This window comes from Streptomyces sp. NPDC006235 (assembly GCF_040613735.1).
In the GTDB taxonomy this organism is placed as follows: Bacteria; Actinomycetota; Actinomycetes; order Streptomycetales; family Streptomycetaceae; genus Streptomyces.
This window is the reverse complement of record NZ_JBEXSR010000027.1, coordinates 55532-112736: the sequence shown is the minus strand read 5'-3', so window position 1 is coordinate 112736 and position 57205 is coordinate 55532. Positions and strand designations below refer to the sequence as shown.

Here is a 57205-nt window from a genome sequence, read left to right as displayed (position 1 = left end):
GGACCGTCCGGGCCTCGCGGACGATCTCCGGGAAGGGCATGTCCGCCGGACGCGTGCGGGCCGTCATGGAGACGGGGCGAGACGCCGGGCGGCCCCGGTTCTTGAGCAGGGCCATGAGGATGTTGAGCGGGATCGACGCGACGCCGAGGAGGTGGTCGACGGGTGTCCGCTCCAGGGAGACACCGACGATCACCAGGGTGCCGCCGGGGGCCAGACGGTCACGGAAGGCCTGGAGAGCCTGGGTGAACGGCAAGTGGTGGACCACGGCGACGCAGGTGATGACGTCGTACGGACCGGCGGGCAGCCCGGCCGGCGCTTCGGCCACCGTGTACGTCACCGGGACCCCCGTGGGGGTCAGCTCCCGCGCCAGGGCGATGATCGCCGGGTCGGCGTCGACCCCGTGCACCCGCTCGGCCCGGCCGGCCAGCAGCCGGGCGAGGTCGCCACTGCCGCACCCCACGTCCAGGGCGCTCCCCACCCGCCTGGGGAGCTGCCGCAGGATCCAGCGGTGGAAGTGGGCGTTGTGATCCCAGGGACGGGCGGCGTGGAATCGTTCGAGGGCGCGCAGGACCCGGCGCGGCAAGGACGTCATGCCCTCAGTCCAGCAGACGGGTTCGGTCGCCCGACGTGGGCACTCGGGAGGTAACCGGCTCGCAGGGGTGCCGAGTGTGCGGCCCGCGTGAGCCGGTACCTTGCTGGGAAGGCCACTGCGGGGAGAAGCACATGACCGATCCGACGACCACAGACGAGGACGCCCTTCGTCCGCTCCCGGAGGACGGGAAGCCTTCGGGCGGGCCCCGTCGGCTCCTGGGCGCCGTCATGGGCGATCTCAGGGCCGTGGACGGCGCGCTGTACGCGGCGGTGGCCGCCACTCCCACGCCCACGCTCGACCGGACGCTGCGCCATCTGTCGCACGCGGCCGACCACTCCAAGATCTCGTTCGCCATCGCCGCGGCCCTGACGCTGGGCGGGAAGCGGCCGAGGAGGGCCGCGTTCGCCGGCGTCGGGGCGATCGCCGTGGCCTCGGCCTCCGCGAATCTGCTCGGCAAGCGCCTGGTGCGCCGGGCCCGGCCGGACCGGGAAGCGGCCCGCGTGACGGTGGACCGGCACGTTCCGATGCCGACGTCGGCCTCGTTCCCGTCGGGGCACACGGCATCGGCGGTCGCGTTCGCCACCGCCGTCGGCGTGGTCCTGCCGCCCGCCGCGGTGCCGCTCGGGGCGCTGGCGAGCGCCGTCGGCTACTCCCGTATCCACACGGGCGTGCACTATCCGGGCGACGTGGCCGCGGGCGCGGTCCTCGGCATCGCCAGCGCCGCGGCGGCCCTGGCGGCGGCAGCGGCGGCGGCCACACCGTCGGAGCGGACGCAGGCGCTCCTCACCGCGGCCCGTTCGCGGCCACGGATCGGCATCGGCGCCGCCGTACGGCAGTGAAGCCACGGGCTCACCGCCCTACGGCAGTGAGGCCGCGCGGGCTCGTTCATCGGCCCCTCGGCCGCGTTGCGCAGCCCGGCGAAGCGGGGTGCCGCTGCGCCCACCCGTGCCGCCTGGGGGCACCTCCCAGGCCCTCAAGGCACTGGAGAGGCACGACTGCCCGCAGCTGAGCGGGACCGGCGGCCCCCAGCGCGCCCCGGCTCCCGGCCAGTCATCGGCCATCCGGCCCCCGGCTAGTCCAGAAGCACTGCAGCGGACCGGCGTACGTCGACGGCGGTGAGGGCCAGGGCCAGCGGGCCCGGGGCCAGGAAGGCCAGGGGCAGCAGCATCCAGGCGCACAGCGCGGCCGTCGCCACGGCGAGCAGGACCAGTCCGCTGCCGCCCGCGTCCGCCACGGCGTCCCGGGCGGCGCCGCGCACCGCCGCGCGCCAGTCGATGAGCGACTCGGGGCGGGCACAGGCGCGAAGGGCGACGACCGCCGCGCAGGCGCCTATGGCGGCGGCGATCACGGCGAACAGCGGCGCGCCGGGCAGGCCCGCCCCGGCCAGCGCCACGTCGGCCGCGAGCAGCAGCAGACCCGCCAGGGCGACGGCACCCGCCAGCAGGTCACCGGCTCGCAGCCGTTGCCGTAGCAGGAGGAAGTACCTTCCGGCCGTGACGGGTCGGTCCTGTCCGGCGCCGCGGAGTACGGCGCATGCCGTCGACAGCGCGGCCGGTGCCGTCACCAGCGGCAGGCAGACCACCGCCGTGGCGAGGCCGACGCTCAGGACGTCGGCGAACAGCGTCATGCGCGGCCCGAACACCTCACCGGCCTCGCGTGTCCGCATCCCGCTCACCCCTTCACTCCGGAGCTGGCCATGCCCTCCACCAGGAACCGCTGGAAGGCGAGGAAGAACAGCACGATCGGCAGCAGCGCGATCACCGACATCGCGAACATCGGGCCGAACGCGGAGGTGCTGGAGGCGTCCACGAAGGAGCGCAGCGCGAGGGTCAGCGTGAACTTGTCCGGGTCGAACAGGTAGATGAGCTGGGTGAAGAAGTCGTTCCAGGTCCAGATGAACGTGAAGATGGCGGTCGTGATCAGGGCCGGCCGGGTGAGCGGAAGCACGACCTGGAAGAAGCTGCGGAAGGGGCCGCAGCCGTCGATCCGCGCCGCCTCCTCCAGTTCGCGCGGCAGGCCGCGCATGAACTGCACGATGAGGAAGACGAAGAAGGCCTCGGTGGCGAGGAACTTCGGCAGGATCAGCGGCCAGTAGGTGTTCACCAGGCCCAACTGGTTGAAGATGATGTACTGCGGGATCAGCACCGCGTGGTGCGGCAGCATGATCGTGGCGATCATGAAGGCGAACAGCGGCCCGCGCAGCCGGAACCTGAGGCGTGCGAAGGCGTAGGCGGCGAGCGAGCAGCTGATGACGTTGCCGAGGACCGCCCCGCCGGCGATCAGCAGCGAGTTGCCGAGCAGCCGCCAGATGGAGACGTCGTTGACGCCCTCCATGGCGGTGGAGTAGTTCGACCACTCCAGGTGACTGGGCAGCAGGTCGAGGCTCGCGATGACCTCGTCGGCGGGCTTGAGCGAGGTGGCCAGCAGCCAGGCCAGCGGGTACAGCATGACCAGCAGCGCGGCCAGGCAGCCCAGGTGGAGGGCGACCCGCCCCCAGCGGACGGGCTTGTGGGAAACGGCGGTCGAGGTCATCGGTCCCCCTCGGAGGCGTAGAAGACCCAGGAGCGGGAGGTGCGGAACAGCACCGCCGTGACCACACCGATCACGAGGAGCAGCACCCAGGCCATGGCGGAGGCGTAGCCCATGTGGGAGGCGACGAAGCCGCGGTCGTAGAGGTACATGGTGTAGACGAGGGTCGAGTCGGCCGGCCCGCCCTTGCCCGCGCTGACCGCGAAGGCGGGCGTGAACACCTGGAAGGCCTGGATGGTTTGCAGGACCAGGTTGAAGAAGAGCACCGGGGACAGCATCGGCACGGTGACGGACAGGAACTGCCGCCATTTCCCGGCCCCGTCGACCGCCGCCGCCTCGTACAGCTCGGCCGGTATCTGCTGGAGACCGGCGAGGAAGATGACCATCGGCGCGCCGAACTGCCACACCGTCAGCAGGGCCACGGCGAGCAGCGACCAGCCGGGCTTGTTGACCCAGCCGCCGGTGCCGAGCAGGTTGTCGACCGTGCCGCCGTCGTTGAAGACCGCACGCCAGACGAGGGCGATGGACATCGACGCGCCGAGCAGCGAGGGCGCGTAGAAGGCGGAGCGGTAGAAGGCCTTGCCGCGCTTCATGCCTTTCAGGGCGAGCGCGACGACCAGGGCGAGGGCCAGTTGCAGGGGCACGGCGATGACGACGTACGTCACCGTCGTCACGACCGAGCGCCAGTAGCGCGGGTCCTCGGTGAACATCTGCACGTAGTTGCGCAGGCCCACCCACTTCGGCGGGTTGAACAGGTCGTAGTCGGTGAACGACAGGTACAGCGACACGGCCATCGGCAGCAGGGTCAGGACGATCGCGCCGAGGACCCAGGGCGAGAGGAACACCCAGGCGGCGCCCTCGCGTTCGCGCTTGGGGCGGCGCTTCGGGGCGGCGGCGGGGACGCGTTCGGTCGCCGTGGGGATCGCGGTGGTGGTCATGACCTCAGCTCCGCCTTCGCCTCGGTGATGTAGTTCTCGGCCGCCTCGCGGGGCGACATGCGCTCGTACGACACCTGGTCGTAGTCGCGCTGGAAGGTGCTCTGGAGGGCGTTGTCGCCCGCCGGCGGTGCCTGGGGCGGGTCCTTGAGCTTGCCCTCCAGGGAGGCCTGGTAGTCGGCGATGGTCTTGTCGAAGTCCTTGAGCTGCGGGCCGATCTCGTCGCGGACCGTCTCGTTGACGGGGATGCCGCGGCTCGCGCCGAGGATCTTCGCGGCCTGCCGGTCGTTGACCAGGAAGTCGACGAGCTGTGCCGCCTCCTTCGGATGGGCGGTGTTCGCGGAGACTCCGACGAACATGGACGGCTTGAAGTACTGGCCGGGGGTGCCGTCCTCGCCGGACGGCATGGGGGTGAGCGCGACACCGCCCTTGACGAGGGCGAGGAAGCCGCTGGCCGGGGCGTCCCAGTTGGCGTCGGTGACGGAGGTGCCGCGCCCCAGCGGGGTGTTCTCGACGGAGCCGTCGAGCTGGGTGGTCTGCTCGGCGGGCGAAACGGCGCCCTCGCGGCGCAGCTTGTCGGTGAAGGTCCACCAGCGGGTGAGGTCTTCGGCGGTGAAGCCGAGTCCGCCGTCCTCCGTGTAGAGGGCCTTGCCCTGCCCGCGCAGCCAGACCTCGAAGGCGTCCTCGCTCTGCCCGGGGTCGGTCGCCCCGGGCTTGCCGGTCTTCTTCGCCAGGGCGCGCATGGTGTCGGCCCACTGGCTCCAGGTCCAGCTCCTGCCGGGGAGGGGCACGCCCGACTTCTTCCAGGTCCCGACGTCGTAGGCGACGGTCTCGGTGCCGCGGCCCTGCGGGATCGCGTACTGGACGTCGTCCACGCGGCCGGTCGCGAGCAGCCCCTGGTCGATCTCGGAGGTGCGCAGGACGGCTTTCTGCTTCGCCAGGTCGAGCAGGACGCCGCCGGAGGCGTACTGGTCGATCTGGCGGTAGTCCAGCTGCATGACGTCCGGGGCGTCACCGCCGGCGGCCTGGGTGGCGAGCTTCTGCTTGTAGGCGTCGTAGCCGGAGAACGACGTCGTCACGTCGACGCCCGGATGCTGCTTCTCGAACAGCGCGACGGCCTGCTCGGTGCGTTCCGCGCGGTCGGGGTTGCCCCACCACGTGTAGCGCAGCACGATCTTGCCGCCGCCAGCCGATTCCCCGGATCCTCCGCAGCCCGCCAGCACGGCACACAGTGCCAGTGCCGCGGCCGACGCGCAGAACCCCTTTGTCCTGTGTCGCGGCATGCCGAGGTCACCTCTTCCTTATCCTCGGACTTTCTGTCGGCCCCCCTCGCCCCCCCTGTTTCGTTACTCGCTCTGGTGCGGCAGCGTCGTCCCGGGCAGGTTGTACTCGTCCCGCCGGCCGCACATGCCGAAGCCGCCGAGCCGGGTGGGCGCGGCCTCGTAGGCGGTGGCCTCGCCGAGGTAGGCGGGTTCGCCGTCGGCCAACGCGTCGAGCTGGGCGCCGGTGCGTTCGGCGGTGGCCAGGGCGCCTGCCCGCCACAGGGCGCGCCAGGTGGGCACCTTGTCGCGCACGATCCGGGCGGCGGCCCGCTGGAACTCCAGGTACGGGCCGTTGTCACCGGCGACGAGCGCCTCGCGCAGGGTGAGGTAGCCCTCCACGGCGAGGTCCCGGCGGCGCTGGGCGGCCGCCGCCGTCTCCGGTCCCGTGCCGGGCGGCAGGGCCGCAGCGGCGGCGTACTTCTCCGGGTCGGCGAGCACCTCGGGCGGGAAGGTGAACACGGCGTCCCCGGCCTCGGGCAGGCCGCTGTTCTGCATCAGCACGGTGATGCGCAGATCACCGCCCTGCACCATGCGGTGCACGGTGCCCGGCGTGAACCAGGCGAGGGAGCCGGCTTCCAGGGGGATGTCCCGGTAGCCGTCGGGACTCAGCGTCTGGACCGCCCCCCGGCCGCCGGTGACGACGTACGCCTCGGTGCACACCAGGTGCAGATGCGGGCTGCCGCCGCAGACGCCGTCGGCGGCCTCCCAGTCGTAGGCGCTCAGGTGGGACAGGCCGATCGCGCCGGGCAGCGGGTGCGGCAGGGCGGGCTTGGCGCCGTTCACCACGGCAGGCCCTCCAGGTGCGTGCCGACCCGGTCGCGGTCCCAGGCGCCGTCGGCGACGACGAGCCGGTAGCGGAAGGCGAAGGACTCGCCCGGCGGGAGTTCGAACTCCTCGAAGAACGCCCAGGAGAAGGCGACCGTCGGGAAGGGCTCGGAGCGGACGAACCAGTGTGACTCGTGGATCGCGGACGTCTCGTCGAGGTTCTCGGGCGCGTGCGCGAAGACGAGGGTGGAGTGGCCGTCGACGTCGTCGTGCTCGGTGGTGAAGGCGAGCCAGGGGCCCTGGGTGCCCATCAGCTTGCCCGCGTCGGCGTCGGTGTCCGGGGCGAAGACCGTGCCGCCGGTGAAGTCGCGCGGGCCGCGCCACTGGAGTCCGGTGTAACCGGCCATCTCACGGCCGGCGGTGGTCGGGGAACCGAAGGCCAGCGGCTCGGAACGGACGTTGGTGAGGCGGATCGACCAGTCCAGGGCCCAGGCGCCGGCCTCCTCGTCCACCGAGTGCACGGTCAGCCCCCGCACCTCGCGCGCCCACTCCTCGCCGCCGTTCTCGACCCAGGTGAGCTCCTCGGTGAAGGCGAGGCGGTCGTCCTCGACCGTGAACTCCGTAAATCCGTCGTGCCGCATGGAGCCGACGCGCTCGGGCAGGCGCAGATAGCCCTGGCCGTGGACGTAGCAGTTGCCGCCCCAGAAGTTCTGGCCGGACAGATGGCTCGCGGTCATCTGCAGGCCCTTGTGCCAGCGGTGGTCGTTCGGCCGGTAGCCGGTGACCGTGCGGCCGGACAGGGTGCGCACCGGGTGGGCGTACGGCTTGCGGGCCTCGAAGGGGTCCGGGTCGGGGCGGTAGACGTAGCGGAGGATCTCCGTGCCGTTCGCCGCCGTGACGGCGATGTCCTCGCCGTGGGTGTGGGTGACGCGGATGCTCATGCGCGCTCCTTGGGGGCCCAGTCGGGGTACTCGCCGTGCATGGCCTCGTAGAAGGGGTCGCCGGGGCCGATCTCGCCCGCGTGCACGGAGCGGCCGGTGAACGCCGCCTTGTACAGGGCGGCGGCGAACTCCAGGGTGGCGCGGGCGTCCTGGCCACTGCCCGGTGGCCGGGTGTCGTTGTCGTAGGCGTCCAGGAGGGCGCCCAGCTGGGCGGTGTGGGAGCTGGGCACGTCGTTCGAGGGGGTCCGCCAGCCGATGGCGCGGTCGGAGGCGACGTGCGGGGCCGGGGTGTAGACCCAGCTGTCGTTGGAGTGGCCGTACAGGTGGGTGAGTTCGACCGTGGCGTCCGCGCAGTCGATGCGGATACGGCTCACCTCGTCCGGCGAGAGCACGCTGTTGACGACGGTGGCGAGGGCGCCGCTGCTGAACCGGACCAGGGCGGTGGAGACGTCCTCGCTCTCGGTGTCGTGGACGAGCCGGGCGGCCATGGCGCGGATCTCCTCCCACTCGCCGAGCAGGTGCAGCATCAGGTCGTACTGGTGGATGCCGTGGCCCATGGTGGGGCCGCCGCCCTCGCTGGCCCACTTCCCGCGCCACGGCACGGCGTAGTACGCGGCGTCCCGGTGCCAGGTCGTCTGGCAGTGCGCCACCAGCGGGGCGCCCAGCTCGCCGCTGGTGATCAGCTCGCGGGCGTGCACCGCGCCGGAGCCGTAGCGGTGCTGGAAGACGACCGCCGCGTACGCCCCGGAGGCCTCCTCGGCGGCGGCGATCTCGTCGTACTCGGCGAGCGACAGGGTGAGCGGCTTCTCGCACAGCACCCAGGCGCCGGCCTTGAGCGCGGCCACCGTCTGGTCGCGGTGCAGGGAGGGCGGCGTCCCGATGAGGACCAGATCGGGGCGGACGGCGTCCAGCATCGCGTCCACGAAGGTGTACCCGGCGACCTGGTCTCCGGCCAGCTCGCGGAAGGCGTCGAGGCGCTCCTGGTCGACGTCGACGGCGGCGACCAGTTCCACCCGGTCGGAGTGGGCCCGCAGCGCCGGCAGATGACTGCCGCTGACGATCGCTCCGGTGCCGACGACGGCCACGCGGCGGCGGGCGGGGGACAAGGACATGCGGCGCTCCTCGGACGGCCGGCGGACACACGCTGGGGAAGCCCTTTCGAAAGCACTGTGGAGCCTTGGAAAGCGCTTGCACCCGGAAGCCGACCCTAGGCGTGAGCGAATGTCTGGACAACCCCCCTGCAGCGACCTGCACAAGGTCTTTCCGAGCATTCTCCCAGCTCGGGGGTGAGATTCGGGTTGTTGTCAGCACCATGGAAAGCCGCGTGCCCCGCGCTTCGATGGTGGTGTTGACCCCACCACGAACCGGGCTGCCAGCCGGAGTGATCGAACCGCGACCCGTCCCTAGCGTTCTGTCGTACCGCACCCTCCTCTCCGGCATGTCCCTGCCAGTCCCGAGGTGGGCATCGGCGACAGAAAGGACACCCACCCGTGTTATCCCGCTTCCCGGGAACCGCGCGACGAGCAGCCCTGGCCCTGACGGCCGCCGCCCTCGCCCTGACCGCACTGCCCGCCACGGCCGGGGCGAGTCCCGGCTCCGACCCCCTCGCCCGCTACCACCACCAGCGCCTCACCTGGAAGAGCTGTGTCCTCGAACCGGACGACACGACCGGCAAGGAACTGGAGCAGGCGGGCGCCCGCTGCGCCGACGTGACCGTCCCGCTGGACTACGCGGACCCCGGCGGCCGCACGATCACCGTCGCGATCTCCCGGATCCGGGCCACCGACACCGCCCGCCGCGTCGGCCCGCTGCTGCTCAACGGCGGCGGCCCCGGCGGGCAGACCCTCGGCGACCCGCCGTGGGTGCGCAAGGCGATGAAGGACGTCGCCGCCCGGTACGACGTGGTCGGCGTGGATCCCCGTTTCGTCGGCCGCAGCACACCGCTGGACTGCCGCTGGCCGACCGGCTCGGCATGGCGCGGGGCCGGTGAGGACCGGGCGGGCTTCGACCGCATGGCCGCCTTCTCGAAGGACCTCGCCGAGCGCTGCCGCACCCACGCGGGCGATGTCCTCCCCCACGCCACCACCCGTAACACCGCGCGCGACATGGACGTCGTCCGGGCCGCGCTCGGCGAGCGGCGGATCTCCTACCTGGGTTACTCGTACGGCAGTTACCTCGGCGAGGTGTACGCCACGATGTTCCCCGGCCGGACCGACCGGGTCGTCCTCGACGGTGTGATCGATCCGGACCGGTACGGGCCCCGGCTGCTGCGGGGCGTCGAGCGGGCCAACCGCCGCGCGCTGGAGGGCTGGGCCTCCTGGGCCGCAGCCCGGGAGACGACTTACGGACTGGGCCGCACACCGGGCGAGGTGCTGGCGACCGTGGACCGTGTCCGCGAGGCCGCGGCCCGCACGCCGCTGCGGCTCGGCGGCCACCGGCTGGACGAGCACGTGATGCCGATCGTCGCCTTCAACGGCCTGTCGCAGCACAACGACACCGCCTACGGGGACTTCGCGCAGGGCGTCCGGGACATGCTGCGGGCGTCGCGGGGCCAGCGGGTCACGCCGTCACCGTGGCTCGCCGGGGTGCTCGAGTTCGTGCTCACGGACACCGACTCCCCCTACGGCAGCGTGCAGACGGCGATCCTGTGCGGCGACGGCCCCGCTCCGCGCGACCCGGAGGTGTACTGGCGCGAGGTCCAGCGCACCCGCGCACAGGACCCGCTCTTCGCGCCCGTGACCAACAACCTCAACCCGTGCGCCTTCTGGGAGCGGCCACGCGAGCGCCCGACCACGGTCCGGGACGACCTGCCGGCCCTGCTGGTCAACGCGACCGGGGATCCGCGCACCGACTACGACGGCGCCCGGGCGGTCCGCGGCATGTGGCCCTCCTCGCGGCTGATCACCGTGACCGGCGCCGACCAGCACGCGGTATACGGCGTTTACGGCGTTCCCTGCGTCGACGACACGGTCAACGCGTACCTCGCCACGGGGCGCCTGCCGGCCCGGGACGTGAGCTGCGCCGCGCCCGCCCGGTGAGAGGGGGCTCGCGGCACCTGACCGGTGAGTCCAGGCTCGCGGCGTCCGTGCCGCGAGCCGACACCGGCTTCCCCCGCGGTCCGGTGACCACAAAGACCAGAACCTCCGTTGGTTCCGCAAGAGAGACAGCCCGTCGGCGCCGGTGCACCATGTGGCCCACGTCACCCTCCCCACAGGGCCTTTACCTACCCGCAACGACGTACCGACAGGTGGTGGCACACGTGCGCCTGCGCACCCCCCTCGCCCTGCTCGGGGCCGCCGTGCTCGTGCTCGTCGGACCACCGCTGCTGACCACCGGCAGCGGCTCCGAGACCGGCACACAGATCCCGGGCCTGCGTTTCATGGTCCCCAACACGCCCGGCGGAGGCTACGACATCACGGCCCGCACGGCCGCGAAGAACGCCGAGGACGCCGAACTGACCCACAACATCGAGGTGTTCAACCTCCCCGGGGCCGGCGGCACGGTCGGACTGAGCCGGCTGGTGAGCGAGCACGGCAACGGCAAGCTCGCCATGTCCATGGGCCTCGGGGTCGTGGGCGCCGTCCGCTCCAACGACGCGCCGAAGACGCTCGGCGACACCACGCCGATCGCCCGGCTCACCGAGGAGCAGGACGTCGTCGTGGTCGCCAAGGACTCGCCGTACAAGACGATCGACGATCTCATCGGCGCCTGGAAGGAGAACCCGGGCAAGCTCCCGGTGGGCGGCGGCTCGTCGCCCGGCGGGCCCGACCACCTCGCGCCGATGCTGATGGCGCGGGCCGCCGGGATCTCCCCGAAGCAGGTCAACTACATCCCGTTCGACGGCGGCGGCGAGCTGCTCGCCTCGATCCTCGGCAACAAGGTCGCCTTCGGCGTGTCCGGCGTCGGCGAGTACCTGGACCAGATCAAGGCGGGCGAGCTGCGGCTGCTCGCGGTCACCGGCCCCGAGCGCGTCGAAGGGCTGGACGCGCCCACGCTGAAGGAGGCCGGGTACGACGTCAACTTCACCAACTGGCGCGGCATCGTCGCCCCGCCCGGCCTGACCGACAAAGAGCGCGACAAGCTCGTGCGGCTGCTCGAGGAACTGCACGGCTCGGAGGAATGGCGCAAGTCCCTGGAGCAGAACGGCTGGGACGACGCCTTCCTCACCGGGGAGAAGTTCGGCGCGTTCCTCGACGCCGAGGACAAGCGCGTGGTTTCGGTGCTGAAGGAGCTGGGACTGTGACGACGCAGACCACCGACATTCCCCCCGCGGAGCGCGGCGAGCGGCGCTCGTGGCTGCAGGAGCACTCCGAACTCGGCGTGTGTGCCCTGCTGCTGGTGCTGGGCGTGCTCGTCCTGACGGACGCCCTCACCATGGACGTTGACATCGCCCAGCGCGGCCCGGTCGGCCCGAAGACCGTGCCCGTCGTGGTCGGCGCCGGCCTGCTGGTGATCGCCGCGCTGCTCGCCGTGGACGTGCTGCGCGGCGGCCGGGGCCAGGCCGAGACCGGCGAGGACGTCGACCTGTCCGAACCCGCCGATTGGCGCACGGTGTTGCTGCTCGCCGGGGTGTTCCTCGGCTCGGCCGTCCTGATCGAGCCGCTCGGCTTTCCCGTCGCGGGCGCGCTGCTGTTCTGGGGTGCGGCCTTCGCGCTCGGCAGCCGCAGGACCGACCGCGATCCGCTCATCGCGGCCGGGCTGTCCCTCCTCACCTACGTCGTCTTCAACAACCTGCTCGGCGTGCCCCTGCCCGGCGGTCCGCTGATGGGAGTGCTGTGACATGGACGCCTTCAACTCCCTTCTGGACGGCTTCGGTACGGCCCTCACCCCGGTCAACCTGCTCTGGGCCGTCATCGGCGTGCTGCTCGGCACGGCCATCGGCGTGCTGCCCGGCATCGGCCCGGCGATGGCGGTCGCGCTGCTGCTGCCGGTGACGTACGGGCTCGAACCGACCGGCGCGTTCATCATGTTCGCGGGCATCTACTACGGCGCGATGTTCGGCGGCTCGACCACCTCCATCCTGCTCAACACGCCCGGCGAGAGCGCGGCGGTGGTGGCGGCCATGGAGGGCAACCCCATGGCCAAGTCCGGGCGCGGCGCGCAGGCCCTGGCGGCGGCCGCCGTCGGGCACTTCGCGGGCGGCCTGATCGGCACGATCCTGCTGGTGGCACTGGCGCCGACGGTCGCCAAGCTGGCCGTGGACATCGGCGCGCCGGACTACTTCGCCATCATGGTGCTGGCGTTCATCGCGGTGACGTCGGTGCTGGGCTCGTCCCGCATCCGGGGCCTGGCCTCCCTGCTGATCGGCCTCACGCTGGGCCTGGTGGGCCTGGACCAGATGACCGGCCAGCAGCGCCTGACCTTCGGCTCGCTCCAACTGGCGGACGGCATCGACGTGGTGATCGTCGCGGTCGGTCTGTTCGCGATCGGTGAGGCCCTGTGGGTGGCGGCGCACCTGCGGCGCAGCCCGCCGGAGCCGATCCCGGTGGGGCGTCCGTGGCTGGGGCGCGGGGACGTGAACCGGACCTGGAAGTCGTGGCTGCGCGGCCCGTTCATCGGGTTCCCGTTCGGCGCGATCCCGGCGGGCGGCGCGGAGATCCCGACCTTCCTGTCGTACGTGACGGAGAAGCGTCTGTCGAAGCACAAGGACGAGTGGGGCAAGGGCGCCATCGAGGGCGTGGCCGGTCCGGAGTCGGCGGCGTCGGCCTCGGCGGCGGGCACCCTGGTGTCGATGCTGACCCTGGGCCTGCCGACCACGGCGGTCGCGGCCGTCATGCTGGCCGCCTTCCAGCAGTACGGCATCCAGCCCGGCCCGCTGCTCTTCGAACGCGAACCCGACCTGGTGTGGGGCCTGATCGCCTCGCTCTTCGTCGGCATGGTGCTGCTGCTCGCGCTCAACCTGCCGCTGGCGCCGGTGTGGGCGAAGCTGCTGCGCATTCCGCGGCCGTACCTGTACGCCGGGATCATGTTCTTCGCGGCGGTCGGCGCGTACGCGGTCGGCGGTGAGGTGATCGACCTGGTCATCCTGCTGATCATCGGCCTGATCGGCTTCGGCATGCGCCGCTACGGCCTGCCGGTGCTGCCCGCCGTCATCGGCGTGATCCTCGGCCCGAACGCCGAACAGCAGCTGCGCCGCGCGCTCCAGATCAGCGACGGCAGCGTGACGGGGCTGTTCAACACGCCGTTCGCGGTGACGGTGTACGCGGTGATCGTGCTGCTGCTGGTCTGGCCACTGGTGAGAAAGGCGGTGACGCGGGGCCGCGCCGCGGCCTGACCCGGTCATCGGGGCACCCGTTCCCGGGTGCCGTCCGGGAAGCGGATCTCCACCTCGCCGGTCGCGGCGACCCGTACGCGCGGTCCTGAACGCCACGCGTGCGGGTCGCCGTTCGTCTCCGGGGAGGCGCTCAGCACGACGAGGGTCACCAGGAGGTGGGTGCCGCCCGGGTGGGCGGGCAGGGTGAGGTACGGGGTCGCCGAGTGGTGGCCGCAGGCATTGGTGCCGACCCGGTGTTCCACTGCCGTCTCGGCGTCGTGCCACCCCTGCAGGCCGACGAGCATGCTGGTCAGGCCGTCCGCGCGCCGGGCCAGCGCCCAGCCGGGGCCGGTCCGGGCGGCCGGTGGCGCGGTGTCGTCGGCGACGGCCCAGCCGCCCTCGCGTACGGGCGTGCCGGGCGGCGCGTCGACGCGGTGCACCCGGACCTCCCAGGGGCCGTGCACCACGCTGACCGTCTCGATGCGGTGGCCTTCGTCGCTGCCCGGGAGCACCGCCCGGTGCCAGGAGGCGGCCCGCGTGCCCTCGACGCCGAGGGGGTGGATGCGACCGCGCGGGGTGGGCGTGCCGTCGGGGGCGAGCAGGGCGATGTGGTTGTCAGGAGCCCGGTCCGCCGGTGTCTCGGGCGCCGTCGCACTGGAGTAGGCGAACCGGGCGTAGTGCGGGCTGTCCTCGGCACGTGCAGGCGGGGGCGGCAGGCGGTCGCTGCCGTGGTTGACGAGCCGGACGATCCCGTCGGCGGCGGTGGAGTGCAACAGCCAGCCCGGCGCCGGTAACGCGAGGCGCACGTCGGCCGTCTCCACCGGGCCGGGTTCCTCGGGCGCGGTCCACACGGGGTGGTCGGCGGGCAGGAGCAGGCCGAGGAAGGCTTTGCTCGCCCAGTACGGGGAGGCCGGGCCCGAGTACCGCTGGGTGACGGGAAGGAAGGGCCCGTACCAGCCGAGCGTGAGCAGCCCCTGCGCGTCGGGCACACCACGCTCGGCGAAGTGCTTCAGCGCGCCGGAGGCGAGACGGCGGGTGCGGCCGGGCGGCAGTGGAGTGGCGTCGGCGAGGACGCCCGCCCACAGCGGGGCCGCCGTCGCGAAGCGGTAGGTGAGCGAGCGGCCTTGGTGGACGGGAGCACCGTCGGTGCCGAAGAAGTGCTGGTGGTCGTGGAGGAACGACCGCAGGCGTCTCCGGTGTTCGGCCACCAGCCGGGGGTCGGCGCGCGGCCCCGCGATACGGGCCCACAGGACCGGATAGAGGTGCAGCGCCCAGGCGTTGTAGTAGTCGAACTTGCGGCCGTCGCCGTCGGTGTACCAGCCGTCGCCCCGGTACCAGTCCTCCAGGCGGGCGAGGCCGGCGTCGATCTCGGTGCGGCTGTGCGGGGCGCCGACGGAGGCGAGGAACTCCTCGGTGATGACCTGGAACAGCCGCCAGTTGGAGTCGTTGACCACGGCTCCGACGAAGCCGCCCAGCCAGTCGGCGACCCGCTGCCGCACCCGGTCGTCGAGCCGGTCCCAGATCCACGGGCGCGTCTCGTGCAGGGCGATGGCGAGGGACGCGGCCTCGACCATGGGCTGGGAGCGGTCGGTGATGGGCGGCCAACGGTCGGGGCCGTGCGGGTCGGTGCCGGCCGCCAGTCCGGCCGCGTACCGCTCGATCAGGCCGGACACTCCCTGCCCGCCCGCACCGGCGATACGGAACGCGGCCAGCAGGAAGGATCGGGCGAAGCCCTCCAACCCGTCCGACCAGGGCCCGGAGTGGCTGGGCGGGCCGGGCAGCCGGTACTGGGCCAGGCCCGGGGAGGCGTAGGGCGTCAGGGCGTCGAGGAGACGGTCGGCGATCGCCTCCCAGTGGGCGCGGGCCCAGCCGGTGAGGGGCGAGGTCAGCGGGTCGGGGGGTGGCAGGTGGGGCAGGTTGGGGAGGTGCGTCGGGTCGGGGAGCGACACGTGCGGCGCGCTCATGCGGGTGCGGTTCCTCCGTTGGTCACAGGGCGCGCCCGGGCGGGGGCGCGCCGACGCTGTCGCGTACGACGATGTGGGTGCCGAGCAGATGGTGGGCCCCGGCGGCGTGCTCGGGGTCGCGCAGCGCGATGCGCACGGCGGCGCGGCCGAGTTCCTCCGCGGGGGTGCGGACGGTGGTGAGGGGCGGGTTGAAGTCCTCCGCGAGCGGGATGTCGTTGTAGCCGACGACGGAGATGTCACCAGGAACGCACAGTCCGGTGTCGGCGATGGCGCGCAGGGCACCGGCGGCGACCATGTCGTCCCCGGCGAATACGGCGGTGAACTCCCTTGTCGCTTTGAGGAGTTCGGTCATCGCGCGGTGGCCGGCGGCCCGGCCCAGGCCGCAGTCGACGACGTGTGCGGCTTCGGGCGGCAGCCCGTGCTCGGCGAGGGCGGCCCGGTAGCCGGCGACGCGGGCGTCGAGGGCGGTGTTGCCGGGCAGCCCGCCGAGGAAGACGATCCTGCGGTGGCCGGCCGACAGCAGGTGGGCGGTGACGGCGCGGGCCCCGGCCTCGTTGTCGAACTCGACGACGAGCGCCGGGATGTCCGGGTCGGGCGCGGGCCGCCCGCAGAGCACCAGCCGGGCCCCGGTGGAGTCGAGGGCGTGGGCGTAGTGGGCGACGCGCTCGCGGTAGGCGTCGTCCTCGACGACCCCGCCGACCAGGATCACCAGCCGGGCGCCCTCCTCCCGCATGAGCTGCACGAACTCCATCTCGCGCTGGGCGTCGCCGCCGGTGGCGCCGACCACGCAGAGCCAGCCGCGGTCGGCGGCCTCGGCTTCGACGCCCTCGGCGACCTGGGCGTAGAAGGGGCTGGTGACCTGGCGGACCACGACGGCGGCCATCTTGCGGCCGCCGCCGACCAGGGCGCGGGCGTGTGCGTTGGCCACGTAGTCGAGGTCGCGGGCCGCGCGCAGGACCCGGGCCCGGGTCGCCGGGGGCACCGGGTGGTTGCCGCTGAGCGCCCGGGAGGCGGTGGCCGTGGACACGCCCGCCCGCTCGGCGACCTCGCGGATCGTGACCCGCCCCTTGGACACCATGTCGTTCCCCATCCCCCGCGTCTCCTCTTCGGCCCACCGCTGCTCAGGTGTTGGCCGCGTAGTCCTTGGCGTATTCCTCGGCCATTCTGTCGCCGCCCCGGCTCCGCCACTTCTTCACGGCCGCGTCCCACTCGGACATGGGCAGGCGCCCGGCGATGATCCCGGTGATCGTGTCGTCCAGGAACGTCTTGAGGGTGGCGCCCTGGGAGTTGTTCGTCGCGGACTGGAGCCCGAAGGAGGCGTCGCGGATGGCGTGCGGTACGACCTTCTGCTGCCAGGCGTGCAGGGCGCGCACGGCGTCGGGCATGCCGGGCACGAACAACACCTGGGGACCCTCGGCGAGGTACTTCAGCGGCAGGTTGGTGTTGTTCTCGACCTCGCCGAGCTTGGTGAACTCGGGCGATCCGTCCTTGGCGCGGGTGAAGTGGACGCCCTCGACGCCGTAGTGGACGAGTTCCCACTCCTGACTGCCGAAGGGCGCGGCGAGGTAGTCGAGGATGCGCAGCAGCAGTTCGATGCGCTCCTTCTTCGCCTGCTTCAGGACGGTGTAGCCGAAGGAGCGGCGGGCGGCGACGATGCCGCCGGGCTCGCCGCCGACGTTGTACGGCAGGGCCGCGGCGGGGCTCATCTTGCCCTTGGATTCCCGGTACTTGGGCAGGTAGGCGCCGAACCCGTCCTGCATGGAGCCGACGGTGCCGTTGTAGTAGAGGGTCGTCAGGTCGATCTGGGAGATGGTGGTGGCGTCGGGGTGGTAGGAGCCGTTCTTGCGCAGCTGGGCCTGGAAGGCGATGGACGCCTTGTAACGCTCGTCGGCCGCGGCCGGCAGGAAGGTGCCGTCCTTGGTGACGGCCCAGCGCTGGGGCGCGTTGTGGGCGGCGGAGTGGTAGGCGTTGCCGAACAGGGAGCCGTTGGCGGCGCCGAGCATGTACGTCCGGCCGCGGGTGCCCCGCCGGGCCACGGCGGTGAAGTCCTCGGCCGTCCAGCCCTCCTTCATGCCCGCGTCGGCGAACATGTCCTGGTTGATCCAGAGAGTGGAGCCGGGCAGCGGGCGTTCCAGCGGGATGCCGTAGATGCGGCCGCCGATACGGCCCATGTCGCGCCAGGCGTGGGTGGGGATGCCCGCGAGGTTGGGGTAGTCGGCGATCGCGTCACCGGAGAGGTACGGCGTGAGGTCCTGGGCGCGACGCTGCACGAACTGCGCCTCTCGGGGCAGGGTGAAGCCGGCGAACATGTTGATGATGTCGGGCAGGGCGTCGGCGTCGCCGGCCATGACCGTCGCCATCTTCTTCTGGTAGTCGGCCTGGGAGATGATCGTGTACTCGATCTTCACGCCGAGGGCCTTCTCGACGGCCACCCAGAAGCGGTTCTGCGAGGCGGGCTTGGGCGGCGTGCCGAAGGAGACGGTCATGACGCGGACGGTGGAGCCGTCGCCCGGGGTGCGGGAGACGGACTTGACCAGGTCGGACGGGTAGGACGTGTAGCCGGCCTGGACACCGGCGTCGGTGGGGGCCAGGTCGGGCTTGGGCCCGGCGGCGGGCCGGTAGGCGGGCCAGGGGGCGAGCTTCTTGCCGGCGTTGGAGACGTCGCTGTCGCCGGAGTCCGAGGAGGAGCAGGCGGTCAGCAGACCGGGGACGGAGACGGCGGCACCACCGGCTGCCACGGTACGCAGCAGGGTGCGTCGGGACATGCTGGGCATGGGTGAATCACCTCGTGTCGGCTCGGTTCAGCTCTTGATGGCGCCGGTGAGCACGCCTTTGGTGAAGTACTTCTGGAGGAACGGGTAGACGAGCAGGATCGGAACGGTGGCGATCACGAGCACCGCCATCTGCACGGTCTGCGGAGCGGTGACGGTGGCCTCGCCGGTGGTCGCGTCGGTGAGTCCGGCGCCGGACACCACATACGTGCGCAGCACCTGCTGGAGCGGCCAGTGGTCGCTCTCCAGGTACAGCGAGGCGTAGAACCAGGAGTTCCAGTAGGCGACGGCGTAGAACAGGCCGACGACGGCGAGCGCGGCCTTGGACAGCGGCAGCACCACCGACACCAGCACCCGCCAGTCCCCCGCCCCGTCCAGCCGGGCCGCCTCGTACAGCTCCTCGGGGATCGACTGGAAGAAGCCGCGCAGGACGACCAGGTTGAACACGTTGACCAGGACGGGCAGGACGAGCGAGGCGTACGAGTCGAGCAGGCCGAGTTCCTTGACGAGCAGGAAGCTCGGGATCATGCCGGGCGGGAAGAGGAACGTGAACAGCACCAGCAACAGGACGGGCTTGCCGCCGAAGACGCCCGGGCGGGACAGCGCGTAGGCCAGGGTCACCGTGCAGGCGAGGCTGAGCAGGGTGCCGACGATCGTGACACCGGCGCTGACGCCGAGGGCGTGGGTGACGATGCCGCCGTCGAAGATGTCGCGGTAGGCGTCGAGCGAGGGTTCGGTGGGCCACAGCACCCAGCCGCCGTTGTCGACGACCTCCCGGGTGGACGCCAGCGAGGTCGACACGATCACCAGGAACGGCACGCACACCAGCAGCACGACGGCGGCGAGGGCGAGGGCCTTCGCGGCCTGGGTGAGCGGCCGGGGTTTCTCCATCCAGCCGGGCCGGGCGGACGCGCTCACTTGTAGACCCCCTGTTCGCCGAGGCGGTGGGCGACCTTGTTGGCCGCGTAGACGAGGAGGGCGCCGACGACCCCCTTGAACAGGCCCGCGGCGGCCGCGAATCCGTAGTCGCCGCCGACGATGCCCTGGTAGTAGACGAAGGTGTCGATGACCTCGGCGGTCTCCGGTCCGACCGCGTCGCGTTGCAGCAGCATCTGCTCGAAGCCGACGGAGAGGATGTCGCCGAGCCGCATGATGAGCAGCAGCACGACCACCGGGCGGATGGCGGGCAGGGTGACGTGCCAGAAGCGCCGCCAGGGTCCGGCGCCGTCGATGGCGGCGGCCTCGTACTGCTGCTCGTCGACCTGGGCGAGCGCGGCCAGGAAGATGATCGTGCCCCAGCCGGCGTCCTTCCAGATGACCTGGGCGACGACGAGCGGCTCGAAGGCGTCCGGGTTGCCGATGATGTCGACGGTGTGCAGACCGGCCCCGCTCAGGCCGCTGTTGAGCAGGCCGGTGTCGCCCAGCACCTGCTGGAACAGCGCGACGACGATCACCCACGAGATGAAGTGCGGCAGATATGCCACCGACTGCACGAACCGGCGCACCGAGCTCCAGGTGAGGGTGTGCAGCAGCAGGGCGAGGCCGAGCGGCACCGGGAAGTAGAAGACCAGCTGGAGGACGGCGATCCAGAGGGTGTTGAGGACGGAGTCCCAGAACGCCGCGTCCTCGAACATGCGCTGGAAGTTGCCCGGGCCCACCCAGGGGCTGCCCCAGAGGCCGTCGAACGGCACGTACTCCTTGAAGGCGATGACGTTGCCCACGAGTGCGCCGTAGTGGAACAGCAGGAAGTAGGTGACGCCGGGCAGCATGAGCAGGAACAACGCCTTGCTCTGAAAACCTTTACCCTTACGCTGCACCCCATGGGGACCGCGTCGGCCCGGACTCGCCCCCTTCGTACCTGCTGGTTCCCGTAAGGCAGTTGCCACGGCTCCCCCTCACCTCGGCATGTCCGGTGAAGGGAAGTTAAAACGTTTTCACTATGCGGTCAACACTTCTGACACAGGCGCGAGTTGACCCGGCCGGCCTTCAGGCCGAGAGCAGTCCCCGGCCGAACCAGTCGGCGGACGAGCGCACGCCCGGCAGGGCGAAGAAGTATCCGCCGCCGGTCGGGGAGATGTAGTCCACGAGCGGTTCGTCGATCAGGCGGGTCTGCGTGGCCTCGAACTGGCGCCGCACGTCCTGCTGGTAGCAGCAGAAGACCAGGCCCATGTCGAGGTTGCCGACGCTGTCGACGCCCCGGTCGTAGTTGTAACCCCGGCGCAGGATGCGGGAGTCGTCAGTCGCCGCGGTGCGCGGGTTCGCGAGACGGATGTGGGCGTCGAGCGGGATGGCCGTGCCGTGCGGGTCCTTGGCGTAGTTCGGGCTGTCGGTCTCGCGGGCGCCGTCCAGCGGGGCACCGGTGTCCTCGCGCCGTCCGAACATCTGCTCCTGCTCGGTCAGCGAGACGCGGTCCCAGAACTCCACGAGCATCCGGATGATCCGGACGACCTGGTAACTGCCCCCGGTCGCCCAGCCGGGTTCGCCCTGCCCGTCGCCGACCCAGACGAGGTGGTCCATCTCGCGGGACGACGCGACGTCCGGGTTGGCTATGCCGTCCTTGAAGCCCAGCAGGTTGCGCTGGGCGCCGCTGGGCCGGGGCGCGTTCTGGAAGCCGTCGACGCGCCAGCGGATCTGCATCGCGCCCCGCGTGTGCTTGGCGATGTCGCGCAGGGCGTGCAGCACGGTGTCCTGCCGCGCCGCGCAGATCTGGAGGGACAGGTCGCCGTGGCACTCGGCGGGGTTCAGGTTGTCGTTGGGGAAGGTGCGCATGGGCGTGAGCCTGCGCGGCTTCGCCTCGGCGAGTCCGTAGCGGTCGTCGAAGAGGGAGGCTCCGACGCCGACGGTCACGGTGAGCGCGTCGGCCGGGACGACCGGGCCGAGGATGCCGTTGTCCGAGGGCGGGGCGCCGACACCCAGGTCCGCAGGGGTGCCGCCGGCGGTGAGGAAACGGGCTCGCTGGGTCAAGGTCCGCAACAGGTCGGTCAGTTCCGCGCGGTCGCCGGCGATGACGTCGAAGGAGACGAAGGCGGCGGCCTTCTGCTGGGGGGTGAGGATTCCGGCCTGGTGGGGGCCGTGGAAGGGCACGGCGGCATCGCCCGTCCCTTCTGCGGCCTGGGCCGTGCCGTCACCGCTCTCGGCGAGCGCGGACCCGCCCCCGGCCAGTACGGCTCCCACGGCTCCGGCGCCCAGGGCCGTCCTGACGAAGGAACGGCGGCCGGCGTGGGCGGGGCAGCCCGGCGGAGGCGTGTCGGCGGACGGCATGAGGGTGTTCCCTTCGGCGTGTTCGTCGTGCTGGCGGTGGTGGCCGGCGCTCACGCGGACTTCCTGATCTCGAGCAGGTCCGGTACGGGCGACAGGTCTTCCAGTAGCTGCCCCGTGGCGCCGTCGATCCGGTCCTTCGCGGTCCGGCCGAGCCGGTCGACGGGAGTCCAGCGGCCGTCACGGTGCTGGGCGTCGAGCAGCGTCCGCAGGCGCGCGATGCCCGCGTCCACGGTCGGGAGCAGATGCGGAGCCCGGGTGGTGAGCAACGGCCGCAGCACGGTGAGCAGTTCGCGGGTACCGGCGAGGTCGGCGTCGGCCGTGGCCAGTGCGGTGCCGCTGCCCTGGTCGGTGTCGCCGGTCAGCTCGAACTGGAGGGTGTTCTCCAGGATCTCGTGGGCACGCAGGGGCAGGTCGGAGGGGTCGAAGTCCTGATGCGGGAAGGCCGTGCGCAACCCCGCCGCGTCGGCTGCTAGTTGATCCGCCGGGCCCTTGAGCTCACCGGCCGACTGGCCGTGCCACAGCCCGTACTCGATCCGGTGGAAGCCGGTGAAGTCCTTGTCGTGGATCCCGCCCGGCAGACCGTCGGGCCGGCCGTTGATCTTCTGGTCGAAGTCCTCGAAGGTGCCGTAGGCGGCGCCGAGGGAGGCGTAGGTGCGGTGCGCGGTCAGCCAGTCGGCGCGTGCCGTGTCCAGGTGCCCGCCGCGGATGTCGTCCCTGAGTGTCCGGGTCTCGGTGACGAGGGTGGCCAGGCCCCGGTTCACGTACGCCTTGTACGCCCGCAGCGGTCCCGCGAGATCCCGCGCGGAGACGGGGACCACGGCCCCGGCACCGGCTTCGCCGCCGACGCGGACCGCCTTGGAGGTGACGGCCTTGCCGTCGGCGGGGACACAACGCCAGGCGTACGTGCCGCCCGCCACGGTGGCGACGAGGTCCCGGGTGGTGCCGGGGGCCAGGCCCTCGATCTCGCCGTAGACCGCGTGGGTGGCCGGGTCGATGAGGTACACCTCGGACGTCTGGTCCCCGGTGTTGCGCATCTGGAAGGTCTGCCGCCCCGGCTCCGGCGCCGTGAAGCCCTGACCGCAGTTCTTGGCGGAGACGGCGACCGTCTCGCCCCCGGCGGGTTTGGGGCGTGCCAGGGCGACGACGAGTCCGGCCAGGACCGCGGGCACGGCGACCACGGCGACGGGGACGAGCCAGGCGGGGCGGCGGCGGGTGGGCTCCGGGGCAGGAGTGGGAGTGGGCCTCGGGCTGGGAGCACCTCCCCGCACACCCCTCACGAACAGCGTCATCACCACGCCGAGATATCCGACGTACCCGGCCACCTGGAGCCACGTCATCGTCGGCGTCAGGTTGAGCACACCCTGCAGCAGCGTGCTGTACCAGGACCCGGCGTCGACGCTGCCGCTGAGGTCAACGGCGTAGGCCGTCCCGCCGGGCAGGACCGCGCCCTCCTGGAGGTCGCGCAGTCCGTAGCCGAGCACGCCCGCGGCGATCACGATGAGGACGGCGCCGGTGGCGGTGAAGAAGCGGGTGAGATTGATGGAGAGCACCCGGCGGTAGAGCCCCCAGCACAGCACCGCCGCGAGCACGAGGCCGATGCCCGCGCCGGTCAGCGGTCCGGCCGACTCGTGTGCCGCGCGGGCCGTGGTCCACAGGAACAGGGCGGTCTCCAGGCCCTCGCGCCCCACCGCCAGGAAGGAGGTGAGGACCAGCACGCCGGCGCCCATGGTCAGTGCCCCGGTGACCTTCTCCTTGATCTCACCCGCCAGGTTGCGGGCGGAACGGCGCATCCAGAACACCATCGCGGTCACGAAGGCGACGGCGACGATGCTCAGCGTGCCGCCGAAGGCCTCCTGGGCGGCGGTGGACAGCGACGCCGCGGTGAACGTGAGGACCGCGCCGAAGCTCATCGAGAGCGCGATCGCGGCCAGCACGCCGGTCCACACCTGCGGCAGACGGGACTTGGCGCCCGCCCGCACGAGGGTGGCGACCAGCACGGAGACGATGAGACCGGCTTCCAGTCCTTCCCTCAGCCCGATCAGGAAGCTGGGAAACGCGTCGTCCCACATGTGCTGCGGCCCTCCCGGCCCTCCGCCCCGGCCACCGCACAAGCGAGTTAGCCAAGGCATGCCTTACCGACGCCGACCATCATGACCTCGATTCTCTGGGCATCCGGTCATGAATGCCTCACGGCACGGCAAAAGTCCGGCGTCCAACTCCCCATCAGGACCCGGCGGAGGGTGCCGGGCCCGGCTCGACGGACTCAGCCGGACGACGTGGTCGAAGACCACACGCCGAACCACTGCTCGGCACCGAACTCCTCGAACCGCTCCACCTCGGTGAACCCCAGCTTCGCCGCGAGCCGCATCGAGCGGTCGTTGGCGGTCTGGGTGCACAGCACCACCGGCTCGCCGGGCAGCGCCTCGGCGAACCAGCCGAGTGCCGCCGCGCACGCCTCGGCGGCGTACCCGCGTCCCCACGCCTCCGGCAGGAACATGTAGCCGAGCTCGGCCTCACCGCCCTCTGGACGGACGCGCCCCGGGCGTTGCGCGTCGCGCCGGTCGAGCGTGACCGTGCCGATCATCGCTCCGTCGAGGTCGGTCACGAACAGGCCCGGGCGCCGACCGGGCACCTCGGGCACCGCGCGTTCGAGCTCGTCCCGCGGTTGGGGGCCACCGAGGTAGGTGCGCACCTCAGGCGAGGCGAACAGCTCGATGAACGCGGCACGGTCCCGGGCCTCGGACTCGCGGAGCACGAGCCGTTCGGTCTTCATCGGGGCAGGCGGCCAGACGACGGGCCCTATTCCAGTCATGGCGGGCAACCTATCGCAGGCCCGCGAGAGCGGTCCGAAAGAAATGACCTGGTTGCGTGCCGGGCCCCTTGACGCGTCAATGACAACAATGGCTTGATGCATGGGAGCGCTCCCACCTCATCCAGGGAAGGGAATCACCATGCGCAGAACCCGCCGCTCGTCCCCGCGCTTGTCCCCACGCTTACGGATCGTCCCTGTTCTCGGCCTCCTGGCCGCCCTGCTCCTCCCCCTCGGTCTCACCTTCGCGCCCCGTGCCACCGCCGCACCGGCGGCGGCCGACCCCGTCCGCATCATGCCGCTGGGCGACTCGATCACCGGCTCCCCGGGCTGCTGGCGGGCGGTGCTGTGGAACCGGCTGCAGAACAGCGGATATACGGACATCGACTTCGTCGGCACCCTCCCGCCACAGGGCTGCGGACAGGCGCACGACGGTGACAACGAGGGGCACGGCGGCGAGCTGGTGACCAACGTGGCCGACCAGAACCTGCTGCCGGGCAGGCTCGCGTCCACCCGTCCGGACATCGTTGTCATGCACTTCGGCACGAACGACGTGTGGAGCAGCATCGCCCCCGACCGCATCCTCGCCGCCTACACCAAGCTCGTGACCCAGATGAGGACCTCGAATCCGGACATGCGGATCCTCGTGGCGCAGCTCATCCCCATGAACCCGGCCAGTTGCGCGGCCTGTGCGCAGCGCGTCGTCGACTTCAACGCGCGGATCCCCGGCTGGGCCCGGGCGATGAGCACCGAGCGCTCCCCGATCACCGTGGTCGACCAGTGGACGGGTTTCAGCACGGCCACGGACACCTACGACGGGGTGCACCCCAACGCCTCCGGTGACGACAAGATCGCCGCCCGCTGGTTCCCGGCCCTGAAGGCCGTCCTCGACGCGGGCGTCCCGCAGGACCCGGGCGACCCGGGCGACCCGGGCGAACCCGCGGCCTGCACGGCCCGCTTCCGAGCCGTCTCCACGTGGCAGGGCGGCTACCAGGGTGAGGTGACGGTGACGAACACGTCCGCCTCCGCTGCCTCGGGCTGGACCGCGACGGTCGTACCGGCGGGCGGCGCGCGCATCGGTCAGGTCTGGAACGGCACCCTCACCACGGCCGCGGACGGTACGGCCACGGTCACGAACGCGGGGTGGAACGGAACGCTGGCGCCCGGCGCGAGCACCACGTTCGGCTTTGTCGCCACCACCCCGGCAACGGCCGGCGCCCCGGCGGCGACCGTCACGTGTACGGCGAAGAGTTCCGGCGCCTGATACCCGACGCGGGCCCCGGACCGGCCCGACGAGCAACTCGGCATCGACGGCCAACTCACCGCTCCCTCCCCAGATCGGAACGCGACCCGGAACAGGCCCCATCTCCTCCCACCCCCACTTCTGGAGCCGCCATGAGACCCCGCACCGCCCCCACCCCGCGCGTGGCCACCGTGGCCGTCGCCCTCCTCGGCCTCCTGCTCTCCTTCCTCTCCCTCGGCACGCCGGCGCACGCCGCCCCCACCGGCTTCCGCATCGACAACGGCCGTCTGCTGGAGGCGTCCGGGAACGACTTCGTGATGCGCGGCGTCAACCACGCCCACACCTGGTTCCCGGACCGGATCAGCTCCCTGGCGCACATCAAGGCCAAGGGCGCCAACACCGTCCGCGTGGTCCTCTCCAGCGGTGACCGCTGGACCCGCAACGACACCGCCGACGTGGCGAACGTCGTCTCCCAGTGCAAGCAGAACCGGCTGATCTGCGTACTGGAGGTGCACGACACCACCGGGTACGGCGAGCAGAGCGGAGCCGTCACGCTCTCCCGTGCCGCCGACTACTGGATCAGCGTGCAGAGCGCGCTGACCGGTCAGGAGGACTACGTCATCGTCAACATCGGCAACGAGCCGCACGGCAACACCGGCTACACGGCCTGGACGGCCGACACCAAGACGGCCATCCAGAAGCTGCGCAACGCCGGGTTCGACCACACGATCATGGTCGACGCGCCCAACTGGGGCCAGGACTGGGCGTTCACCATGCGGGACAACGCCGCCTCGGTCTTCGCCGCCGACCCGGACGCCAACACGATCTTCTCGATCCACATGTACGGCGTCTTCGACACCGCCGCCGAGATCACCGACTATCTGAACCGCTTCGTCACGGCGAAACTACCCATCGTCGTCGGGGAGTTCGGCCACGACCACTCGGACGGCAACCCGGACGAGGACACCATCCTGGCCGTCGCTCAGCAGCTCCGGCTGGGCTACCTCGGCTGGTCCTGGAGCGGCAACGGCGGTGGGGTCGAGTACCTGGACATGGTCACGAACTTCGACCCGGACCAGCTCACCAGCTGGGGCCGGCGGCTCTTCAACGGCGCGAACGGCATCGCCGCCACCGCCAAGGAGGCCGCGATCTACTCCTCGGGCGGCGGTGACACCACTCCCCCGACGGCTCCCGGCGCCCCGACCGCCTCCGGGGTGACCTCCTCGTCCGCCACCCTGAAGTGGGGCGCCGCCACCGACGCGACCGGCGTCACGGGTTACGACGTCGTCCGGGTCAGCGGGGGTGGCGAGACGGTCGCCACCAGCACGGCCACCACGACGGCCACCCTCACCGGCCTGTCCCCCGACACTTCCTACACCTTCGCCGTCTACGCCCGTGACGCCGCCGGCAACCGTTCGCCCCGCTCGGCCACGGTGACGTTCACGACGTCCTCCGGCGGATCGTCGGCGTCCTGCGGTGTCGGCTACCGGGTGACGGGCAGCTGGCCCGGCGGCTTCCAGGGCGAGATCACCCTGCGCAACACCGGCACGTCGGCGATCAACGGCTGGACGCTGCGCTGGACCTTCCCGGACAGCCAGCGCATCACCAACCTCTGGGGCGGCACGGCGACGCAGAGCGGCTCCGAGGTCAGTGTCGCGGCCGCCCCGTACACGGCGACGATCCCCGCGGCGGGTTCGGTCACCCTCGGGTTCACGGCCTCCCGGGCGACGGCGAACCCCAGCCCGACGGCGTTCACGCTGAACGGCGCGGCCTGCTCGGTGAGCTGACCGGGGGCATCACCCACCTGGGTGTGATCCGCGCAACATCCACTCCAGAAAGCGGTTTACGCCAGGCCGGAGTGGTGAGGCGGCGGGGATGTCGCACCGGCACCCCACCGCCGTCACTCCGGCCAGACGTGTACCCGCCCGTCCGTGTCCCCCGCACCGTGCGCGGGAGGCGCGATGAGCGAGGACACCCTGCGCATGCGGGCCGTGACGAGCAGGGGCGGTGAGACCAGGGCGAGTACCTCACGCGCCGCCGCCCCGCCGAAGCAGGCCGGGCAGCGTGACGCGTTCTTCGACAACGCCAAGTACCTGGCGATCGTGCTGGTGGCGATCGGGCACGCCTGGGAGCCGTTGCGGGACGGCAGCCGGACCGTCAGCGCGCTCTACATGGTCGTCTACGCCTTCCACATGCCGGCGTTCATCGTCATCTCCGGCTACTTCTCGCGCTCCTTCGACGCGAGCCCGGGGCGGGTCAGGCGTCTGGTCACCGGGCTCGCCGTTCCGTACGTCGTCTTCGAGACGGCGTACACGCTGTTCACGCGCTGGACGGACCAGGAGCCCGACCGGCCCGTCAGCCTGCTGGATCCGCTGTATCTGACGTGGTTCCTGGCGGCGCTGTTCATCTGGCGGCTGACCACGCCGGTGTGGCGGCGCGTGCGGTGGCCGCTGCCGGTCGCCCTCGTCATCGCGATGCTGGCGACGCTCTCGTCGTCCGTCGGCAACGACCTCGACCTGCAACGCACGCTTCAGTTCCTGCCGTACTTCGTCCTCGGTCTGCTGCTCAAGCCGGAGCACTTCCAGCTGGTGCGCCGCCGCTCGGCGCGGGTGCTGGCCGTGCCGGTCTTCGCCGCCGCGGTCGTCGTGGCCTACTGGGCGGTCCCGCGGATGAGCGGCGCCTGGTTCTACCACCGCGACAGCGCCGAGGAACTCGCCGCACCCGCCTGGTACGGGCCCGTGATGACGTTGGTGACCTTCGGCTGCTCGCTGGTCCTGGTGGCCTGCTTCCTCGCGTGGGTCCCCGGGCGCCGCGCGTGGTTCACGGTGCTGGGCGCGGGGACGCTGTACGGCTACCTGCTGCACGGCTTCGTCGCCCAGGGGTCCAAGTTCTGGGGCTGGTACGAGCCGGCGTGGGTGCACCGGCCCGTGGGCATGGTCGTGGTGACGGTCTGCGCCGCGGTGCTCGTGACCGCGCTGTGCACGCCGCCGGTGCGGCGGCTGTTCCGCTGGGTGATGGAGCCCGAGATGACATGGGCGTTCCGCCGGGACGCGCAGCAGCAGGCGCGGGAACGGAACGCCGTCCGCGAGGGGAACGCCGTGCACGGCTGACGCCGGGCGCCCCGCCTGCTCATCCCGGGGCTGCCCGACCTGGGGCTGCCCGACCTGGATCTGCCCGGCCTGTGCCTAGCCCTCCTGCGTGAGCCGGATCAGCAGCGCGCCGGGCGTGCGCGGCACGGACACCGTCAGCCCGTCCCCCTCCCACACGGCCCGGCCCGCCTCCGCGGAGGACGGGTGCAGGACGTCCGCACGGACGGTCCGGCCCGCCAGGTGCCGGACGGGGACGCGCAGTTCGGCCGGTCCGCCGCGCCGCCACACCGACAGGTACGCCGTGCGGTCTCCGGGGACGTTCAGCCCCAGGGCAAGCCACTCGTCCGTCCAGCCGGGCAGGCCGAGCGGCCAGAACGGCAGGGCCCGCGCGAGGTCCCCGCGGATCGACTTGTAGACCGCGACGGCATCCCGCACGAGGGCCAGCTGGTGGTCCGACATGCGGTCGAGATGGCCCGAGAGGTGGATACGGCCGAGCAGTGCCCCGCCGAGGGTCGTGGTGATCAGGTCATCGTCGAAACCGGGCTGTGGATAGGCCCAGACGGCACCCTGTTCGGGCGGCACGGCGGTCGGAGCGGCGGCGGCGATGGGCGGGTATCGCAGGGGGTCCTGCTGGTCGCTGGTGGACTGCAGCTGGGCGACGGCCAGGGTGGCGCCGTCCATGCGCATACCGCCCGAGGCGCAGTTCTCCACGACGAGTGAGGGGTGGCGGTCCAGTACGCCGGACAGCCAGTCCAGGTAGGCGTGGGCGTGACCCAGCAGCCCGGCTCCCGGTGCGAGGTCGCCGGGGGCCTGGGTGCCGGGGTCGACCACGATGTTGTAGTCCAGCTTCAGGTAGCCCACGCCCCAGTCGCCGACGATGCGGTCCACGGTCTTGTCGAGGTGGGCGCGGGCGGCCGGGTGCCGCAGGTCGAGCTGGTGGCGGCCCTGCTCGGCCAGGCGCACGCCGTCGCGCTGGAAGAACGCCTCGTCGGGCAGTTCGGCCGCGACGGGGCTGCGCACCCCGACGACCTCCGGCTCCAGCCACAGCCCGGGCACCATCCCGCGCTCCCGGATCCGGTCCAGGACGGCCCGGATGCCGCCGTCGGGGAAGCGGCGCGGCGAGGGCTGCCAGGCGCCGACGCTGTCCCACCAGCCCCGGGTGTCGTCGTCGTACCAGCCCGAGTCGATGCAGAAGTACTCGGCTCCGGCGTCGGCGGCGGCGTCGATCAGCGGCAGGAGCTTGGCCGTGGTCGGGTCGCCCATCAGGGTGTTCATGTAGTCGTTGAAGACGACGGGGAGGGCGGTGTGGTCCGGGTGCGGGCGGCGGACCGCCCGGCGGTAGGAGGTCAGGGCGCCGATCGCCGTGTAGAGGTCGGAGCCGAGTGCCAGGGCCCCGTACACGGTGGTGAACTCCTCGCCCGGGGCGAGCCGGACCCGCCACTGGTGTTCCGCGTCGGTGGGGCCGTTGAGCGCCAGGTAGGTGCCGTGTGCGCGTTCGCCCACGTCCCAGCGCCAGCCGGCCGGGGACTCGACCTGCCACGCCCAGGCCCGGCCGCCGCCGCGCTCCGTCAGCGCCCCCATGGCCAGATGGCCATCGGTGGGCCAGCTGCCGCGCCCGGTGAGGCCGAGGGCGGCCCGGCTGTCGTGCTCGTGGACGTCGACGTGGATGTCGGCGACGGCGGCACGCAGCGGCTCGGCGTACCAACGGCACTCGGCGAGCCAGTCGTTGCGGGCCCGGTGGACGTCGAGGGCGTCGGGGGCCGGCAGGCCGCCGAGCAGGAGGCTGCTGACCGACTGGACGACCAGGGGCTCCCGGCCCTCGTTGCGCAGCCGGACACGGGAACGGAGGACCGACACGCCGGTGGGTGAGGTGAGTTCGACGAACGCCGTCAACCCGGTGTCCGGGTCGTGGAGTTCGACGGTCAGCCACTCCCAGCCGTCGCGTCTGTCCGCCCGGTGGGTCCGGTAGGCGAGCCGGGCGCCGAAGGCCGTGCCGGTGAAGCGGGGGCCGGACCAGCCGCTGCCGTGGCCGAGAGCGGTGAGCTCCACGAGCGGCAGCGCGGAGTGCAGGGTGGCGGGGCGGTCGTCGTCGGGGTGGGCCAGCCGGACCAGCCGCAGGGTCCCGCCGGCGGCGACGGCGAAGTCGGCCCGGAGGGCTTGATGCCCCCAAGTGAACTCGTCCTGCCGCTGGTTGGAGGCCATGTGCGCCGCATCCGCCGTGCCGGTCAAGGTGCTCCCCCTCCTGACCCCGTCCCGTCCTCGGGGAGCGGAGGTCCGCGTGAATCCCTCGTTACGGTCTCTTGACGACCCAAGTGTGACCGGTCACAATCCTCGCATGAATGTGACCGGTCACACAAGGCGCCCGGCGAGCATCAGGGACGTCGCGACCGCCGCGGGGGTCTCGTACCAGACGGTCTCACGGGTGATCAACGGCCATCCCAGCGTCCGGCCGTCCACCCGGGAGCGGGTGCTCGCCGCCATCGAGGAACTGGGCTTCCGCCGCAACGCGACCGCCCTCGCCCTGGCCAGCGGACGCAGCCGTGCCGTGACCGTGCTCACCGCGAACACCACCCACTACGGCTACGCCTCGATCCTCCAGGGCATCGAGGAGGCCGCCCGCGCGGCCTCGTACGCGGTCGGGATCGGGGTGCTGGAGTCGGCCGAGGACGCGGCCGTCGCCGCCGAGGTGCAGCGCGCGGCGGACGCGGGCGGCGGGATCGTCGTGATCGCATACGATCCGGCCGGTGTCCGGGCGCTGGAGGCCGTGCCCGCCGGGCTGCCGGTGGTGGGCGTGGTCGAGACCCCGGCGAGTCCGCCCGGCGGCGACCGCCCGTGGGTGTGGGCCGACGATCGCGAGGCCGCCTACCAGGCGACCCGCCATCTGCTCTCGCTCGGCCACGAGACCGTGCACTACGTGGCCATCCCGTCCAGCACCCGCCGCACCAGCGCCCGCACCAGCGGTTGGCGGCAGGCGCTGAAGGAGGCCGGCGCCCCGGAACCCCGCCCCGTGCAGAGCAGTTGGGGGCCGGCGGGCGGTCACGCGGCCGGGCTGAAGCTGGCGAAGGACCGGTCCGTCACCGCGATCCTGTGCGGCAACGACGACCTCGCGCTCGGCGTGCTGCGCGCCCTGCACGAGTCCGGCCGCTCGGTGCCGGGCGAGGTCAGCGTGGCCGGTTTCGACGACGCCCCGCACTCCGCCTTCCTCACCCCGTCCCTGACGACCGTACGCCTGGACTTCACCGGCCTCGGGCGGTCCGCGTTCGCCCTGCTGCACGGCGCGCTGGAGGAGTCCGCGCCGGTCGCCCCGCATCCCGTGTCCGTACCGGAACTGGTGGTGCGGGAGAGCTCGGGGCCACCGCCCGCCGCCGCCTGAACCACCGATGTCCGAACAACCCGAACGAGCCCAGCAGTTGTGAGTCCCGCTCTCTGAACCGAACCGCCTGCTCCGAAAGGCACGAGATGAAGACAAGAGCACTCCCCGCCCTGGCGCTGATATGCGCCGTCGGCCTGGCCGCCACCGCGTGCAGTGACCCGACCGCCGGGGACTCCGGTTCGGACGGCTCGGACGCCAAGCAGGCTGCGGTGAATCCGACCGCCCGGCTGGACGGCGTGAAGCTGACCATGTGGACCGCGCAGAACACGGTGAACGCGCCCAAGCAGGTCATCGACGCCTTCGAGAAGGCCACCGGCGCCAAGGTCGACACCCAGGCGATCCCGGACCTCTACGAGCAGAACGTGCCGACGAAGCTGGCCTCGGGCGACCGCCCCGACCTGATGTTCTGGCAGCCGTCCATCTCCACGCTGCCGTTCGTCCAGCCGAAGCAGAACCTGCTGACCCTCGACGGGGAGCCGTGGGAGGCCAAACTCGGCGACACCGAGAGGTCCCTCGGCGTCATCGACGGCAAGCGTTACGCGGCGATCGTCACCAGCCCCGCCATGCTCGGCGTCTACTACAACAAGGACGTCTTCAAGCAGGCCGGGCTGAGCGAGAAGGACTTCCCGAAGTCCTACGACGAACTGCTCGCCCTCGGCCGCAAGGTCGTGGACAAGACCGACGCGGCCGCCTTCTACGAGGCCGGCGGCGACAAGTGGCCGCTCCAGTGGCAGATGCAGGTCCAGCTCACCGACCTCGACCGGCAGTGGTGGGCCGATCTGAACGCCGGCAAGAAGAAGTGGACCGACCCGGTCGTCGTCGGCGCGATCAAGAAGTACAAGGAGAAGCTGCTCGACGCCGGGCTCGCCCAGAAGAACTACCGGACGGGCACCTTCACCGGCCAGGCCGACGCGCTGTGGAAGGGCGACGTCGGCATGGTCCTCAACGTCACGTCCTTCCAGAGCCAGTTGCAGGCCAAGTACTCCACGGCCGAGCTGGACAAGAAGATCGGCTGGTTCCCGGTCGCCAACTCCTCGGCCACCGGCCTGTACTCCCCCGACCAGACCAACGGTGTCGTCGCCTTCAAGACCGGTGACGACAAGCGGCAGAACGCGGCCCGGCAGTTCCTCGCCTTCTGGCTCGGCCCGGACTACCCGGACTACATCAAGACGATGAAGATCCCGTCCGTGCAGCCGTCCGTGCCCACCCCCGGCGGACTGCCCGAAGCGTCCAAGGCCCAGGTCGCGGCCCTGCCCAAGGCCATCGGCGTCTTCCAGGCCAAGGCGATCGTCGCCCCCGACACCCACCTCTACCTGGCCGACATGATCTTCGGCAAGAAGAGCCCGCAGCAGGTCGCGCAGGCGATCCAGGACCAGTTCGCGCAGGTGGCCAAGGCCCAGGGCGCCCCCGGGTTCTGACCATGGCGGACACGGTCGTACGTTCGCGCAAGCAGCCGGCTGCACAAGGCGCACCGAAGGGTGTGGGACGGCTGCCGCGCGCCGCCGTGCACCACCCCTGGTGGTTCGCGCTCCCCGCGATCGTCGTCTTCGCGGGCTTCTTCCTGGTGCCCAACCTGCTGAACTTCTACTACCCGTTCACCAACTGGTCCTCGTACCACGCGGACATCGCCTTCACGGGCCTGGACAACTTCCGGACCATCGCCGAGGACGGCTCGTTGCTGCGGGCGATCCGCACGACCCTGGTGTACGCGCTGCTGGCGGCGCTGTTCCAGAACGGCTTCGGGCTCGTGCTGGCGCTGCTACTGGAGGACGACACCCGCTTCAACCGGTTCTTCCGTGCCGTCTTCTTCCTGCCGGTGCTGATCTCGGCACTGGCGACGGGTTACGTCTTCCAGGCGCTGCTCGACCAGGACGGGGCCGTCAACTCCGTTCTGGGCACGGACATCCCGTGGCTGGGCTCGACCACCTGGACGCTGGTGATCGTCACGCTCATCCACGGGTGGAAGTGGATGGGCCTGTCGATGCTGATCTATCTGGCCGGACTCAAGGGCATCCCCGGCGAGATGCTGGAGGCCGCGAAGTGCGACGGCGCGGGGCCCTGGCGGACCTTCTGGTCGGTGCGCTGGCCGATGCTGGCGCCCGCCGTCACCTTCAACGTCACCACCGCGCTGATCGGTTCGATGAACACCTTCGACATCGTGCAGGCCACGACGGGCGGCGGCCCCGCGGCCTCAACGGAGGTCTTCAACATCTACATGTTCCGGATCTTCGGGCAGGGCCTGTACGCGCAGGCGTCCGCGATGAGCCTCGTCCTGTTCCTGGTGGTGGTCGCCGTGGCGATCCCGCTGGTCGTGGGGCTCCGACGAAGGGAGCAGCTGCTGTGACCGCGGTGTGGCGGTACGGCCGCCCGTCCCTCGTCGTCCTGCTCGCCGCGCTGGCCGTCGGCGTGCCGCTGTGGCTGGTCGCCGCCACCTCGGCCAAGCCGCAGGCCGAGGCCATCAAGCCGAACCTGGACCTGCCCCGGCAGTGGCAGCCCGCGAGCAACTACGCGGACGCCGTCAGCCAGGGCGAGATGCTGCGCGGCTTCCTCAACTCGCTGCTGGTCGTGGTGCCTTCGGTGGTCCTGGTGCTGATCCTGGGCGCGGGCGCCGCGTGGGTCTTCGCCCGCCGCAAGTCGAAGCTGGTCTCGGCGGCGTACGCGCTGTGCATCAGCGGACTGCTGCTGCCGCCCGCCGTCATCACCATCGTGATGGAGCTGCGGCAGCTCGGGCTGTCCAACACCCGCCCCGGCATGATCGCCGTCTACACCGGGATGTACCTGTCGACGTCGATCTTCTTCATGACCGGCTTCATCCGCGCCATCCCCATGGAGCTGGAGGAGGCGGCCCGGATGGACGGGGCGAGCCCGTCCCGCATCTTCTGGCGGATCGTCCTGCCGCTGCTCCGGCCGGTGATCGCCACCGCCACGATCATGGTGATGCTCTACGCCTGGAGCGACATCTTCTACGCGTTCTTCGTCCTCGGCGGCGGAGACCGGGCGACCCTGCCGCTCAACCTCTACCAGGTCGCCAGCGCCCAGCTCTACCTCAACAACTGGCACCTCGTCTTCGCGTACGTCGTGGTGATGAGCCTGCCCATGGTCGCCGTGTTCCTCGTCGGCCAGCGAAAGATCGTGTCCGGAATCACCAGTGGAGCCGTGAAGTGACTGGAGGTCCAGCAGCGTGATCACCCCCACCCGCACAAGAGCCGGTACGAGGTCCCGTACCAGAACCGCCTTGATGACAGCACTACTTGGAGCAGCCGCCATGGCAGCCACTCTCCCCGCAGCCGGCAACGCGGCAGCGGCAGCCGACCCACAGCGCCTCACCGTCGACCTCAAGGCCTCCGAGGGCCCGGTGATGCTCGGCGCCAACGGTTCGCTGTACGGGGTCAGCGACGACGGCGTGCCCAGCGACGCCGCGATGGCGCCGCTGAAGATCACGAGCATCTCGCAGAAGCCGGAGGGCGGCGCCCAGCACCCCAACGGCGACGCGCTCACCGTCTCCAAGTCGTTCTTCCGCAACGGCGGCGGCGAGATCAACGTGATGATGCAGGACATCTACGCCAAGTGGCCGTACGAGGACCTGGGCATCGACGACTACCTCCCCAAGGTCGACAAGATCGCCAAGGAGGTCTCGGCCGACCCGAACAGCGAGCGCTTCGTCTACATCCCGTTCAACGAGCCCGACCAGATCTGGTACAAGCTCGACGTCGCCGACCAGGCCCAGTACGAGAAGAACCGGGACCGGTTCTTCAAGGACTGGAAGACGGTGTACCAGCGGATCCGCGCGATCGATCCGGACGCCCGGATCGCCGGTCCCAACGAAGCCGCCTACCACACCCGCCTGTTGAAGGACTTCCTGGCCTTCGCCAAGCGCGAGAACGTGCTCCCCCAGGTGATGACCTGGCACGAGCTCGGCTCGGGCTCGCTGCGCGACTTCCAGGCGCACTACGACGACTATCGCAAGCTGGAGCGCGAGGCGGGCATCGCCCCGCTGAAGATCAACATCGACGAGTACGCCAACCGCCGCGACCTGTCCGTGCCCGGGCAACTGGTGCAGTGGGTCTCGATGTTCGAGCGTAACAAGGTGTACGCCAACATGGCGTACTGGGACGCCGCCGGCAATCTCAGCGGTCACGTGGTGCGCTCGAACATCCCCAACGGCGGCTGGTGGCTCTTCCGCTGGTACGCGGGCATGACCGGCAACACCGTGAAGGTGACGCCGCCGCAGCCCAACACCATCGACACGCTCCAGGGACTCGCCTCCCTCGACACCTCCCGCCGCCAGGCGCAGGTCCTGCTCGGCGGCTCCGCTGCCGACTCGGACGTGGTCGTGCGCAATGTCCCCCGGTCGGTGTTCGGCCGTACGGTCACCGCGACCGTCGCCGAGGCCGCCTGGTCCGGTTACGAGGGGCAGCACGCGGCGCCGCGGGTCCTCGCGCGCGCCAAGGTGAAGGTCGCGGACGACGGTTCGGTGACCGTCCCGCTGCGCGGCCTGCACAAGATGTCGGCCTACCGGGTCGTCCTCACCCCCGGCGGTTCCGGCACCCCGTCCGCCGCCTCCGTGCCGTGGTCGGCGTCGTACGAGGCCGAGGACGCGGCGATCACCGACGGCAAGGTCTACACGCAGGGCACGGTCCAGAACGCCAACGGCTACGCGGCCTCCGGCACCAAGGACGTCGGCTCGCTCAACCAGCCCGGCAGCAAGGTCGCCTTCTCGGTGACGGTACCGAAGGACGGCACGTACGACCTGGCGATCCTGTACGGCAACCAGTCGGGCGGCCCCGCCACGCAGAAGCTGTCGGTCGACGGCGGCGACCCGGTGACGGTCACCTACCCCTCCACGGAGAACTGGACGTACCGCGCCAAGAAGGACGTCCGTGTCCAACTCAAGGCGGGCACGCGCCAGTTGACCCTGTCGAAGGGCGACGCCGAGGTCACGCTGGACCGGATCGACCTGACCACACGGACGGGCGCGCCCGCCGCGGCCTACGAGGCCACACTGGCGGACATCAGCGGCAAGCCGTCGTACGACTACACCTCGTCGGCCGGTGTGGGCACGGGCTCCCTGGTGCTGCGCTCCGGTGACAAGGCGGTGTTCGACGTGTACGCCCCGCGCGACGGCTACTACACGGTGGTGCCGCGGACCTCGGCGGCCGTGAAGCTCTCGCTGCACGGGGAGACGGTCCAGGCCGCGCCCGGCCGCCCGCTGCGGCTCTACCTGGTCGCGGGCAACAACCGGATCGCGATGACGTCGGGCCACTCCGCCGTCCGCTCCCTCGACGTCTCCGGCGACGGCTCGGCCGCCGGCGCCCTCTCCTACGAGGGCGCCAAGGCCACGCTCACCGGCGGGGCCAAGCTCGTCGACTCCCCGCACGCGTCCGCCGGCTCGTACATCGGCTGGCTCGGCAACAGCGCTTCCAGCACCGCCGAGTTCACGGTGGACGCGCCGCGGTCCGGCCGCTATCTGCTGGTCGTCCACTACGCGCACAACGACCGCCGGGACAACGGCCACGCCTACAACACGGACATCATGTCCCGTACGGCGGACGTCACGGTCGGGTCCGCGGACCCGGTGAAGGTCACCTTCAAGAACACCTGGAGCTGGGACGACTACTGGACCGTCGGCGTCCCGGTCGATCTGGCGAAGGGCGCGAACAAGGTGACGTTCGGCAACGCGAGCGGCTGGGCGCCGAACATCGACCGGATCGAACTGGGCCGGGTCGTGGGCTGAGTCGCACCCTGACGGATGCGGTTGCGGAGGAGTGAGCGGTTCTCCTCCGCAACCGACGCGCAAGATCACGTCCGTCACGCGTCCCCTATACTTCTACATGCTTGTAGAACGTCCGTACACGCATGTGAGGAGTGGACGCCACCATGGTGTTCAAACGACTGCTCGGCACGCTCGGCGTGGGCGGCCCCACGGTCGACACGGTCCTCGACCCGGTTCCCGTCCGGCCCGGCGGCACACTCACCGGTGAGGTCCGGTTGGTGGGCGGCAAAGCCGGCTTCGACATCGAGCACATCACCCTGGAGCTGGTGGCCCGGGTCGAGGCCGAGCACCAGGGCGGCGAGAGTGAGGGCTTCGTCGCCTTCGGCCGCTTCACCGTCGGCGGCGGCTTCCGGCTCGCCGAGGGCGAGCAGCGTGGTGTGCCGTTCAGCGTGACCCTGCCGTGGGAGACGCCGGTCACCGAGCTGCACGGCCAGAACCTGGGCGTCGTCCTGGGCGTGCGCACCGAGTTGGCAGTGGCCGGCGCCAAGGACAAGGGTGACCTGGACCAGCTGAACGTCACGCCGCTGCCCGTCCAGGAGGCCGTGCTGGAAGCCCTCGGCGCGCTCGGGTTCGGCTTCAGGTCGGCCGACCTCGAATACGGGCGCATCGGCGGGACCGCCCAGCAGCTGCCCTTCTACCAGGAGATCGAGCTCGCTCCGTCACCCCGGTACGCGCACCAGGTGAACGAGATCGAGCTGACGTTCCTGGCGGGCCCGGGTGGCACGGAGGTCGTGCTGGAGGCGGACAAGCGCGGCGGCTTCCTGTCGCCCGGCCACGACGCGCTGACCCGCTTCACCGTCTCCCACGAGGGAGTGGAGCACCAGGACTGGCCGACGATCGTCGACGGCTGGATCCGGCAACTGGTCGAGCACCGGGCCTCGCACGGCTCCCCCGCGGGCTACGGCTCGCCCATGGGCCACGCCTCCCCCGTCGCCTTCGGCCCGGGCGGTCACGGGCACGGCGGGCAGCACCATGACGGCCACCGCTCGGGCCCCGGCATGGGGACCGCCGTCGCGGCGGGCGCGGCCGGACTCGCGGCCGGGGTCGTCGGCGGCATGGTCGCGGACGAAGTGATCGACGAGGTCGGGGACTTCTTCGAGGGCGAGGAGGAAGAGGAGGGCTGAGGCCCCGCCCCTCACAGAGGTGTCGCGGCATGCAGGATGAGCACCATCGTGACGGCGGAGTTCGCGGAGGACATCGCCGACACGGCCGTACCGGCAGCCGCGCCCCAGGCCGCCAGTCCGACCGAGGTGGACACCGGGGGCCAGGTGCGCACGGCGGGGGGCGGACCGAGCAGGGCCGCCACCCGGCGCGGCACCGGGCCCGGAGCGGCGAGTCCGGCCAGCGTGGGCGCCGGGGTGCCCCGGGAGACCAGGGCGGCCGTGCCGATGGCACGCGCCACCGTGCGGCGGCTGCCCACCGCCCGGGCCGCCTCCTCGTCCGCCCACCGCTCGGCCGTGTAGGCGACGGCCGTGCGCAGCGGCCGCAGGAACGGATTGGCCCGGGCCGCGAGCTGCACGACGAGCAGATGGCGGTCGTGGCGGGCGGCGAGATGCGCCCGCTCGTGGGCGAACAGGGCCCGCCGCTCGGCCGGCCGGAGCCGCTCCAGCAGGGCCGTCGTCACCACGACACGCCCACCGCGCCGACGGCGGACACGACGCCCGGCACCGCCACGCCGAACACGGCGACCATCACCCGGGCCCCTACTGTCCTGGCGCCCACCGTCCTGGCGACCGACACCCAGCACACCACCACCCTGGCGACCGACACCCAGCACACCACCACCCTGGCGACCGAGACCCAGCACACCACCGTCCTCGCGACGACCCGGCAGCCCGACACCGCCACGGCGACCGCCAGGCAGCACACGACCGCACCGGCGAAGGCCACGCAGCACACGACCGCCCTCACGACGACGCCGCAGCACACCACCCCCGTGGCGACCGCCGGGCAGCACACCACCACCCCCGCGGCCCCCGGCCGGCGCACCACCGCCCCGGCGGCCACCGGGCAGCGCATACGCGTAAGGGACGCCGTCCGGCAGGACGGCCACCTCCGTGTCCGGCAGGCCGGACAGCGCCCGGTGGGCCTGGCGGCGCACCCGGGCGTGTCGCCACAGTGTCCGGGCGCAGGCGACAACCACCGCGCACAGCGCGGGGATCGCGGCCTTGCCGACGACCTCGTCGTACGGCACCGCCGCCCGCACCTCGGGGTCCGACCAGCCGTCGGGCAGGGGGTTGCCGGGCAGTTGGGCGGTGCCGACCACCATGACGAGCCCCAGACACACCGTGCTGCACAGCGCCAGCACCGCCGCCATCGCGGTCAGTAACCGGGTCGCGGTGCGCGGGTGCAGATGCTGCTCGGCCAGGCGTGCGACCGGCCAGGCCGTGAGCGGGAGAACCAGTGGCAGAAAGACGAAGACCCCCATGAGGCTTCAGCCTTCCCCCTCGCCGTCGGCCTGATCCAGCAGGTCGCGCAGCAGCCGTTCGTCGTCCGGGTCGAGGCCGGTGAGGAAGCTGGCCAGCACGGCCTCGCGGTCGCTCTCGGCGTCCAGCACCTTGCGCATCTTCCGGGCGGCCAGGCCCGCCTGGTCCGAGGCGGGCGTCCAGGCGAAGGACCGGCCCACCCGCTCCCGGGTGACCGCGCCCTTGCCCAGCAGCCGGGTCAGGATCGTGATCACCGTCGTGTACGCGAGGTCGCCGCCGAGGCGTTCCTGCACCCAGCCGGCCGTCACCGGACCGTCCGCCTCCCGCAGTGCCGACAGCACCAGCGCCTCCAGCTCGCCCTGCCCCCGCCGGGGCCGCTGCCGGGGATCCGTCACCGCCCTGCCTCCCTTCGCCGCCCTGCCGTGCCCGTGCGGACATCGTATAGATCCGCGGGACCCGGCCCCGCCTACTTCTACAGTGCTGTAGATTTAAATGCGTTCGATATCGACGTCCGACACCAGCAACCGACGTCCGACACAGCAACCGATGCCCGACACAGCAACCGACAAGGAGACCTTGTGGCCGATCCGCCCCGCCTCCACCCCGAGGACCGCGCGGACTTCGAAGCGGTACTGGACCAGGCGCTGCGCACCGCGGACATCCATGGCGCCGTGCGCGCCGACCCGACCGGCCGGACGGCCGCGCACCTGCGTGCCCACGCGCTCACCCACGCCGACGCCATCGCGGCGGCGGCCGGCGAGCCATACCGTGCCTACCTCGCCGTACGAACGGCCGCCCGCCAGGACGCGCGGCGCCCGCTCGCCACCGGGAGTCTGCTGCCCGCCCTCGCGGTGCTCACGCCGCTCGTGGCGGGTGCCTCCGCCGGGGCTCTGTTGCTGCTCGGCTGCCTGCTCCAGGTCGCCGGAGCCCCGGGCCCGTTGCCCGGCTCGCTCGTCGCGGCCGGCTGGACGCTGGCACTCGTCGCGGCCGTGACCGGCCTCCTCGCCCTGGCCGCGCTGCTGCGCTCGGCCCTGGCCCGGCGGGCCGACCGCGTGGAGCACGCCCGACTCGCCTGGCGGCAGGCCCTGCTCGACCACGGCATGCTGCCCCATCTGCTCCGGCATCCGGCGGTCGCATCCGCCGAGGCGGGGGTCACACCGGGCTCGCCGCCCGGTACGCTCGCGCCGTGCCCGGCCCGGGCGGGAAAGGACAGGACACCATGTTCGGACTGAGCGAGCTCGCGATCCTCCTCATCGTCGTCATAGCCGTGATCGGGGCGAGGAAGCTGCCCGAACTGGCCCGGTCGGCAGGCAAGTCCGCCCGCATCCTCAAGGCCGAGGCCCGTGCCGCGAAGGACGAGGAGGCCGGGACGGCCCCCGCGCCACGGGTGGTCCAGGGCGAGATCGTCCCGCCGGGCACCGGCACGGCCCCGCCCGGCGCGCGGGCCGCGGACGCCCCGGACCCCCGCTGATCCTCCCCCTGCCTACAGCGTGCGCTCCAGGCGGTCGGCCACGAGCTTGACGAAGCGAGCGGGGTCCTTGGGCTGACCGCCCTCGGCGAGCACCGCCAGCGTGTGGAGCAGCTCGGCGGACTCGACGAGACCCGAGCGGTCCTCGCGCTCCCTGTACGCCTGGTTCAGGTTCTTCACCAGCGGGTGGCCGGGGTTGAGTTCGAGGATCCGCTTGGTGCGCGGCACCTCCTGGCCCATCGCCCGGTACATGTTCTCCAGGGCCGGGGTCAGGTCGTGCGCGTCCGAGACGACGCAGGCCGGGGAGACCGTGAGGCGCGACGACAGGCGCACCTCCTTGATGTCCTCCTCCAGCTGCTCCCGCATCCAGCCGAGCAGTCCCGCGTACTCCTCGGCCTGCTTCTCCCGCTCCCCCTCGGCCTTCTCGTCCTTCTCGCCATCGAGGTCGATCTCGCCCTTGGCGACGGAGCGCAGCTTCTTGCCCTCGTACTCGCCGACGGCGTCGACCCACACCTCGTCGACCGCGTCGGTGAGCAGCAGGACCTCGATGCCCTTGTCCCGGAACGCCTCCATGTGCGGGGAGTTCTCGATGCTCTGCCGGGACTCGCCGGTGATGTAGTAGATGTCCTCCTGGCCGTCCTTCATCCGCTCCACGTACTGCGCGAGGGTGGTCGGCTCGTCCTCGGCGTGCGTGGTCGCGAACGACGCGACGGCGAGGATGGCGTCCCGGTTCTCGGAGTCGGTGACCAGGCCCTCCTTCAGGGCGGTGCCGAACTCGCGCCAGAACGTCGCGTAGCGGTCGGCGTCCTTGGTCTTGATCTCCTTGACCGTGGAGAGGACCTTCTTCGTCAGCCGGCGCTGCATCATCCGGATGTGCCGGTCCTGCTGGAGGATCTCGCGGGAGACGTTGAGCGAGAGGTCCTGCGCGTCGACGACGCCCTTGACGAAGCGGAGGTAGGGCGGCAGCAGCGCCTCGCAGTCGTCCATGATGAAGACGCGCTTCACGTACAGCTGGACGCCGCGCTTGAAGTCCCGCGTGAACAGGTCGTGCGGGGCGTGCGAGGGCACGAAGAGCAGGGCCTGGTACTCGAAGGTGCCCTCGGCCTGGAGCCGGATCGTCTCCAGCGGCTCGCGCCAGTCGTGGCTGATGTGCTTGTACAGCTCGTGGTACTCGTCGTCGGACACCTCGTCGCGCGACCGCGCCCACAGGGCCTTCATCGAGTTCAGCGTCTCGGGCTCGGGCGCGTCCTCGCCGTCGCCCTTCTCCGGGACCATCCGGATGGGCCAGGTGATGAAGTCCGAGTACCGCTTGACGATCTCCCGGATCTTCCACGGCGAGGTGTAGTCGTGGAGCTGGTTGTCCGGGTCGGCGGGCTTGAGGTGGAGCGTCACGGAGGTGCCCTGCGGGGCGTCGTCGACCTTCTCCAGCGTGTACGTGGACTCGCCACGGGACGTCCAGCGGGTCCCCTGGCTCTCGCCGGCGCGCCGGGTCACCAGCGTCACCTCGTCCGCCACCATGAAGCCGGAGTAGAAGCCGACGCCGAACTGGCCGATGAGCCCCTCGGCATTGGCCGCGTCCTGGGCCTCCCGCAGTTCCTTCAGGAAGGTGGCCGTACCGGAGTTGGCGATGGTGCCGATGAGCTGTCCGACCTCGTCGTACGACATGCCGATGCCGTTGTCCCGCACCGTGAGGGTCCGGGCGTCCTTGTCGACGTCGATCTCGATGTGCAGGTCGGACACGTCGGCGTCGAGCGAGTCGTCCCGCAGCTTCTCCAGGCGCAGCTTGTCCAGCGCGTCGGAGGCGTTGGAGACGAGCTCCCGCAGGAAGACATCCTTGTTCGAGTAGACCGAGTGGATCATCAGCTGGAGCAGCTGACGTGCCTCTACCTGGAACTCAAACGTTTCGGTCGTCATGGTTCGCGAATACCTCACAGGTCCCACAGTCGCCTGAACTGGTGGCAGTCACTTTAAAACACCACGTCAGGCCGGAGGCCCGGAAGTCAGACGAGGTGGGCGAAGACGACCAGGTTCTCGGTGTAGTCCCGGGCCTGACGGTCGTAGGCACCCGCGCATGTGATGAGCCGGACCTGGGCGTCGGGCGTGTCGCCGTACACGCGCTCGCTGGGGAAGTCGTCCTTGTCGAAGGACTCCGCGCCGTCGACGACGAAGGTCGCCCTGCTGCCGTCGGCGCGCGCCACGTGGAACCGGTCGCCCTTCCTCAGCTCACTGAGCCCGGCGAACACGGCCGGGGAGGTCGCGGTGTCCACGTGCCCGGCGATGATCGCCGTTCCGGCCTCGCCGGGCGAGGCGCCCTTGGCGTACCAGCCGACGAGATTGGTGTCGTCGGGCGGAGGCGGTTCGAGCTGGCCCGAACGGCCGATGGCGAGGTCGATGAAGGGCGCGTTCACCGAGATCTTGGGGATGTACAGGCGGACCGGCCGGGACCGCGGCAGCTGGGGTCCGGCCCCGGATGCGGCGGTCCGGTGGGGAGCCGCGGACGAGGGCGGCGCATCAGGCACGGCGGGCGCGGCCGTCGGGACGGCCGGCGGGGCGTGCGGCGGGCCGCCGGCGTCGGACGACGACTCGCCACGGCCGGCGACCAGGCTCACGGTCAGGACCAGGGCCGCGAGACCCCAGAAGACCGACACGGCGGTGCGGAATCGCCGCTTCGACGGAGCGGGGCCGGGCTCGGCGGGGGAGGGGGGGCTGGGGCTGGCTGCCATCGGAGACCACCTCATTCGGGCACGGCAGGGGAACGGACACGGCAGCGGACACGGCACGCCGTTGGACGAGCCGGGACGAGCCGGGCCGCCGCGACGCGAGGAGCACGTGCGGCGGCCACGGCGGCTACGGGTTCACGCCTCGGTCATGCCGCGCCCTGGGAGGCCTTCTGGCGCCGCAGTGCGTACAGGCCGGTGCCCGCCACCGCGAGCACCGCGAGACCGCCGGCCGTCACGCCCGGCCCGGCGGCCAGTGCGCCGCCGCCCGTGTGCATCCCGCCGCGCGGCTTGTGGTGCTTGTCGCCGTGCCAGGAGCCCTTGTCGTGGTCGTCGTGCTTGCCGTGCTCCTCGTCGTGCTTGTCGTGCTTGCCGCCGGACGGGTCCTTGTCGTGCTTGTCGCCCCAGGGGTCCTCGTCCTGCTTGTCGCCCCAGGGGTCGTCACCGCGCTCGCCGTCCTTGAGGGCGTCCCGGTCCTGCTTGGGGTTGTCCCAGTCGTCGTCCGCGTTCACCACGGTCAGGGCTCCGCCGCCCGTGTGCATCCCGCCGCGCGGCTTGTGGTGCTTGTCGCCGTGCCGGGAGTCCTTGTCATGGCCCTCGTGCTTGCCGTGCTCCTCGTGCTTGCCGTGCTCCTCGTGCTTGCCGTGCTCCTCGTGCTTGCCGTGCTCGCCATCCTTGCGGTGGTCCTGGTCGTGCCGGGTGTCGTCCCCGTCGTGGTCGGCGGTCACCCCGGTCAGGGCTCCGCCACCCGTGTGCATCCCGCCGCGCGGCTTGTGGTGTTTGCCGTCCTTGTGGTGCTCCTTGCTGTAGGAAGTGGTGTCGTGGTCCCGGTCACCCATCGCCACGGCGTAGGCGGTGGGTGCGGTGATCGCGAGGGCGGCCGTGGCCGTGGCCGTCGCGAGCAGCATGCGGGCAGAGCGCATCGGTGAGTCCTTCCGTCGCGGGCCGGGCGCTGACGCCTCGCCAGCTCACGAGACCCGGCCTCGACGTCAACCACCGTCAGTCATGCCGGGCCGTCCCACCATCCAGGGCGTTCACACGGGTTACGACCCCACCCTGACGGCGGCACCCGCCCCGGCCGGCGCCGCAGCCCGTCGATGTCACCCACGTGGCGATCACCCTGCCCAGGGCGCCCGTCATGATGTGGCCCCCCGACGCAGGCCTGCGCCGGATTCGTGGGCGCGTGCCGGCAGTGCGTTGGCGGCGAGCGCGGTTCCTTCTGGCGGCGGCACCCGCCTGGCCGCGGGACAGCAGGGCCGCCGGACCAGCTCTCGCCTCTCGCCGAACGGCGTGGCCGGCGTCCGTATGCTCCGGCCATGAAACTCTTCCGGCCGCGCGGCCGAAACGACGCCGGGCGGATGCCGAGGTCCCCTGTGTCCCAGGCCGTGGCGCTGTACGAGGCGGGGCGCCATGCCGAGGCGGAGGCCGAGGCTCGCGCTGTGGCCGCGGCCCGGTCGCGGCCACGCGACGACATGTACGCACCGCTGGCGCTGAGCATCGCCGCGCTTGCGACGGGCGCCCAGGGCCGCCACGCCGAGGCCCTCGCCCTGTACGACGCCGTGCTGCCGGCCTTCGGCAGGATCTTCGGGGCCGAACACCCGCAGACCCTGAAGCTGCGTTCGGACCGCGCCCAGGAGCTGACCGCGCTCGCCCGGCACGCCGAGTGCGAGGCGGAGTGTGCGGCCGTCGCCCAGGCCGCGACCCGCGGGACCGGGCCGGAGATGCCGCGCCTAGCGGCGGCGGCCCGCAACGGACTGGTCTTCGCGCTCAACGCGCAGGGACGCCACCCGGAGGCCGAGGCGCTCGCCCGCGAGGCCCTGGCCGCCCCTCGCGTACCGGACCGGTTCGCCCTGGTCCTGCGGCTCGGCCTGGCCCGCAGCCTCAACGGCCAGGCCCGCCACGAGGAGGCTCTCGCCGAGGCGGATCGCGCCGACGAACTGCGCCGCAGCCTGCCCGACGAGCAGCACCGCCCCGAGACCGGCGCCGTCGAGCTGGCCGTGGCCACCGCCCTCCTGGGGCTGGGCCGCGCTACCGAGGCCCGCCTCCACGCCACAGCCGCTCACGACGCCTGCCTGGCCTCCTTCGGCCCGGGCCATCGCCGCACCGTCGAGGCCCGGGCGCTGCTCGACCGCATCGACGGCGCTTGACCTGGCGCGCAACGCGTCCCTCGACTGGGCCGCACGCCACACCGTACGCACCTCGTCCGGCGACCGCGATGAGCCGGTCGCAGGGCCGGAACCGGGCGGCCGGAACATTCGACGGACGCGCAAACGGGAAGCCACGCACCCTCGACGTGAGGTGCCGCGCGCGCTCTCCTCTCGGTGTGACGCGGGTCATATCGGCCCCATGTCACGAACGGAAGGGCAGCTTGCGTCTGGTGGTCGTCCACGCAGCGGGGACGACCGACACGAAAGAGGCGGTAGCGATGAACGCGACAGCAGCGCAGCAGCACGAGGTCCTGGTCCTGGGCGCCGGTTACGCGGGGCTCTCCGCCGCGATCCAGCTCGCGGCCCGCTCCAGGAAACGCGGAAACCTGCGAGTGACACTGGCCAACCCCTACGACACCTTCACCGAGCGGCTCCGACTGCACATGACCGCCACCGGTCAGGAGACGGCCGAGATGAACATCCCGGGGCTGCTGGACGGCACCGGCGCGAGGTTCGTCCGTGGCTGGGTCACCGCCGTGGAAGCCGAGACGAAGACCGTCCGGATCGACGACGACCGGGTCCTGCGCTACGACACCCTGGTCTACGGCCTGGGCAGCATCGCGAACACCGTCGCCGTCCCCGGCGTGGACGACCACGCCTACACCCTCAACACCCCGGAGGACGCCGCCGTACTCGCCGACCGGCTGACCCGGCTCGACGGTGGAACCGTCGTGGTCGGCGGCAGCGGCCTCACCGGCGTAGAGGCCGCCGCGGAGATCGCCGAGCGGCACCCGGAGCTCGAGGTGGTGCTGCTGGGACGGCAGGAGCCGGGCGCGAGCATGCACCCGAAGGCCAGGGCCTACGTGGACGCGGCGCTCGCCCGGCTCGGCGTGCGGGTGCGCAGCGGCGTCGAGGTGGCCAAGGTGCTGCCGGACAGTGTCGAGCTCGCGGACGGCTCCAGCATCGCGGCGAGCGCGGTGCTGTGGACCAGCGGCACCCGTGTCTCGCCGCTGGCGGCCGCTGCCGGCCTGACCGTCGACGAACGCGGCCGGGTCGTCACCGACAGGGCGCTGCGCTCGGTCTCCCACCCGGACGTCTACGCGGTGGGCGATGCGGCGGCGGTCCGTCAGGGCTACGGCGTGATGCACGGGACCTGTCAGGGAGGTATGCCCACCGGCGTGCACGCGGCCCTCTCGATCCTGCGGGTGCTGGCGGGCAAGGAGCCCAAGCCCTTCCGTTTCGGCTACTACCACACCCCTGTCAGTCTGGGCCGGAACGACGCCGTCGTGCAGTTCACCCACCCCGACGACAGCCCGCGCCGGATCGTGCTGACCGGCAAGCGAGCCGCAAAGTACAAGGAGACGGTCACCGCCGCGCCGTGGCCGACCTTCGCCCGCATGAAGAAGATGCCCGCCTCGGGCGCGTTCTGGCCGCACGGCGGCCGCTACACCCGGATTCGGAGCGCCAAGTGACCCAGCCGCAGCAGCCCGGCCCCGACCAGCTTGCCTTCCAGCAGTACCGCACCCTGCTCTTCTCCGTCGCCTACCGCATCCTCGGGACCGCCGCCGATGCCGAGGACGTGGTCCAGGAGGCTTGGCTCAAGTGGTCGGCGGCCGACCGATCGCAGGTCGCCGACCCCAAGTCCTACCTGACCCGGATCGTCTCCAACCTGGCGATGGACCAGCTTCGTTCGACTCGCCACCAGCGCGAGACCTACGTCGGGCCATGGCTCCCCGAGCCGATCCTCACTGGCCCGGACACAGCTGACGGCGTTGCCACAACGGACTTGGTCTCCACGGCCCTGCTGGTGGTGCTGGAGACACTGAGTCCCCTGGAGCGCGCGGTCTTCGTGCTGAAGGAGGTCTTCGCGTTCAGCCATGCGGAGATCGCGGAAGCGGTGGAGCGCTCGGAGGCGGCGGTCCGACAGGCGGCGCACCGCGCCCGTGAGCACGTCCAGGCCCGCCGGCCCCGTTTCACCGCGGACCGCGCCCGCCAACGCGATGTCGCCGAGCGCTTCTTCGCGGCGACGGCGGGCGGCGACATCAACACGCTCATGGAGCTTCTCTCCCCGGACGTGACCCTGTGGACCGATGGCGGCGGCAAGGTCCGCCAGGCCCTCAAGCCGGTCGTCGGCCTGGAGACCGTGGCCCGTTGGTTCGCCGCGCTCGGCACCGCGACCTACCAGGGCATCGAGCCCGGGCAGATGCGGACGGAGCTCACCTGGATCAACGGCGGCCCGGGCGTGGTCTTCCGCGGCCCCGACCGCGTGGTCGCCACGCTGACCTTCGACTTCGATCGGGAGGGCCGCATCTCGACCATCCACAACGTGGCCAACCCCGACAAGCTGCACGCAGTCGCCGACGGAAGACGGCTCGAACTCTTCTGACCGTCACTCACCATCGCCTCGGCCGGCCCAGGCGGCTCGGGTCCGGGTCGACCAACTGGGCCGCCATGCCGACGAGGACCAGCCCGGTCGCGATGAGCAGCCCTTGTGCCAGGGCGATGCCGGAGCCCAGGACGGCCACGCCGACGGCCAGGGCCCACCAGGCTCCGGCACGCCGGTACTCCCGGGGCCGGGCCGGGCGGCCGGCTCTCATGGCCCGGGTGAACCTGGGGTCCTCCCGCTCGAGTCGTGCTTCGAGGTCGACGAGACGTGCGTCTTCGGACTGGGGCACGGCTTCTCCTTCCCGGAACCCGACAGCGCTTCGAGGCAGGGCACGGCCGAGGCCATGGCAAGTCCTGGGGTGTTCGGCCCGCGTGACGGTGCGAAGGGAGACGGCCCGCTGACGCGTGGCGCGGCCGGTCTCACCGGGGCTTCGGCTTCTCCCCCCTCCAGCGGCGTCCGCCATGGGGCCCACACCTCATCCTTCCCGGTGGCCGCCCCGTACGAACGCCGTGCCGTCAGGCAGATGTTCGCCCTGCTCCACTCGTCGGAGTGGCCCTACCGCTCGGCCTCGGCCGGCACGGCGGCGGAGGCGGACGACGGGGTGCTGTCGTCCTGGGAACAGGGCTCGGTGGTGTACGACGGGGCCGTGCGGCCGGGCAGGAGGTCCTGGGCCGCCTTGAGGGCGCGGGCGAGCAGGTGGGCCTGGCCGGCGGCGATGGCCGAGGATCGCGAGGACGTACCCGGCGATGAACGGGGCGAGTCGGGCGTCGAGTCCGGCGCCGGCGGCCATGGCGGCCAGGATCAGGGCGAACTCGCCGCGGGCCAGGAGGCTGGTGGCGATCTCGGCGGCGGGCTCGGTGCCGCAGCGGTACACGCGGGCGACGAGGAGTCCCGCGGCGATGTTCATGACGACGGTCGGGACCGCCGCCGCGGTGACCGGGCCGACGACGGAGACGATGTCGCCGGGGTCGATGGAGAGCCCGAAGGCGAAGAAGGCGGGACCCGTCGCGGAGCCCGCACCCGGCGCGGCGCGACACTCATCGCGGAGGCGAAACACGTCGCGGAGGCGCCACTCATCGCGACGGCCGCACCCGTCGCGGAGACGACACCCCATCACGGAGGCGGCACTCATCGCGAGGGCCGGCCCCCGTCGCTGGGGCCGCACCCGTCGCGAGTACCGGCCGTGTCGCGGTGCCGCGCGACGTCGCAGGGCCGGCCCCCGTCGCGACGGCCGCACCCCACCCGTCTCCCCGTCACACGTGACGGTGTTCGATGCCCAGCAAGCTCGCCGCGGCCCTGAAGTCGGCCGCGTGGTGGCCGACCGCCAGGGACCAGTGGTGGCCGACGCCCGTCGCACTCCACGCGTCCACCCATTCGCCGGGATCGCGGCCGAAGTCGACGCGGCTGGTGGTGTTGCCGATCTCCAGCAGGGGTCCCGGTACGACCGTGCCCTCGGAGGTGACGAAGGACAGGCTGCCGTCGGCGTCCTGGCCGAGGCCGAGCAGGGTGACGGGCCCGTGCTGGACGTCGAACTCGACGCTCACGCCCCAGCCGCGCTTGCCGTGGTAGACGCCGAGCCCGCGCAGGAGCGGGTCGCGGGCGCTGACCGCGAGGTGGGCGGGGCCGTCGTGGCCCATCTCCACGACGCCGTCCTCGAAGTTCAGGGCCTGGATCTCGGTGAAGGACCCTCCGGCGCCGACGCTCTGGGAGGCGAGCTGGGCGACGCTGGTGCGCAATTCGTACTCCCCGGCCGCCGGCACGCCCCGGGCCGTGAGCAGGGAGGCGCCCAGGATCATGCCGGCACCGAGCCGCTCGTGCAGCTCCCCGTCGAGGCCCCGGTGGTAGTACGCGAGGCTGTCGAGCTCGAAGTCGGCCACGAGCCGGTCCAGGGCGACCGACACGGTCGCGCCCCAGGCGAAGTCCTCCTCCACCACGCTGTCGTCGAGGGTGAAGACCTGCCGGGCGAGCGCCATCCGCTCCCTGGTATCCTCCTCGGTCACGCGCTCCACCCGGTGCCGCAGGTCGTCGAACTCCAGCACCTCCACGTGCGAACCGAACGTCGTGGACAGCAGCGTCGGATCGGTCTGCACGTCGAGCATGCCCGGATACACGTGCCCCATGAGGCCGTGCCGGGCGTGCCGGAGCGCGGCGCGGATGTGCGCGGCCCGGATCCACTGTTCGATGCGCCGCCAGGCGGACTCCTGCCGCAGCCAGCCCGACACCGACCGGAAGGGGATGCCGGCGCGCCGGAAGACGTTGCCGACCTCGGGGACGGGGCACTGCCCGCAGTAGGCCAGCCAGGCCCCGGTGTCGAAGGAGGCGTGGTCCATCTTCTCGGTCGGCTGGAGGTCGATGACCAGGACCGGCGTCTGCGTGCGCTGCGCGATCGGCAGCACCATCGAGGAGGTGAGGTACGTCGTCAGGAACAGCACGATGAGGTCGCAGTCGGCCTTGCGCAACTGCTCGGCGGCGCGCGCTCCTTCCCGGGCGTCGGAGACGAACCCGGCGTCGGTCACCTCCGCGTCCATCCCCCGGAAGCGCTCGGCGACATAGGCGGCCGACTCCTTCAGCTGCGGGAGCAGCCCGGGGAACTGCGGCCAGTACGTGCCGAGTCCGCCGGCGACCAGTCCGATCCGGGTGCGGCGCCGGGTGACCGGCGGGAGCAGGTCGTGCAGGGCGGCGGCCCGTACGGCGGTGCGGTCCGCGGTCGTTGCCATGGTCGGTGCTCCTTGTCGGTCTGCTGCGGCTCAGGTGCTCGGGACACGCAGGTCCGCTCTGTCGTGCGCGGCGCCGGTGGTGCGGGGGACGAGGACGCGGATGATGAACACGCCCGCGAACGCGGCCACCGTCATACAGGCGGTGATCGTCCAGAGCAGGACGGACGGGCTGTAGTCGGCCAGGGCGGGGGTGAAGAACGCGGCGACCGCGAAGACCCCGCGGGACAGGGCGTAGGTGAGGCCCTGGGTGGTGCCGCGGGTGTCCGCGGGCAGCGTGAGCTGCGACCACACCTTGTAGTTCGCCTCTCCGGCGAAGGGGTTGGAGAGCTGGTAGAGCACGAAGAAGACGAGCATGCCGACGAGCGCGCCCGCGGTCAGGGACGCGATGACGAAGGCGAGGATCTGCACGACCGCGGCCACGTGGAACAGCCGGTCGCGCAAGGGGCTGTCAGCGACCCGGACGAAGGCGAAGGTCAGCAGCACCCCGATCGGGATGAAGGCCAGGTTGATCCCGGTGGCCAGGCTCTGTGAGGCGTCGCTGACGGTGACGAGCAGATAGGTGCCGAACTGGCCGAAGGTGTTGGCCCCGAGGCCCCAGGTGACGTAGAAGACGAACGTCGCGGTCATGGGCAGCAGGGCGGCGCGCGTCCAGATGTTCTTCAGGGCGACGCGCTGCGGGGCGGCCTGCGTCCCGGACTCGGCCGTGTCGTGCTCGGACAGCTTCAGGCGGGAGCGCAGGGCCCAGGTGACGAGCGCGGCGACGGCGAGCTGTCCGGTGATGAGCCGGGCCCCGGTCATGCCCGTGGTGGACAGGACGAAGCCGAGGAAGATGGCGACGGTGATGCCCAGCATCCACATGACCTGCGTGAAGGCGACGAGCCTGCCGCGGGCCCAGGAAGGCGCGGCGTCGGAGACCACGGCCAGGGACGTCGGCAGGTCGGCACCGGCCGCGAGTCCCGCGACGAGGACGCCGATCAGCAGCGTGATGTCGTCGGGCGCCAGCGTGATGACGATCGCCCCGAGCGCGAAGCAGAAGATGTCCCAGTTGTAGACGCGGCGGCGGCCGAAGAGATCGGCGAGCCGGCCGCCGACGAGCGAGCCGACGGCGATGCAGCCGGTGACGATCGCGCTGATCGCACCGGCCATCCACACGCCCATGTCGTAACTGTCGCGGTAGATGGCCAGGTTGACGGAGATGCTGACGATCAGCCCGGCGTCGAGGTAGGAGGCCATACCCGACAGGGCGGCGGCCTTCCAGAGCGGTTTGGGGATGGGGCGGGTACCGGCCATGATGCGACTCCGTCGTCTGGTGACATCGCGGTTCCGGGGGCCTGGTCGCAGCGAATATAGGGCGGGAAAAACGTTGCAACAAGGTGTCACGCAGATATCGGCGGCAGCGTGTCTCCGTCCGCCGTGCCGTCCGGGGTTATGGCGTGACTGTTCCAGGTCGCCTACCGTGAAGGTGGCCTAAAAACGTTTTAGGGGAAGGACCGCCTCCGTGATCTCCCCCGCGCTCCGGCAGCTGTTCGACGACCCGCCCCGCGATTTCGGCCCCGCTCCCCTGTGGTGGTGGTCGGGCGCGAAGGTCACCCGTGAGCGACTCGCCTGGCAGATGCGGGCGTTCGCCGAGGGCGGTGTCCACAACCTCGTCGTGATCAACCTGGCCCCGGCCGGCCCGACGTTCGGGGCCCGGGCGGACGATCCGGCGTGGTTCGGCGAGGAGTGGTGGGCTCGCTTCACCGACGCCTGCGAAATTGCAGCGGAGTTGGGCACCCGCCTGTGGTTCTATGACCAGATCGGGTTCTCGGGCGCCAATGTGCAGGGCGGTGTGACACGACGTCATCCCGAGGCCAGGGGCTGTGCGCTGCGCTGCCGCGACGTCACCGTCTCCCGCGGGACGGTCGCTCTGCGGGATGCCGAGTCCCCGCTGGCCGCGTACACCGCGCAGGGCCGTCGCCTCGACCTCGCCCCGGACGGCCCGGACGGCCCGGACGGCCTGGCCGTCGCCGCCGCCGACGGGACCCGCGTACGCCTCGTCACCACCGTCCCCACGGCGTTCGACTACCTGGACCCGCACGCCGTCGGGCTGTTGATGGACGCCGTGCACCACGAGTACGACCGCCGTGTGCCCGAATATCTGGGCAGCGTCATCGCGGGCAGCTTCCAGGACGAACTGCCGGGCACGAACGCCTGGAGCCACCGCTTCGCCGAGGAGTTCCGCGCCCGGCGCGGCTACGACCTGCTCGACCACCTGCCGGCCCTGTTCGGCACGGACGCCACCGTCCCGGAGACGAAGATCCGCGCAGACTACTACGCCGTCCGCGCGGAACTCACCGAAGAGGCCCTCTTCCGGCCGCTGTCCGCATGGCACCGCGAGCGGGGGATGCTGCTGGGCAGCGACCAGAGCCACCCCGCCCGCGCCGGCCACCCGGCCCAGTCGACGCAGATCTACACCGACTACTTCCGCACCCACCGCTGGTACAGCGCCGCCGGCAGCGACCACCACGGCGACGCCAAGGTGCACTCCTCCATGGCCCATCTCTACGGCCACGAGCGGGTCTGGATCGAGGCGTTCCATTCCTCCGGCTGGGGCGGCACGCTGGAGGACACCTACCACTGGCTGCTGCCGTTCCTGCGCAGCGGCGCCAACCTGTACAACCCGCACGCCAGTTACTTCGGCACCGCGGGCGGCTGGTTCGAGTGGGCGCCGCCGTCCACCGACTGGCGCCAGCCGTACTGGAAGCAGTACCCGGCGTTCTCCCGGGCCGTGGCCCGGATCTGCTCGATCATGTCCTGGGGCGGCTACGCCGCCGATGTGGCGGTCCTGCACCCGACCGCCACCATGCAGGCCCTCGTCCCGCTGGACGCGCCCGTCCGGCACTTCGGTGACGGACGGCTGGGCGACGGCCACGCCGACGCCGACGAGACGCAGCGCCACTACCTCGACCTGTGCGGCACGAACAACTGGCTCGCCCCGCACGCCGGCGCACTGGACCGGCGCGGCATCTCCTTCGACGTCGTCGACGACGACTCGGTGCAGCGCGCGAAGGCGACCGACGGAGCCCTGCGGATCAGGGACCTGGCGTACCGCGCCGTGCTGCTGCCCTCGGCGAGTGTGCTGGAGGAGGAGACGGCACGGCGGCTGACCGAACTGCTCGACATGGGAGGCCGCGTCGTCGTCGTGGGCCGTCCTCCCGCCACAGCCGCCGGTCGGTCCGGTGACGACGCGGTGGTGGCGGCCCTGGTGGCGCATCCCCGGCTGGAGCGGGTACGCGATCCGGAGGCCGGCGCGGAGGCCGTGACCGACGCGGCCGGTCACGCCACGGGCGAGGTACCGCTGCTCGTCCGGCGGAGAGGGAACGAGGCGGTGGCGCTGGTGACAGCGGCCTTCCCTGAGATCGGCGCGCATCCACTGCGGGCCGGGTCCTCCCCGTCGGGCGACGCCGCCGGCACCTCGTCCGTCACCGTGCGGGCCGCCGTCGCCGAGGCCGAGGTCTGGAACCCGGCGACCGGTACCCGCGCCCCCGCGCACGTCACCGTCTCCGGCGACGGCGACGGCGACGGCGACGGCAACGGCAACGGCAACGGCAACGGCAACGGCAACGGCAACGGCAACGGCAACGGCAACGGCAACGGCAACGGCAACCGTGACGTCTCGACCATCGACGTGCCGCTGGACGGCGCCCCCGCGGTCCTCGTCGTGTGGCGCGAGGGCCGGCCGGCGCCCACGCGTCCTCGACGCGGGACGGGGGAGGCACCCGCCCGGGTGATCGACGTCTCGACCGGCTGGCACGGCCGTCTGGTTCCCACCCTGGACAACACCTGGGGCGACCTGGCGCTGCCCCCGGGTGCGCCGGTGGACGAGCCGCAGATCTGGACCATGGAGTGGGCCGAGGGCGGGACTTGGGAGCGGACGCGGGTCACGTACGGCAACCGGGTCCGCGTCCTGCCGCCGGTGCCGCTCGCCCAGGTGCCGGAGCCGCTGGACGCCGCGTCCGTGGAGCGCGTCCTGGCAGGTGAACTGCCGCTCGTGCCACCCGGCGCTGGCTGGGAGGTCGGCGTGTACTCGTCGAGCCGGGGCGTCCCGGATCCGGGCGGCCTGCTGGGTCTCAAGGGGCTGGTGAGCGAGGAGTTCGTACGGGTGCCGGTGCCGATCGGCGCAACGGCCGCCCGGGTCCGGGCGATCGTGGAGACCGGCCTGGGGCCCGCCGAACTGCATGTCGGCGCGGAGTGCGTCAAGCGCGTGTGGTGGAACGGGGAGCCGCTCGAACCGGAGGGCGGCGGCTATCTGGCCTCCGCCCGGGTCACGGTGGCCCGGGACCGCAACGTGCTCGAGTACGAACTGTCCGGCGCCCAGAGCCGCCCCTCGACGATCTCGGCCGGTGACGGCACGCCCCTGGGCAGCTTCTTCTGTCTGTCGGCGCCGGGCGGGCTCGGACCGCGTCCGCGTTTCATGCGACTCCCGGACGGAGTACGACCGGACGGCCGCGTCACCTACCGGGCTCGGCTCCGGGTGCCGGGGGGCGACGCCCGGGCGGTGCTCGTCGTGGGTGCCGCCTCGGCGGTCACCGTGCTGCTCGACGGGGAGGTCGTGGCGCGGCAGGAGAAGGTGGAGTACTACGAGGCGGACTGGGGTGCCGTGCCGATGTTCTTCCGGCACGAACCGGAACTCGGGTCGGGCGAGCACACGCTGGAGGTCGTGGCCGACAGTGCCGACGCCCGGGACGCGGTGTTCGTCGACCTGGTGGTGCGGTCCGGGGCCGGGGTGACGGCCCTGGTCAGTGGCGCCGGCTGGGAGGCCGCGACGGGTGACTGGCAGGGGCGGACCGTCGAGGACGAGCGCAGGCGGGGCGAGGTGCAGCACTGCCACGCGGTGGTGCGGCCGCATCCGCTGCCGGACACCGGGTGGCTCACCGGCCGGCCCGTACTGGGCGGCACCGTATGGTCGTCGCGCTCCACCGACGAGGTCCGCGACATGCCGCAGCGCTTCCGGTTCACCGTGCCGGCGGGAACGGTGTCGCTCGGCCTGCCGTTGGCCCTCCGCGCGCGCGTACGCGTCGGGGACGGACCGGAACACCCCCTGGAGGACGATCGGCTGACACTCGGTCAGCCGCTGGCGCAGCCCACGCCGGTCGAGGTGGTCACCGAGCCGACGGCGGTCCTGCGGGGCGGCTCCGCCTGGCGGGGGCCGGTGCGGGTGCGTGCCGTACCGGCGCCGCTGCCCCTCGGGAACTGGCGGGAGCTGGGGCTGGGCAGTTGGAGCGGAGGCGTGACGTACGCGCGGGTCCTGGAGGTGCCGTCGGGACCCGATCCCGTACTGGATCTCGGGCGGGTGCGGGGCAGTGTGGAGGTGTCGGTCGATGGGGAGCCGGCCGGTGAGGGGTTCTGCGCCCCGTATCGATTCCCGTTGCGCGGTGCCGCCGGGCGCAGCGTGCGGCTGGAAGTGACCGTCCGGGGCACGCTGGCGCCGTATCTCGCGGAGGCGACGCCGACGGCCTGGGCGTTCGACTCCCAGCTGTCGTCGGGCTTGTCGGGGCCGGTGACGCTGCGGATCCCGTCCGCCCCGGAGGGCGGGGTCTAGTCGTCGGCGGACAGGGGGGTCAGTCGTCGGCGGGCGGTCGCGTGGAGTCGCGTACGACGAGGCCGGGGGCGAAGACGCGGGTCTCGTGGACGTGGTCCGCGCGGGCCTCGATCTCGTCGAGGAGCATCTCCACGGCGGCCCGG

Annotated in this window: 45 protein-coding genes and 3 pseudogenes (2 of these 48 cut by a window edge); 20 read left to right on the top strand and 28 right to left on the bottom strand. The window is 71.8% G+C overall.

The window, feature by feature from the left end:
• Window positions 1-592, bottom strand: the 5' portion of a protein-coding gene (locus tag ABZ192_RS27690) for a class I SAM-dependent methyltransferase (protein WP_356927175.1). Its footprint begins 71 nt before the window's first position; only the first 592 of its 663 coding nucleotides appear in the window; the start codon lies at window positions 590-592; the stop codon falls past the left edge of the window.
• A 131-nt stretch (window positions 593-723) separates the two neighbouring features.
• Between ABZ192_RS27690 and ABZ192_RS27685 the strand changes: the two genes are divergently transcribed.
• On the top strand, window positions 724-1431 hold the full coding sequence (locus ABZ192_RS27685) for a phosphatase PAP2 family protein (protein ID WP_356927174.1): 708 nt from the start codon (window positions 724-726) through the stop codon (window positions 1429-1431).
• A gap of 233 nt (window positions 1432-1664) precedes the next feature.
• Here the strand turns inward: ABZ192_RS27685 and ABZ192_RS27680 are convergent, their stop codons facing one another.
• The 7 genes from ABZ192_RS27680 to ABZ192_RS27650 all read right to left on the bottom strand — a co-directional run bounded on the left by ABZ192_RS27680 (window position 1665) and on the right by ABZ192_RS27650 (window position 8196).
• Entirely contained in the window at window positions 1665-2258 is a 594-nt protein-coding gene (locus ABZ192_RS27680; protein WP_356927173.1) for a hypothetical protein, read from the bottom strand.
• A gap of 5 nt (window positions 2259-2263) precedes the next feature.
• Window positions 2264-3124 carry a carbohydrate ABC transporter permease gene (locus tag ABZ192_RS27675; protein ID WP_356927172.1) on the bottom strand — a complete coding sequence of 287 codons (861 nt, stop codon included), beginning with the start codon at window positions 3122-3124 and terminating at the stop codon, window positions 2264-2266.
• Complete coding sequence (locus ABZ192_RS27670; RefSeq protein WP_356927171.1) at window positions 3121-4059, bottom strand: sugar ABC transporter permease; 939 nt, start codon at window positions 4057-4059, stop codon at window positions 3121-3123. Before ABZ192_RS27670 ends, ABZ192_RS27675 begins: the two co-directional genes overlap by 4 nt.
• Window positions 4056-5339: an ABC transporter substrate-binding protein gene (locus ABZ192_RS27665; RefSeq protein ID WP_356927170.1), complete on the bottom strand. Its 1284-nt coding sequence runs from the start codon at window positions 5337-5339 to the stop codon at window positions 4056-4058. Before ABZ192_RS27665 ends, ABZ192_RS27670 begins: the two co-directional genes overlap by 4 nt.
• Before the next feature lie 63 nt (window positions 5340-5402).
• Complete coding sequence (locus ABZ192_RS27660; protein ID WP_356927169.1) at window positions 5403-6164, bottom strand: cupin; 762 nt, start codon at window positions 6162-6164, stop codon at window positions 5403-5405.
• Window positions 6158-7084, bottom strand: coding sequence for a PmoA family protein (locus tag ABZ192_RS27655; protein WP_356927168.1), 927 nt, complete (start codon window positions 7082-7084; stop codon window positions 6158-6160). The genes ABZ192_RS27660 and ABZ192_RS27655 overlap by 7 nt, the downstream gene beginning before the upstream one ends.
• Window positions 7081-8196 (bottom strand): Gfo/Idh/MocA family oxidoreductase, encoded by a 1116-nt coding sequence (locus ABZ192_RS27650; protein ID WP_356927167.1) that lies wholly within the window; start codon window positions 8194-8196, stop codon window positions 7081-7083. The genes ABZ192_RS27655 and ABZ192_RS27650 overlap by 4 nt, the downstream gene beginning before the upstream one ends.
• A gap of 378 nt (window positions 8197-8574) precedes the next feature.
• Here ABZ192_RS27650 and ABZ192_RS27645 point away from each other — a divergent pair, with 378 nt between their 5' ends.
• The 4 genes from ABZ192_RS27645 (at window position 8575) to ABZ192_RS27630 (ending at window position 13358) form a co-directional block, all read left to right on the top strand.
• Window positions 8575-10122 (top strand): alpha/beta hydrolase, encoded by a 1548-nt coding sequence (locus ABZ192_RS27645; protein WP_356927166.1) that lies wholly within the window; start codon window positions 8575-8577, stop codon window positions 10120-10122.
• A gap of 221 nt (window positions 10123-10343) precedes the next feature.
• Window positions 10344-11327: a tripartite tricarboxylate transporter substrate binding protein gene (locus tag ABZ192_RS27640; protein WP_356927186.1), complete on the top strand. Its 984-nt coding sequence runs from the start codon at window positions 10344-10346 to the stop codon at window positions 11325-11327.
• On the top strand, window positions 11324-11863 hold the full coding sequence (locus ABZ192_RS27635) for a tripartite tricarboxylate transporter TctB family protein (protein WP_356927165.1): 540 nt from the start codon (window positions 11324-11326) through the stop codon (window positions 11861-11863). The genes ABZ192_RS27640 and ABZ192_RS27635 overlap by 4 nt, the downstream gene beginning before the upstream one ends.
• Before the next feature lies 1 nt (window position 11864).
• Window positions 11865-13358 carry a tripartite tricarboxylate transporter permease gene (locus ABZ192_RS27630; protein ID WP_356927164.1) on the top strand — a complete coding sequence of 498 codons (1494 nt, stop codon included), beginning with the start codon at window positions 11865-11867 and terminating at the stop codon, window positions 13356-13358.
• A gap of 5 nt (window positions 13359-13363) precedes the next feature.
• Here ABZ192_RS27630 and ABZ192_RS27625 read toward each other — a convergent pair whose 3' ends face one another.
• The 8 genes from ABZ192_RS27625 to ABZ192_RS27590 all read right to left on the bottom strand — a co-directional run bounded on the left by ABZ192_RS27625 (window position 13364) and on the right by ABZ192_RS27590 (window position 24145).
• Window positions 13364-15301 (bottom strand): DUF2264 domain-containing protein, encoded by a 1938-nt coding sequence (locus ABZ192_RS27625; protein ID WP_356927163.1) that lies wholly within the window; start codon window positions 15299-15301, stop codon window positions 13364-13366.
• Window positions 15302-15323: 22 nt separating this feature from the next.
• A complete protein-coding gene (locus ABZ192_RS27620; RefSeq protein WP_356927185.1) occupies window positions 15324-16379 on the bottom strand; it encodes a LacI family DNA-binding transcriptional regulator in 1056 nt (351 codons plus the stop codon).
• Between the two features lie 43 nt (window positions 16380-16422).
• Complete coding sequence (locus ABZ192_RS27615; RefSeq protein ID WP_356927162.1) at window positions 16423-18075, bottom strand: extracellular solute-binding protein; 1653 nt, start codon at window positions 18073-18075, stop codon at window positions 16423-16425.
• A gap of 27 nt (window positions 18076-18102) precedes the next feature.
• Window positions 18103-18990, bottom strand: coding sequence for a carbohydrate ABC transporter permease (locus ABZ192_RS27610; RefSeq protein ID WP_356927161.1), 888 nt, complete (start codon window positions 18988-18990; stop codon window positions 18103-18105).
• Complete coding sequence (locus tag ABZ192_RS27605) at window positions 18987-19841, bottom strand: ABC transporter permease subunit (protein ID WP_356927184.1); 855 nt, start codon at window positions 19839-19841, stop codon at window positions 18987-18989. The genes ABZ192_RS27610 and ABZ192_RS27605 overlap by 4 nt, the downstream gene beginning before the upstream one ends.
• A gap of 217 nt (window positions 19842-20058) precedes the next feature.
• Window positions 20059-21333, bottom strand: coding sequence for an iron uptake transporter deferrochelatase/peroxidase subunit (gene efeB, locus ABZ192_RS27600; RefSeq protein WP_356927183.1), 1275 nt, complete (start codon window positions 21331-21333; stop codon window positions 20059-20061).
• Window positions 21334-21383: 50 nt separating this feature from the next.
• Window positions 21384-23402, bottom strand: a complete 2019-nt coding sequence (gene efeU / locus ABZ192_RS27595; RefSeq protein WP_356927160.1) for an iron uptake transporter permease EfeU — start codon at window positions 23400-23402, stop codon at window positions 21384-21386.
• Window positions 23403-23596: 194 nt separating this feature from the next.
• Complete coding sequence (locus ABZ192_RS27590; protein ID WP_356927159.1) at window positions 23597-24145, bottom strand: GNAT family N-acetyltransferase; 549 nt, start codon at window positions 24143-24145, stop codon at window positions 23597-23599.
• Window positions 24146-24284: 139 nt separating this feature from the next.
• On the opposite strand from ABZ192_RS27590, the gene ABZ192_RS27585 reads away from it, so the two are divergent.
• The 3 genes from ABZ192_RS27585 to ABZ192_RS27575 all read left to right on the top strand — a co-directional run bounded on the left by ABZ192_RS27585 (window position 24285) and on the right by ABZ192_RS27575 (window position 28495).
• Entirely contained in the window at window positions 24285-25406 is a 1122-nt protein-coding gene (locus ABZ192_RS27585) for a GDSL-type esterase/lipase family protein (RefSeq protein ID WP_356927158.1), read from the top strand.
• Between the two features lie 131 nt (window positions 25407-25537).
• Window positions 25538-27172 carry a cellulase family glycosylhydrolase gene (locus tag ABZ192_RS27580; RefSeq protein ID WP_356927157.1) on the top strand — a complete coding sequence of 545 codons (1635 nt, stop codon included), beginning with the start codon at window positions 25538-25540 and terminating at the stop codon, window positions 27170-27172.
• 174 nt (window positions 27173-27346) lie between these two features.
• A complete protein-coding gene (locus ABZ192_RS27575) occupies window positions 27347-28495 on the top strand; it encodes an acyltransferase family protein (RefSeq protein ID WP_356927156.1) in 1149 nt (382 codons plus the stop codon).
• 75 nt (window positions 28496-28570) lie between these two features.
• Here the strand turns inward: ABZ192_RS27575 and ABZ192_RS27570 are convergent, their stop codons facing one another.
• A complete protein-coding gene (locus ABZ192_RS27570; RefSeq protein WP_356927182.1) occupies window positions 28571-30676 on the bottom strand; it encodes an alpha-galactosidase in 2106 nt (701 codons plus the stop codon).
• 133 nt (window positions 30677-30809) lie between these two features.
• Here ABZ192_RS27570 and ABZ192_RS27565 point away from each other — a divergent pair, with 133 nt between their 5' ends.
• The 6 genes from ABZ192_RS27565 to ABZ192_RS27540 all read left to right on the top strand — a co-directional run bounded on the left by ABZ192_RS27565 (window position 30810) and on the right by ABZ192_RS27540 (window position 38744).
• The gene (locus ABZ192_RS27565; protein WP_356927155.1) at window positions 30810-31847 is read left to right on the top strand and encodes a LacI family DNA-binding transcriptional regulator; all 1038 of its coding nucleotides are present in this window, start codon (window positions 30810-30812) and stop codon (window positions 31845-31847) included.
• Between the two features lie 86 nt (window positions 31848-31933).
• Window positions 31934-33265, top strand: coding sequence for an ABC transporter substrate-binding protein (locus ABZ192_RS27560; RefSeq protein WP_356927154.1), 1332 nt, complete (start codon window positions 31934-31936; stop codon window positions 33263-33265).
• Between the two features lie 2 nt (window positions 33266-33267).
• Complete coding sequence (locus tag ABZ192_RS27555) at window positions 33268-34191, top strand: sugar ABC transporter permease (protein WP_356927153.1); 924 nt, start codon at window positions 33268-33270, stop codon at window positions 34189-34191.
• The gene (locus ABZ192_RS27550; RefSeq protein WP_356927152.1) at window positions 34188-35012 is read left to right on the top strand and encodes a carbohydrate ABC transporter permease; all 825 of its coding nucleotides are present in this window, start codon (window positions 34188-34190) and stop codon (window positions 35010-35012) included. The genes ABZ192_RS27555 and ABZ192_RS27550 overlap by 4 nt, the downstream gene beginning before the upstream one ends.
• Window positions 35013-35112: 100 nt before the next feature.
• Window positions 35113-37581 carry a CBM35 domain-containing protein gene (locus tag ABZ192_RS27545; protein ID WP_356927151.1) on the top strand — a complete coding sequence of 823 codons (2469 nt, stop codon included), beginning with the start codon at window positions 35113-35115 and terminating at the stop codon, window positions 37579-37581.
• Window positions 37582-37724: 143 nt separating this feature from the next.
• Window positions 37725-38744, top strand: coding sequence for a sporulation protein (locus tag ABZ192_RS27540; protein WP_356927150.1), 1020 nt, complete (start codon window positions 37725-37727; stop codon window positions 38742-38744).
• An 11-nt stretch (window positions 38745-38755) separates the two neighbouring features.
• On the opposite strand, the pseudogene ABZ192_RS27535 reads toward ABZ192_RS27540, so the two are convergent.
• From ABZ192_RS27535 to ABZ192_RS27525, 3 genes and pseudogenes are all read right to left on the bottom strand, one after another.
• Window positions 38756-39253 (bottom strand): annotated as a pseudogene (locus ABZ192_RS27535) (M56 family metallopeptidase); the annotation flags it as partial.
• 363 nt (window positions 39254-39616) lie between these two features.
• Window positions 39617-40048 (bottom strand): annotated as a pseudogene (locus ABZ192_RS27530) (M56 family peptidase); the annotation flags it as partial.
• 6 nt (window positions 40049-40054) lie between these two features.
• Window positions 40055-40441 carry a BlaI/MecI/CopY family transcriptional regulator gene (locus ABZ192_RS27525; RefSeq protein ID WP_356927149.1) on the bottom strand — a complete coding sequence of 129 codons (387 nt, stop codon included), beginning with the start codon at window positions 40439-40441 and terminating at the stop codon, window positions 40055-40057.
• A gap of 183 nt (window positions 40442-40624) precedes the next feature.
• On the opposite strand from ABZ192_RS27525, the gene ABZ192_RS27520 reads away from it, so the two are divergent.
• A complete protein-coding gene (locus ABZ192_RS27520) occupies window positions 40625-41278 on the top strand; it encodes a hypothetical protein (protein ID WP_356927148.1) in 654 nt (217 codons plus the stop codon).
• The gene (locus tag ABZ192_RS27515; protein ID WP_356927147.1) at window positions 41266-41517 is read left to right on the top strand and encodes a twin-arginine translocase TatA/TatE family subunit; all 252 of its coding nucleotides are present in this window, start codon (window positions 41266-41268) and stop codon (window positions 41515-41517) included. The genes ABZ192_RS27520 and ABZ192_RS27515 overlap by 13 nt, the downstream gene beginning before the upstream one ends.
• A gap of 12 nt (window positions 41518-41529) precedes the next feature.
• Here the strand turns inward: ABZ192_RS27515 and htpG are convergent, their stop codons facing one another.
• From htpG to ABZ192_RS27500, 3 genes are all read right to left on the bottom strand, one after another.
• Complete coding sequence (htpG, locus tag ABZ192_RS27510) at window positions 41530-43428, bottom strand: molecular chaperone HtpG (RefSeq protein WP_356927146.1); 1899 nt, start codon at window positions 43426-43428, stop codon at window positions 41530-41532.
• 86 nt (window positions 43429-43514) lie between these two features.
• Window positions 43515-44237: a class F sortase gene (locus ABZ192_RS27505; protein WP_356927145.1), complete on the bottom strand. Its 723-nt coding sequence runs from the start codon at window positions 44235-44237 to the stop codon at window positions 43515-43517.
• A gap of 143 nt (window positions 44238-44380) precedes the next feature.
• Window positions 44381-45154, bottom strand: a complete 774-nt coding sequence (locus ABZ192_RS27500; protein ID WP_356927144.1) for a hypothetical protein — start codon at window positions 45152-45154, stop codon at window positions 44381-44383.
• A gap of 393 nt (window positions 45155-45547) precedes the next feature.
• Between ABZ192_RS27500 and ABZ192_RS27495 the strand changes: the two genes are divergently transcribed.
• From ABZ192_RS27495 to ABZ192_RS27485, 3 genes are all read left to right on the top strand, one after another.
• A complete protein-coding gene (locus tag ABZ192_RS27495; RefSeq protein WP_356927143.1) occupies window positions 45548-46378 on the top strand; it encodes a tetratricopeptide repeat protein in 831 nt (276 codons plus the stop codon).
• Window positions 46379-46656: 278 nt separating this feature from the next.
• Window positions 46657-47850, top strand: a complete 1194-nt coding sequence (locus tag ABZ192_RS27490; protein ID WP_356927142.1) for an FAD-dependent oxidoreductase — start codon at window positions 46657-46659, stop codon at window positions 47848-47850.
• Entirely contained in the window at window positions 47847-48764 is a 918-nt protein-coding gene (locus tag ABZ192_RS27485; RefSeq protein ID WP_356927141.1) for an RNA polymerase sigma-70 factor, read from the top strand. Before ABZ192_RS27490 ends, ABZ192_RS27485 begins: the two co-directional genes overlap by 4 nt.
• 7 nt (window positions 48765-48771) lie before the next feature.
• On the opposite strand, the gene ABZ192_RS27480 is transcribed toward ABZ192_RS27485, so the two are convergent.
• From ABZ192_RS27480 to ABZ192_RS27465, 4 genes and pseudogenes are all read right to left on the bottom strand, one after another.
• Complete coding sequence (locus ABZ192_RS27480) at window positions 48772-49053, bottom strand: DUF3040 domain-containing protein (RefSeq protein WP_356927140.1); 282 nt, start codon at window positions 49051-49053, stop codon at window positions 48772-48774.
• Window positions 49054-49319: 266 nt separating this feature from the next.
• Window positions 49320-49758 (bottom strand): annotated as a pseudogene (locus ABZ192_RS27475) (cation:proton antiporter); the annotation flags it as partial.
• 259 nt (window positions 49759-50017) lie between these two features.
• Complete coding sequence (locus tag ABZ192_RS27470; protein WP_356927139.1) at window positions 50018-51481, bottom strand: L-fucose/L-arabinose isomerase family protein; 1464 nt, start codon at window positions 51479-51481, stop codon at window positions 50018-50020.
• 30 nt (window positions 51482-51511) lie between these two features.
• The gene (locus ABZ192_RS27465; protein WP_356927138.1) at window positions 51512-52771 is read right to left on the bottom strand and encodes an MFS transporter; all 1260 of its coding nucleotides are present in this window, start codon (window positions 52769-52771) and stop codon (window positions 51512-51514) included.
• Between the two features lie 208 nt (window positions 52772-52979).
• On the opposite strand from ABZ192_RS27465, the gene ABZ192_RS27460 reads away from it, so the two are divergent.
• Complete coding sequence (locus ABZ192_RS27460) at window positions 52980-57062, top strand: glycosyl hydrolase (RefSeq protein ID WP_356927137.1); 4083 nt, start codon at window positions 52980-52982, stop codon at window positions 57060-57062.
• 19 nt (window positions 57063-57081) lie between these two features.
• Here the strand turns inward: ABZ192_RS27460 and ABZ192_RS27455 are convergent, their stop codons facing one another.
• Window positions 57082-57205 carry the 3' portion of a LacI family DNA-binding transcriptional regulator gene (locus ABZ192_RS27455; protein WP_356927136.1) on the bottom strand. It continues 896 nt past the right edge of the window, so the window shows 124 of its 1020 coding nt (coding positions 897-1020); its start codon lies off the right edge, out of view; its stop codon occupies window positions 57082-57084.

What these genes read in the sequence shown, in the direction of transcription:
- ABZ192_RS27555 (WP_356927153.1), top strand. Translation starts at nt 33,268, where the DNA reads ATGGCGGACACGGTCGTACGTTCGCGCAAGCAGCCGGCTGCACAAGGC.
- htpG (WP_356927146.1), bottom strand. Translation starts at nt 43,428, where the DNA reads ATGACGACCGAAACGTTTGAGTTCCAGGTAGAGGCACGTCAGCTGCTC.
- ABZ192_RS27490 (WP_356927142.1), top strand. Translation starts at nt 46,657, where the DNA reads ATGAACGCGACAGCAGCGCAGCAGCACGAGGTCCTGGTCCTGGGCGCC.
- ABZ192_RS27615 (WP_356927162.1), bottom strand. Translation starts at nt 18,075, where the DNA reads ATGCCCAGCATGTCCCGACGCACCCTGCTGCGTACCGTGGCAGCCGGT.
- ABZ192_RS27540 (WP_356927150.1), top strand. Translation starts at nt 37,725, where the DNA reads ATGGTGTTCAAACGACTGCTCGGCACGCTCGGCGTGGGCGGCCCCACG.
- ABZ192_RS27650 (WP_356927167.1), bottom strand. Translation starts at nt 8,196, where the DNA reads ATGTCCTTGTCCCCCGCCCGCCGCCGCGTGGCCGTCGTCGGCACCGGA.
- ABZ192_RS27500 (WP_356927144.1), bottom strand. Translation starts at nt 45,154, where the DNA reads ATGCGCTCTGCCCGCATGCTGCTCGCGACGGCCACGGCCACGGCCGCC.
- ABZ192_RS27545 (WP_356927151.1), top strand. Translation starts at nt 35,113, where the DNA reads ATGGCAGCCACTCTCCCCGCAGCCGGCAACGCGGCAGCGGCAGCCGAC.
- ABZ192_RS27675 (WP_356927172.1), bottom strand. Translation starts at nt 3,124, where the DNA reads ATGACCTCGACCGCCGTTTCCCACAAGCCCGTCCGCTGGGGGCGGGTC.
- ABZ192_RS27465 (WP_356927138.1), bottom strand. Translation starts at nt 52,771, where the DNA reads ATGGCCGGTACCCGCCCCATCCCCAAACCGCTCTGGAAGGCCGCCGCC.
- ABZ192_RS27505 (WP_356927145.1), bottom strand. Translation starts at nt 44,237, where the DNA reads ATGGCAGCCAGCCCCAGCCCCCCCTCCCCCGCCGAGCCCGGCCCCGCT.
- ABZ192_RS27575 (WP_356927156.1), top strand. Translation starts at nt 27,347, where the DNA reads ATGAGCGAGGACACCCTGCGCATGCGGGCCGTGACGAGCAGGGGCGGT.
- ABZ192_RS27655 (WP_356927168.1), bottom strand. Translation starts at nt 7,084, where the DNA reads ATGAGCATCCGCGTCACCCACACCCACGGCGAGGACATCGCCGTCACG.
- ABZ192_RS27605 (WP_356927184.1), bottom strand. Translation starts at nt 19,841, where the DNA reads ATGCTGCCCGGCGTCACCTACTTCCTGCTGTTCCACTACGGCGCACTC.
- ABZ192_RS27470 (WP_356927139.1), bottom strand. Translation starts at nt 51,481, where the DNA reads ATGGCAACGACCGCGGACCGCACCGCCGTACGGGCCGCCGCCCTGCAC.
- ABZ192_RS27565 (WP_356927155.1), top strand. Translation starts at nt 30,810, where the DNA reads ATGAATGTGACCGGTCACACAAGGCGCCCGGCGAGCATCAGGGACGTC.
- ABZ192_RS27620 (WP_356927185.1), bottom strand. Translation starts at nt 16,379, where the DNA reads ATGGTGTCCAAGGGGCGGGTCACGATCCGCGAGGTCGCCGAGCGGGCG.
- ABZ192_RS27665 (WP_356927170.1), bottom strand. Translation starts at nt 5,339, where the DNA reads ATGCCGCGACACAGGACAAAGGGGTTCTGCGCGTCGGCCGCGGCACTG.
- ABZ192_RS27495 (WP_356927143.1), top strand. Translation starts at nt 45,548, where the DNA reads ATGAAACTCTTCCGGCCGCGCGGCCGAAACGACGCCGGGCGGATGCCG.
- ABZ192_RS27590 (WP_356927159.1), bottom strand. Translation starts at nt 24,145, where the DNA reads ATGACTGGAATAGGGCCCGTCGTCTGGCCGCCTGCCCCGATGAAGACC.
- efeB (WP_356927183.1), bottom strand. Translation starts at nt 21,333, where the DNA reads ATGCCGTCCGCCGACACGCCTCCGCCGGGCTGCCCCGCCCACGCCGGC.
- ABZ192_RS27585 (WP_356927158.1), top strand. Translation starts at nt 24,285, where the DNA reads ATGCGCAGAACCCGCCGCTCGTCCCCGCGCTTGTCCCCACGCTTACGG.
- ABZ192_RS27580 (WP_356927157.1), top strand. Translation starts at nt 25,538, where the DNA reads ATGAGACCCCGCACCGCCCCCACCCCGCGCGTGGCCACCGTGGCCGTC.
- ABZ192_RS27685 (WP_356927174.1), top strand. Translation starts at nt 724, where the DNA reads ATGACCGATCCGACGACCACAGACGAGGACGCCCTTCGTCCGCTCCCG.
- ABZ192_RS27670 (WP_356927171.1), bottom strand. Translation starts at nt 4,059, where the DNA reads ATGACCACCACCGCGATCCCCACGGCGACCGAACGCGTCCCCGCCGCC.
- efeU (WP_356927160.1), bottom strand. Translation starts at nt 23,402, where the DNA reads ATGTGGGACGACGCGTTTCCCAGCTTCCTGATCGGGCTGAGGGAAGGA.
- ABZ192_RS27630 (WP_356927164.1), top strand. Translation starts at nt 11,865, where the DNA reads ATGGACGCCTTCAACTCCCTTCTGGACGGCTTCGGTACGGCCCTCACC.
- ABZ192_RS27515 (WP_356927147.1), top strand. Translation starts at nt 41,266, where the DNA reads ATGTTCGGACTGAGCGAGCTCGCGATCCTCCTCATCGTCGTCATAGCC.
- ABZ192_RS27625 (WP_356927163.1), bottom strand. Translation starts at nt 15,301, where the DNA reads ATGAGCGCGCCGCACGTGTCGCTCCCCGACCCGACGCACCTCCCCAAC.
- ABZ192_RS27680 (WP_356927173.1), bottom strand. Translation starts at nt 2,258, where the DNA reads ATGCGGACACGCGAGGCCGGTGAGGTGTTCGGGCCGCGCATGACGCTG.
- ABZ192_RS27570 (WP_356927182.1), bottom strand. Translation starts at nt 30,676, where the DNA reads ATGGCCTCCAACCAGCGGCAGGACGAGTTCACTTGGGGGCATCAAGCC.
- ABZ192_RS27560 (WP_356927154.1), top strand. Translation starts at nt 31,934, where the DNA reads ATGAAGACAAGAGCACTCCCCGCCCTGGCGCTGATATGCGCCGTCGGC.